This is a genomic window from Gelidibacter sp., assembly GCF_035577925.1.
Lineage (GTDB): Bacteria > Bacteroidota > Bacteroidia > Flavobacteriales > Flavobacteriaceae > Gelidibacter.
Genome location: NZ_DATJCY010000208.1, coordinates 1 through 43,777, shown reverse-complemented (window position 1 = coordinate 43,777; position 43,777 = coordinate 1). Strand labels below are relative to the sequence as shown.

31 protein-coding genes are annotated in these 43,777 nt (G+C 36.5%); 18 read left to right on the top strand and 13 right to left on the bottom strand.

The annotated features are described in order from the left end of the window. The 3 genes from VNJ50_RS08200 to VNJ50_RS08190 form a co-directional block, all read left to right on the top strand. Positions 1 to 1,717, top strand: a 1,717-nt coding sequence (locus VNJ50_RS08200; protein ID WP_325580789.1) for a fumarate reductase/succinate dehydrogenase flavoprotein subunit, incomplete at its 5' end; no start/stop codon positions are given. A gap of 11 nt (positions 1,718 to 1,728) precedes the next feature. Continuing rightward, complete coding sequence (locus tag VNJ50_RS08195; protein WP_325580787.1) at positions 1,729 to 2,475, top strand: succinate dehydrogenase/fumarate reductase iron-sulfur subunit; 747 nt, start codon at positions 1,729 to 1,731, stop codon at positions 2,473 to 2,475. 106 nt (positions 2,476 to 2,581) lie between these two features. Continuing rightward, positions 2,582 to 4,351, top strand: coding sequence for a MutS-related protein (locus tag VNJ50_RS08190; protein WP_325580785.1), 1,770 nt, complete (start codon positions 2,582 to 2,584; stop codon positions 4,349 to 4,351). Positions 4,352 to 4,447: 96 nt separating this feature from the next. Here VNJ50_RS08190 and rpmA read toward each other — a convergent pair whose 3' ends face one another. The 4 genes from rpmA to VNJ50_RS08170 form a co-directional block, all read right to left on the bottom strand. Continuing rightward, positions 4,448 to 4,708, bottom strand: coding sequence for a 50S ribosomal protein L27 (gene rpmA / locus VNJ50_RS08185; RefSeq protein ID WP_325580784.1), 261 nt, complete (start codon positions 4,706 to 4,708; stop codon positions 4,448 to 4,450). A gap of 42 nt (positions 4,709 to 4,750) precedes the next feature. Further along, on the bottom strand, positions 4,751 to 5,407 hold the full coding sequence (gene rplU / locus VNJ50_RS08180) for a 50S ribosomal protein L21 (RefSeq protein ID WP_325580783.1): 657 nt from the start codon (positions 5,405 to 5,407) through the stop codon (positions 4,751 to 4,753). Positions 5,408 to 5,607: 200 nt separating this feature from the next. Further along, complete coding sequence (locus tag VNJ50_RS08175; protein ID WP_325580782.1) at positions 5,608 to 6,843, bottom strand: ATP-binding cassette domain-containing protein; 1,236 nt, start codon at positions 6,841 to 6,843, stop codon at positions 5,608 to 5,610. A gap of 35 nt (positions 6,844 to 6,878) precedes the next feature. Further along, positions 6,879 to 7,367, bottom strand: coding sequence for a DUF4199 domain-containing protein (locus tag VNJ50_RS08170; protein ID WP_325580780.1), 489 nt, complete (start codon positions 7,365 to 7,367; stop codon positions 6,879 to 6,881). Between the two features lie 192 nt (positions 7,368 to 7,559). Here VNJ50_RS08170 and VNJ50_RS08165 point away from each other — a divergent pair, with 192 nt between their 5' ends. The 3 genes from VNJ50_RS08165 (at position 7,560) to VNJ50_RS08155 (ending at position 11,621) form a co-directional block, all read left to right on the top strand. Further along, positions 7,560 to 8,879 carry a pitrilysin family protein gene (locus VNJ50_RS08165; RefSeq protein WP_325580778.1) on the top strand — a complete coding sequence of 440 codons (1,320 nt, stop codon included), beginning with the start codon at positions 7,560 to 7,562 and terminating at the stop codon, positions 8,877 to 8,879. 30 nt (positions 8,880 to 8,909) lie between these two features. Beyond that, entirely contained in the window at positions 8,910 to 10,985 is a 2,076-nt protein-coding gene (locus tag VNJ50_RS08160; RefSeq protein WP_325580776.1) for a pitrilysin family protein, read from the top strand. 237 nt (positions 10,986 to 11,222) lie between these two features. Further along, positions 11,223 to 11,621, top strand: a complete 399-nt coding sequence (locus VNJ50_RS08155) for a heavy metal-associated domain-containing protein (RefSeq protein WP_325580774.1) — start codon at positions 11,223 to 11,225, stop codon at positions 11,619 to 11,621. A 107-nt stretch (positions 11,622 to 11,728) separates the two neighbouring features. Here the strand turns inward: VNJ50_RS08155 and VNJ50_RS08150 are convergent, their stop codons facing one another. Both VNJ50_RS08150 and VNJ50_RS08145 read right to left on the bottom strand, forming a co-directional pair. Next, positions 11,729 to 12,205, bottom strand: a complete 477-nt coding sequence (locus tag VNJ50_RS08150) for a CYTH domain-containing protein (protein ID WP_325580772.1) — start codon at positions 12,203 to 12,205, stop codon at positions 11,729 to 11,731. After that, positions 12,198 to 12,860, bottom strand: a complete 663-nt coding sequence (locus VNJ50_RS08145; RefSeq protein WP_325580770.1) for an NAD(P)H-binding protein — start codon at positions 12,858 to 12,860, stop codon at positions 12,198 to 12,200. The genes VNJ50_RS08150 and VNJ50_RS08145 overlap by 8 nt, the downstream gene beginning before the upstream one ends. Positions 12,861 to 12,903: 43 nt before the next feature. On the opposite strand from VNJ50_RS08145, the gene dinB reads away from it, so the two are divergent. Next, the gene (dinB, locus tag VNJ50_RS08140) at positions 12,904 to 14,013 is read left to right on the top strand and encodes a DNA polymerase IV (RefSeq protein ID WP_325580768.1); all 1,110 of its coding nucleotides are present in this window, start codon (positions 12,904 to 12,906) and stop codon (positions 14,011 to 14,013) included. Positions 14,014 to 14,119: 106 nt separating this feature from the next. On the opposite strand, the gene pyk is transcribed toward dinB, so the two are convergent. The 5 genes from pyk to VNJ50_RS08115 form a co-directional block, all read right to left on the bottom strand. Further along, on the bottom strand, positions 14,120 to 15,565 hold the full coding sequence (gene pyk, locus VNJ50_RS08135; protein WP_325580766.1) for a pyruvate kinase: 1,446 nt from the start codon (positions 15,563 to 15,565) through the stop codon (positions 14,120 to 14,122). A 3-nt stretch (positions 15,566 to 15,568) separates the two neighbouring features. Further along, entirely contained in the window at positions 15,569 to 16,048 is a 480-nt protein-coding gene (locus VNJ50_RS08130; protein ID WP_325580764.1) for an IPExxxVDY family protein, read from the bottom strand. 126 nt (positions 16,049 to 16,174) lie between these two features. Continuing rightward, positions 16,175 to 16,921, bottom strand: a complete 747-nt coding sequence (gene rnc, locus VNJ50_RS08125) for a ribonuclease III (RefSeq protein ID WP_325580762.1) — start codon at positions 16,919 to 16,921, stop codon at positions 16,175 to 16,177. Positions 16,922 to 16,928: 7 nt separating this feature from the next. Continuing rightward, positions 16,929 to 18,179: a beta-ketoacyl-ACP synthase II gene (fabF, locus tag VNJ50_RS08120; protein ID WP_325580760.1), complete on the bottom strand. Its 1,251-nt coding sequence runs from the start codon at positions 18,177 to 18,179 to the stop codon at positions 16,929 to 16,931. Positions 18,180 to 18,191: 12 nt separating this feature from the next. Next, complete coding sequence (locus VNJ50_RS08115) at positions 18,192 to 18,425, bottom strand: acyl carrier protein (RefSeq protein ID WP_007647141.1); 234 nt, start codon at positions 18,423 to 18,425, stop codon at positions 18,192 to 18,194. A 298-nt stretch (positions 18,426 to 18,723) separates the two neighbouring features. On the opposite strand from VNJ50_RS08115, the gene VNJ50_RS08110 reads away from it, so the two are divergent. From VNJ50_RS08110 to VNJ50_RS08095, 4 genes are all read left to right on the top strand, one after another. Beyond that, entirely contained in the window at positions 18,724 to 19,299 is a 576-nt protein-coding gene (locus VNJ50_RS08110; RefSeq protein ID WP_325580758.1) for a phosphoribosylglycinamide formyltransferase, read from the top strand. 74 nt (positions 19,300 to 19,373) lie between these two features. Further along, positions 19,374 to 20,015, top strand: a complete 642-nt coding sequence (locus tag VNJ50_RS08105) for a ribonuclease H family protein (RefSeq protein ID WP_325580756.1) — start codon at positions 19,374 to 19,376, stop codon at positions 20,013 to 20,015. Positions 20,016 to 20,102: 87 nt separating this feature from the next. Continuing rightward, positions 20,103 to 21,038 (top strand): PfkB family carbohydrate kinase, encoded by a 936-nt coding sequence (locus VNJ50_RS08100; protein WP_325580754.1) that lies wholly within the window; start codon positions 20,103 to 20,105, stop codon positions 21,036 to 21,038. Between the two features lie 259 nt (positions 21,039 to 21,297). Next, positions 21,298 to 23,196 carry an amidophosphoribosyltransferase gene (locus VNJ50_RS08095; protein WP_325580752.1) on the top strand — a complete coding sequence of 633 codons (1,899 nt, stop codon included), beginning with the start codon at positions 21,298 to 21,300 and terminating at the stop codon, positions 23,194 to 23,196. Positions 23,197 to 23,784: 588 nt separating this feature from the next. On the opposite strand, the gene VNJ50_RS08090 is transcribed toward VNJ50_RS08095, so the two are convergent. Then, positions 23,785 to 24,393, bottom strand: a complete 609-nt coding sequence (locus VNJ50_RS08090) for a superoxide dismutase (RefSeq protein WP_325580750.1) — start codon at positions 24,391 to 24,393, stop codon at positions 23,785 to 23,787. Between the two features lie 208 nt (positions 24,394 to 24,601). Between VNJ50_RS08090 and VNJ50_RS08085 the strand changes: the two genes are divergently transcribed. The 4 genes from VNJ50_RS08085 to VNJ50_RS08070 all read left to right on the top strand — a co-directional run bounded on the left by VNJ50_RS08085 (position 24,602) and on the right by VNJ50_RS08070 (position 33,283). Next, positions 24,602 to 27,754 carry a UvrD-helicase domain-containing protein gene (locus tag VNJ50_RS08085; RefSeq protein ID WP_325580748.1) on the top strand — a complete coding sequence of 1,051 codons (3,153 nt, stop codon included), beginning with the start codon at positions 24,602 to 24,604 and terminating at the stop codon, positions 27,752 to 27,754. A gap of 22 nt (positions 27,755 to 27,776) precedes the next feature. Continuing rightward, positions 27,777 to 28,970 carry a glycine C-acetyltransferase gene (gene kbl, locus VNJ50_RS08080; RefSeq protein WP_325580746.1) on the top strand — a complete coding sequence of 398 codons (1,194 nt, stop codon included), beginning with the start codon at positions 27,777 to 27,779 and terminating at the stop codon, positions 28,968 to 28,970. 126 nt (positions 28,971 to 29,096) lie between these two features. Then, positions 29,097 to 30,458: an OmpA family protein gene (locus tag VNJ50_RS08075; protein ID WP_325580744.1), complete on the top strand. Its 1,362-nt coding sequence runs from the start codon at positions 29,097 to 29,099 to the stop codon at positions 30,456 to 30,458. Between the two features lie 62 nt (positions 30,459 to 30,520). After that, positions 30,521 to 33,283, top strand: coding sequence for a PD-(D/E)XK nuclease family protein (locus tag VNJ50_RS08070; RefSeq protein WP_325580742.1), 2,763 nt, complete (start codon positions 30,521 to 30,523; stop codon positions 33,281 to 33,283). A gap of 100 nt (positions 33,284 to 33,383) precedes the next feature. Here VNJ50_RS08070 and VNJ50_RS08065 read toward each other — a convergent pair whose 3' ends face one another. Further along, positions 33,384 to 34,937, bottom strand: a complete 1,554-nt coding sequence (locus VNJ50_RS08065; protein WP_325580740.1) for an aldehyde dehydrogenase family protein — start codon at positions 34,935 to 34,937, stop codon at positions 33,384 to 33,386. Positions 34,938 to 35,056: 119 nt separating this feature from the next. On the opposite strand from VNJ50_RS08065, the gene VNJ50_RS08060 reads away from it, so the two are divergent. From VNJ50_RS08060 to pbpC, 3 genes are all read left to right on the top strand, one after another. Beyond that, positions 35,057 to 36,142, top strand: coding sequence for an isoaspartyl peptidase/L-asparaginase (locus VNJ50_RS08060; protein ID WP_325580737.1), 1,086 nt, complete (start codon positions 35,057 to 35,059; stop codon positions 36,140 to 36,142). Between the two features lie 22 nt (positions 36,143 to 36,164). Continuing rightward, positions 36,165 to 41,780 (top strand): alpha-2-macroglobulin family protein, encoded by a 5,616-nt coding sequence (locus VNJ50_RS08055; protein WP_325580735.1) that lies wholly within the window; start codon positions 36,165 to 36,167, stop codon positions 41,778 to 41,780. Positions 41,781 to 41,903: 123 nt separating this feature from the next. Beyond that, positions 41,904 to 43,777 (top strand): penicillin-binding protein 1C (pbpC, locus tag VNJ50_RS08050; RefSeq protein WP_325580733.1); only part of this gene is annotated, 1,874 nt, incomplete at its 3' end.

Below are 43,777 nucleotides of genomic sequence, written 5' to 3'. Positions count from 1 at the left end.
CCGCTTGTTTTATGACACGGTTAAAGGTGGCGATTACCGCTCACGTGAAGCCAACGTTTACCGTTTGGCAGAAGTATCAGCAAACATCATTGACCAATGTGTGGCGCAAGGTGTTCCTTTTGCACGTGAATATGGCGGATTATTAGATAACCGTTCGTTTGGAGGGGTTTTAGTGTCGCGTACATTTTATGCGGCGGGACAAACTGGTCAGCAATTATTGTTAGGTGCATATTCAGCCATGAACCGTCAAATTGGTCGTGGAAAAATCACCATGTACAACCGACATGAAATGTTGGATGTGGTGATTGTAGGAGGAAAAGCACGTGGCATTATCGCTAGAGATTTAATCACAGGGAAAATAGAGCGCCATTCGGCACATGCTGTTGTTATTGGTTCGGGAGGTTATGGCAACATCTTTTTCCTATCTACCAATGCTATGGGAAGTAATGTTACTGCAGCATGGAAAGCCCATAAACGTGGTGCTTATTTTGCCAACCCATGTTATACACAAATTCACCCTACCTGTATTCCGGTTTCTGGAGAGCATCAGTCAAAATTGACCTTAATGTCTGAATCGCTTCGTAATGACGGACGTATTTGGGTGCCTAAAAACATGGACGATGTTTTGGCAATTAGAGAAGGAAAATTGAAACCAGTGGATATTCCTCATGAAAACAGAGATTACTATTTGGAAAGACGTTATCCTGCTTTTGGAAACTTGGTGCCTCGTGATGTGGCATCGCGTGCAGCAAAAGAACGTTGTGATGCTGGGTATGGTGTTAACAAAACCGGTGAAGCTGTATTTTTGGATTTCGCATCAGCCATTGAGCGTTACGGAAAAGAACGTGCACACATCAGGGGATTGGACGAAAACGATGCCAAATTGGTTAAAAAATTAGGTCAGGAGGTTATCAAAGAAAAGTATGGTAACTTGTTCCAGATGTACGAGAAAATCGTGGATCAAAATCCGTACGAAACCCCAATGATGATTTACCCTGCAGTACATTACACAATGGGTGGCCTTTGGGTTGATTATAACTTAATGACCACGGTGCCTGGATTGTATTCTATTGGAGAAGCCAATTTCTCTGATCATGGTGCCAACCGACTTGGTGCTTCGGCATTGATGCAAGGTTTGGCCGATGGTTATTTTGTATTGCCTTATACGATTGGTGATTATTTGGCGCAAGATATCCGAACTGGAAAAATACCAACCGACACGCCAGAATTTGATGAGGCTGAAAAGAACATTCAAGATAGTTTGGATCATTTTATCAATAACAACGGTTCACATTCAGTCGATCATTTCCATAAAAAACTTGGGAAAATCATGTGGAACAAATGTGGAATGGCTCGTAACGCTGAAGGTCTAAAAGAAGCGATTGTTGAAATAGCTGAACTTCGCAAAGAATTCTGGAAAGACGTTAGAGTTCCTGGAATTCAGCATGAATACAATGAAGAGTTGGCAAAAGCCATGCGTGTGGCAGACTATTTAGAGTTAGGTGAGCTTTTTGCAAGAGACGCACTTGAAAGAGAAGAATCTGCTGGAGGGCACTTTAGAGAAGAGTACCAAACCGGAGAAGGGGAGGCATTAAGACGACCAGAATTCCAATATGTTGCGGCATGGGAATATAAAGGCGATGCCAAAGACGCCATTCTTCATAAGGAGGAATTAGTTTATGAGAATATTGAAGTGAAAGAGAGAAGTTATAAATAAGAAGGATCGTTATGAAATTAACATTAAAAATATGGCGCCAGAAAAACGCTAGCACAAAAGGAAAAATCGTAGATTACCCTATTGATGGCATTGAAGGCGATATGTCTTTCCTTGAAATGTTAGACATCTTAAATGAACAACTCATCAACAAAGGTGAGGAACCTGTAGCATTTGACCACGACTGCCGTGAAGGTATTTGCGGGATGTGCTCGCTTTTTATCAATGGCGAAGCACATGGTCCGGATACGGGTATTACAACTTGTCAATTGCACATGCGTATGTTTAAAGATGGCGATACCATCTATATTGAACCGTTTAGAGCCAATGCATTCCCGGTGATTAAAGACTTGGTAGTAGACAGAAGTTCATTTGACCGGATTCAGCAAGCAGGCGGATTTATTTCGGTAAACACCTCTGGAAATACGATTGATGCCAATGCAATTCCTATCAATAAACATGATGCCGATACGGCTTTTGAAGCTGCAACATGTATTGGATGCGGCGCTTGTGTAGCAAGTTGCAAAAACTCATCGGCCATGTTATTTGTGAGTGCCAAAGTTTCTCAATTTGCTCTATTGCCTCAAGGAAAAGTTGAAGCAACAGATCGTGTTCTGAACATGGTTAAACAAATGGATGAAGAAGGTTTTGGTAACTGTACCAATACAGGAGCTTGCGAAGTGGAATGTCCTAAAGGCATTACTTTGGAAAGTATTGCCCGTATGAACCGCGAGTACTTATCAGCTAGTTTAAAAGGATAATATCAAGTGCTGGGCAATGAGAAATTGCTAAAATCAAAATATTTAATTAAAAAATCCCGAGCTACTGCTTGGGATTTTTTGTTTCTTTGAATATCAAATTACAATTATGGCCCATCCAAATTCATATTACGAGCAACATGCTGATAAGTATCGCAATGAAGCTGCTTCATTGTATAAAAAAATGACGCTTTTCAGTATGCTCCGATTATTGGTGTTTTTCTTAGCGGTTTTTGGGATTTATAGCACTTATACCCATTGGCAAATGGCTGTTGGAATTGCCATTATTGGTGTTGTCGTGTTTATAGTTCTTCTATCGAAATACACCAATATTAAACAAGAACGCTTGCTCAAACTGGCTTTAGTAGATATCAATAAAACAGAATTGCAGATTGCTGAAGGTCATTTTCATGATAGAAATGACGGATTACAATACCAAGATCCACTACATTTTTATAGTCTTGACATCGATTTGTTTGGGCGTGGATCTTTCTTTCAATTTATCAATAGAACCGTTATTAATGAAGGTTCAAAAAATCTTGCGGATGCGTTGAAAGCTAATCATATTGATGGTATTCAAGAACGTCAGCTGGCCATAAAAGAATTGGCTCAAAACCCCGAATGGCGACAGTTATATTCGGCAACAGCTAGTTTGATAAAGGTAGAAACACCCGCAGCTACCATTATTTCTTGGTTAAAAAACCACAAGCCGTTTTTGCCAAAAGCTATAAAATGGATTCCATATGCTTTTTTAGTCGGAACAATAGCGGTTTTTACGCTGTTCTTTTTGGATATTATCAGCGCCGGTTATTTAGGGTATTGGCTTTTATTGGGCATTGTTATCACAGGGATTTATTTGAAAAGGATTAACCATCTGGCCGTGCATACGGATAAAGTTAAAGACACCTTTAAACAATATGCACTGTTGTTGGATCAGATTGAAAAACAAGAATTTAAATCGTCTTTATTAATTGAGAAGCAGAAGTATATTCAATCCGAATCAGAAAAGGCTTCTGTTGTTTTTGGCAAATTATCAAAAGCTTTGGATGCGCTGGACAATAGGAATAACATGATTTCTGCGGTGTTCGGGAATGGTTATTTTTTAACCGACTTAAAAAATAGTTATAAGGTTGAACAATGGATTAAGGATTATGGCGATAAAGTAGAAGATTGGTTTGAAGTCGTTTCTTTTTTTGATGCTTATAACAGTTTGGCAAATTACGCTTTTAATCATCCGCATTATGTTTATCCAACGATTACTAATGATGATGAGGTGATCAAAGCAAAAAAACTGGGACATCCCTTATTAAAAGTCAAAAAGCGAGTGGACAACGATTTTGTCATCAGTAACAAACAATTTTTTATTATAACAGGTGCAAATATGGCTGGGAAAAGTACGTTTTTAAGAACGGTTTCCATTCATATTGTTATGGCCAATGTTGGACTGCCGGTTTGTGCTGAATCAAGCAGCTATTCGCCCGTAAAACTCATTACAAGCATGCGTACCAGCGATTCATTGACAGATGATAGTTCGTATTTCTTTTCGGAGTTGACGCGATTAAAGTTCATTGTTGACGCGATTCAAAAAGAACCTTATTTTATTATTTTGGATGAAATCTTAAAAGGTACCAACAGTACGGACAAAGCTATAGGTTCTCGTAAATTTGTTGAAAAACTGGTAGCTTCAAATGCCACTGGAATTATTGCCACACACGATTTGAGTTTGTGCGAAATTGAGAATGAACTCGATCAAGTGAAAAATTACTATTTTGATGCCGAGATTATCAACGATGAACTTTACTTTGATTATACCTTCAAAACGGGAGTTTGTAAAAATATGAATGCCAGTTTCTTATTGAAGAAGATGGAAATTATATAAGTAAGACCTAGCTTGTTAGGTTTTTGTATAAATAAAAACCAAAAAACCCTTTCTGATAGCAGAAAGGGTTTTTTATGTTGTAAGAAATTGTAAAAATTAAACGGTAAACGGTTCAATTGATACATAAGACTTGTTGTCTTTTTTCTTTGTGAATTTCACGATACCATCAACTTGTGCATGCAAAGTATGGTCTCTTCCACCATACACATTCTCACCTGGGTGGTGTGTATAGCCTCTTTGTCTTACAATGATATTTCCGGCCACAGCAGCTTGTCCACCAAAAATCTTAACACCAAGGCGTTTCGATTCTGATTCTCTACCGTTTTTAGAACTACCAACTCCTTTTTTATGAGCCATTGTCTTAAGGTTTTATATTGTTATACTTTAATGGATTCGAAATTATTTTTCAATCCCACCGTCTAATTTTTCTTGTAATACTTTTAACTCATCCCACTTGCCATCTGCAGCTAATTGAGCTTGTTCTGGCCAAGTATCGGTTGCAATGTGTGCTAGTCTTGAACTTGCGTCAGTTAAGATCGTTTTTAAAGCTTCAGCACTTGTTGCTGCTACTTTAGCAAACGTATCAATACCTGCTGCTACCAATGCTTCTGCTGCTTTTGGACCTGCACCTTCGATTTTTGTCAAATCATCAGCTTTTACTGCTGATTTTTTTGGAGCAGCCTTTTCAGCTTTTGCTGGCTTAGCTTTTTCAGCTTTAGCTGGTTTGTCAGATTTTGCAGCTCCTGAAGCTACAATGCTTTCAATAAGAATTTCGGTAAGAGCTTGACGGTGTCCGTTTTTAACACGGTAACCTTTACGTCTTTTCTTTTTGAAAACAATTACTTTATCACCTTTAAGATGACTTAAGACTTTTGCTCCTACTTGAGCTCCGTCTATAGCTGGGGCGCCTACAGTAATATTGTTACCATCACCAATCAAAAGAACATTATCAAAAGACACAGTCTTTCCTTCTTCTGTTGCTAAACGGTGAACAAACACTTTCTGGTCTTTTTCAACTTTGAATTGTTGCCCTGCTATCTCTACAATTGCGTACATAGCGTAACGTTTAAAATTAGTTAATTTTTATTATAAAATGGGTGCAAATATACACCTAAATAATTAATCTACAAACGTTTTTTGCCTATTGAACTGAATATTACAGCAAAAATGGTGATATAAGGACTTATCAAATCAATTACATTTTAGAAAAATGGTCTTGTTTTTTTAATTTGAATAAAAATTTTATGACAATAACTTCATATTTTGGATCCAACCGATCCATTTTTATGAGGAGTCAATTCATAAATATGGGAAGGCTCTAAGGCTTTCTCGATGGTATGCGATACGTAAATCACTGTAATTGCCGTTTTTTTTATTAAAGTGTTCACTAATTGTGCTACTAAATTGGTGTTTTCCGTATCGAGCCCTTCAAAGGGTTCATCCAAAATCAATAAAGGAGGTTGTTTTATTAAAGCTCTTACAATCAATATTAAACGCTGTTGGCCTAATGATAATCGGTTAAAATAGACGTTTTTTAAATGCGACATATTAACGACCTCCAACCACTGTAAAGCTTTTTGTTGTTGCAATCCGCTTGGTTTTTCATACAAACCTACCGAATCAAAAAAACCTGATAAAACCATCTGTTCTACGGTGTGGTTTCGTTTGAAGAGTTCCGCCAAGTTGGTCGAAAAATGGCCAATATTTTTTTTTATATCCCAAATGCTTTCGCCACTTCCTTTTTTCCAATCAAAAATTAAAATGTTTTGACCATATGCTTTTGGATTTTCGCCCGTAATCAAACTTAATAAAGTGCTTTTTCCTGATCCGTTTGGACCGATCAGTTGCCAAAATTCTCCAGGCTTAATTTCCCAATCAATATTTTTTACAATAGGTTGATCGTTGTAAGACACGTTTACGTTTTCAAATTTTACGATATACTCATAAGTTTTATCAAAAGATAACAATGAACTTGGGAAGTTGTCTAATGTTTGATTAGTCTGGATTTTGGTGGATTTGTTGATTTCAGAAATGTTAAAATAGGCATCATTAATAGATCGCGTATTGTTAATAAAAGGAAGGAGTTGGTCTTCGCGATTTGACAACTGAATGATCGAAACAGACGCTGATAATTCCATAAGTCGCACTTTTAATTCTTTGCGTGACGGTTGGTCCAAGTGATCAAATAGATTGTCCAAAATAATGAAATCAGGATTTTGTGCCAAGCAATAGTCCAACATCATTTTTCGTCGTTCGCCAGAAGAAAAGGTTTGCAATGGCCGGTTTTCAGATGTTGAAATTTCGATAGTATGGTGTCGATGTTCTTTTTCAATAAGTTGTGCTATTGAAAAATCAGAAAAAAGAAGACCTTTTTGATTGTTAAAAACACTTAAAGCGCCTTTGCTTTCACCTGATAAAATAGTATTTATAAAGGTTGTTTTGTTGACTGAATTGGATAATATAATTCCAAAATGTAGAATGCTTGGATTCAAAATCTAAAATTGAACTACAAATAAACGAAAATTATCTACGATTTCGCTTTGGGATCATTATCAATTAAATGCTCTTGCTGGCCAATATGATCGCTTTTCTTAAAAACTTGCATGAATGTCAAAGTCAATATCGCCGTTGATGAAAGCCCTTCCATTATGATGATCAGAATTAACAAAGCACCGCCTTGATCACCACTATTAAAAAAATGTTTCACTATGTTGTGGGCAAATTCCTTATCAAGATGGAACATGTAGATGGCCATAAAAAGAGCAAAGAATCCTGTAGCAATAAAACCAGTGAGCAATCCTGTTTTAAAACCATCTACATACGTAAAAGTAGCATTGTACTTATATTTATAATTTTTTATGGCATAGTAAATACCCGCTGCCATAAAAAATCCATTGGCAATTCGAAGCCAGATATTGTTGTGTAAGTTAAATGCTCTTAAAATCAAGAAATAGGCAATTAAACTAACTGTAATAATAAGCCCATATTTTATTGCAACTGACAAGGATCTGTTCATGACTTTTGAGATTTTAAGTATTAATCACTTAAAATTCGTAAAAAAAACAGTAATTATAGTGTTTTTTGATACTTATTATTGACTCATTCCGAATTTTGGCACAATCATTCCTTATTTTTACAAGTGGTTGTAACATATACCCATATAAAACTACTTATAGTAAACATTAATTAATTCTTAAAATAACACACAATGAAAAAACGCTTATTCTCTTTAGCCTCTTTGTTGCTTTTTGGCGTATTTGCCACTGCACAACAGGTTGAATTTGAGGAATTCGATTTAGATAATGGCCTTCACGTCATTCTTCATCAAGACAATTCAGCTCCCGTAGTAATTACCTCTGTCATGTATGATGTTGGAGGAAAGGATTATGAGCCTAACCGAACTGGTTTTGCCCACTTTTTTGAACATCTTTTATTTGAAGGCACACAAAACATTGGCCGTGGTGAATGGTTTACTATTGTTTCTTCAAACGGAGGATCAAATAACGCCAACACCTCTCAGGATAGAACCTATTATTTTGAAGTGTTTCCTTCTAATAATTTAGAATTGGGATTATGGATGGAATCTGAACGTTTAATGCACCCTATTATAAATCAAATTGGTGTAGAAACGCAGAACGAAGTAGTTAAGGAAGAAAAAAGATTGCGTATGGACAACGCGCCATATGGTGGATTCCTTTCCGCAATCGGTGAAAACTTATTTAAAGTGCATCCTTACAAAGAAAAATTGATTGGTGAAATGGAAGACTTGGATGCTGCTACATTAGAAGAGTTTCAGGCCTATTTCAAAAAATATTATGTGCCAAGTAATGCCGTATTAGTGATTGCTGGCGATATTGACAAAGCGAAGACCAAAAAGATGGTAAAAGATTATTTTGGCCCTATTGCAAAAGGTAAGAAACCTGTTAGAAATTTTGGCAATGAGGTTCCGATAACCGAAACGATAAAAGCTAAATATTATGATGATAATATTCAAATTCCGGCCATCATAACTGCGTACCGTACACCAGGATTTAAGACCCGTGAATCGTATGTTTTAGATATGATCTCTAGTTATTTAAGTGGTGGAAAGAGCTCTGTGCTTTACAAAAAATTGGTGGATGAGAAAAAAATGGCGCTACAAGCCCAAGCCATTAATCTTGGCCAAGTGGACTACAATATATTTGCCATTTTAGCGCTACCTCTTGGTGATGTTTCATTGAACACTTTAATTGATGAAATGGATGAGGAGATTGTCAAAATCCAAAATGAATTGATTTCAGAAAGAGATTATCAAAAACTTAAAAATCAATTTGAAAATCAATACGTAAGTTCCAACGCAAGTATTTCGGGAATTGCCGAAAACTTGGCAACCAACTATTTGCTTAAAGGTGATGTAAATCTTATCAATTCTGAAATTGAAATTTACCGTACCATTACAAGAGAAGAAATTAGAGATGTTGCTAAAAAATATTTAAGCAAAAACCAACGTCTTGAACTTGAATACCTTCCAAGCAAGGATAAACAATAATTAAAATTCATAAAACAAAAAATATATCATATGAAAACTTATTTATCAGCGTTCTTAATGGTGTTTTTTCTGGCTTTTTCTGCTCAGGCACAAATAGACCGCTCTAAACAACCACAGCCTGGACCTGCTCCAAAGATCGATTTAAAATCGCCCAAAGAGTTTACCCTTAATAACGGGATGCAAGTATTGGTTGTTGAAAACCATAAATTGCCAAGAGTTTCTTTTAGTTTAACTATCGACAATACGCCAGAAACCGAAGGTGCCAAAGCGGGGATTTCAAGTTTGGTAGGTTCAATGCTGGGCAACGGTACGACATCTATCTCAAAGGAAGCATTTAATGAAGAGATTGATTTTATGGGTGCGCGTCTAAACTTCAGTTCATCAGGTGCTTTTGCTAGTGCACTTTCTCAATATTCTGATCGTATTTTGGAATTGATGGCCGACGCTGCAATCCATCCATTATTGGTTGAAGAGGAGTTCAACAAGGAAAGAGAACGCCTTATTGAAGGTTTGAAATCACAAGAAAAAAGTGTTGATGCCGTAGCACGACGAGTAGGCGATGCTTTATCTTATGGAGCAAAACATCCTTATGGTGAATTTATTACCAATGAAACTATCAATAATATCAATTTTGGTGATGTTGCAGCTTTTTATGAAAAAAGCTTTAATCCTAACCATGCTTATTTAGTTGTAGTGGGCGATGTAAATTTTGATAAAGTCAAATCCCAAATTGAAAAATATTTTGGCAACTGGAAAAAATCGGTAGAAATAGCGACTTCTGTACCTGATGCCGTGCCCAATGCACAATACACACAAATTAATTTTGTGGACATGCCAAATGCCGTGCAATCCAACATTTCATTGACCAACAATGTCAATCTAAAAATGAATGACCCAGATTATCACGCCGTATTGATGGCCAACAGAATTTTAGGTGGCGGCTTTAGCAGTTACTTAAACATGAACTTGCGCGAAAAACATGGTTATACATATGGTGCGGGATCTAGTGTATCTGCTGATAAGTATATTGCTCGTTTTTCTGCGGGGGCTTCGGTAAGAAATATGGTTACGGATAGTTCAGTGGTTCAAACTTTAAAAGAGATCAACCGCATAAAATCAGAACTTGTAAGTGCCGAGGATCTTAAAAATGCCAAAGCTAAATATGTTGGCGATTTTGTATTGGCCCTTGAAAACCCTCAAACGATTGCCCGTTATGCTCTAAATATTAAACTGAATGATTTACCTAAAGATTTTTACGAAACCTTTTTGCAAAAAATAAATGCAGTGACTGCCGAAGATATAAATCGTGTGGCCAATAAATATTTCAAACCAGAAAATGCGCGTATCGTTGTTGTTGGTAAAGGTGCTGATGTGTTAGAAAATCTCGAAAAAACAGGCATTCCAATTTTATATTTCGATGCTTATGCAAATCCTACTTCTAAACCTGAGTTTTCAAAACCCATTCCAGCAGGTGCAACCGTTCAAACAGTTATGGATTCTTACTTAAAAGCTATTGGCGGTAAAGAAAAAGCAAAAGCTGTGAAAACAGTTTGGACAACGGCCAACGTGACCATTGAAGGCATGCCTTTTTCTCCTACAGGAGAAATAAAAGCTATGTTGCCAAACAAAACATCTGTAGAAATGTCTATTGAAGGTATGGGTGTGGTCATGAAACAAAAGTTTAATGGCACCACAGGCTACATGGAGCAACAAGGTGCTAAGCTGCCATTTACAGATGAGCAGATTGCAAATCAGAAGGAAGAAAAATCAGTATTCCCAGAGCTTTATTATGAGCCGTTTTCGTTAACTCTTGAAAGCGTTGTAGGTATTAACGGTAGTGATGCCTACAAGATTAAAGTAACGGCATTAGGCAATGATTCTTACCGTTATTATGATGTACAATCAGGATTGTTGGTGAGGATAGAATCTACTACTGAAATGCAAGGCCAATCGTTTACATCGGTACAAGATTTTGGAAACTATTCTCCGGTGAAAGATATTTTGTTCCCATATAGTTTGTCAACAACTTCGGGACCACAAGTCATTCAAATGAACGTGACCAATGTAAAGGTTAACGAAGGTGTTACCGAAGCTGATTTTAACTAAAATTCTATATTAAAATTTTTCATCTAAAAGCTCGAAGTTTTATGCTTCGGGCTTTTTTTATTGATATGGCTGAATCCTGAAAATCGCTAAAAAAGTTTAATTTCTTAAGATTCATTTTAAAGCTTGCATAGATTTTATACCAATTGTAGTTCTTATCCAGGTGAATATTTCTTAAATTTGTTGTTTAAATCCATATAAAAGATCAGAATCCCTTTTTGATTTTTAACACATTAACTTATGAAAACATTAAAAACGTTCGCGTTATTTACAGTTATTCTATTTTTTCTGGGAAGTTGTAAAAATGAGGTGCAACCAGAAATTATAACTGTTGACATGGCTCAGCCAACAACAGTATCAGAAAAACAATTAGATCCAAGTGCGATTTATGCCAAAGTTGAATTTGGTATTGATGGCATGACCTGCGAAATGGGATGCGCCAAGACTATTGAAAAAAAATTAGCTAAAATGGAAGGTGTAAAAACGGTTGTCGTTGATTTTGATAGACATTTGGCTATGGTAGAATACGATAGTGATAAAGTAACTCCATTGGCACTTGAAACGACTGTAGAATCGGTTGGAGGAGATACTTATACCGTTAAAGACATGAAAACTGTAGAAGCGTTTTCTGTTGAATAATCTTAAGATGAACTTTTTCGATTAAAATTTAAAAAACTACAATATTTATCAAAGCTACTATTCAAACGTTTAGTGGCTTTTTTGTTTTTGAAAATTTTTAGTAATTCTTACCAGTTTTTGTAAGGATGTTTTGATAATTGTGAATTGTAATATTTGAGTTGGCCGGTTACTTCTTCGCCCAGCCATTCTGGTTTTTTGAAAACTTCTGATGCATCGTCCAATTCAACTTCGGCCACAATAAGACCAGTGTTGTCTCCAAAAAATTCGTCCACTTCAAAAACATGCTTTCCCGATTGGATGTCATAACGTATTTTGTCAATGACACCTTCTTCGCACAATTTTAAAAGTGCTTCGGCATCTGGTTTTGATATCTTATGTTCCCATTCAAAACGTGATAACCCATCGTCAGAAGGCTTGCCCTTTATGGTTAAAAAACCTTCATTATCAGTAATTCTGATTCTTACAATCCGATCTTTGTCCGAATTTAGAAAACCTTGAACAATATGTGTTTTATTAAAAGCTTCAGATTTAAAAGCTTCAGAAAGCACTAAAAACTTACGTTCTATTTCAATTAATTTATCCACCTAATTCGCGTATTTTCTTTGATTTAATCCGTTGTGATCCGTAGTTGTTGTTGTTGGCTAGCCAAACCATGCAGTTTGCTATTGCTTGCGGATGAATTGGCTTATAGCGCTTAAGTTCACCAATGCTTAATATAGGTTTAAAAAGCGTCATAATGACACCAAATGCATATTCTCCAAATCTAAATTCCTCGCGTTTGCCTATAATTAATGAAGGTTGTAAAATATAGGTGTGTTCAATGTGTTGGGCCAAGACCGCATTTTCCATTTTACCTTTAATGTGGTTATAAAAAATCTTGCTTTTCTCTTTTGCTCCTAATGCCGAAATGACCAAAAAAGTTTTAATTTGGTTTGCTTTACAGAGTTTTGCAGCAGCTACGGGAATTCCATAATCTATTTTCTCATAGATCTGTTTATCTGCCGTTTTAGCCTTTGTAGTTCCTATACAACAATACACTTCATCGGCTACAAATTTATTGGCATAATGCTCTAATTCAAACAAATCAATAATATATTCCGTTAATTTTGGGTGTTCGATGGCGCAACTATTTCTGCCAAAAACAATAATGGAGTCATAGCGGTCATCGTCTAAAAGCAGTTTTAACAACAGATGTCCCGTGTGTCCTGTGGCGCCCAAAATGATCGCGGATTTTGCCATGTTTTTTAAATTTTGTTTCAATTAGATGTTATAAATTTACGGTATGCCAGTCGATTTACCAATAAGAAAAATCATTCATGTAGATATGGATGCGTTTTACGCATCGGTTGAACAGATGGACCATCCTGAATTGAAAGGTAAACCTCTGGCTGTGGGTGGTAATGAAAAACGTGGCGTGGTATCGGCGGCAAGTTATGAAGCACGACAATTTGGTGTGCGTAGTGCGATGAGTGGTATTCAAGCCAAGCGAAACTGTCCAGATTTGATTTTTGTTCCGCTACGTTTTGATCGGTATAAGGAAATTTCAAATCAAATTAGAGCTATTTTTTTTGATTATACAGATTTGGTCGAACCGTTGTCCTTGGATGAAGCTTATTTGGATGTCACTGAAAACAAAAAGGGAAATCCGAGTGCATCTTTGATTGCTCAAGAAATCCGAGAGCGTATTTTTAAAGAAGTTGGACTTACCGCTTCGGCTGGTATATCGGTTAATAAGTTTGTGGCAAAAATTGCCAGTGATTATAATAAACCCAATGGTCAAAAAACGGTTAATCCCGAAGATGTCTTAGAGTTTTTGGAAGGATTGGACGTTCGTAAATTTTATGGCGTAGGAAAAGTTACCGCAGAAAAAATGTACCAACTCGGAATTTTTGAAGGTAGAGATTTGAAATCTAAATCGTTGGAATACCTTGAAATGCATTTTGGAAAATCAGGAAATTACTATTACCATCTTGTACGAGGAATTCACAATAGTGAAGTAAAACCTAACCGAATCCGAAAATCGTTGGCTGCCGAACGTACTTTTAGTGAAAACTTATCGAGTGAAATTTTTATGCTTGATAAATTGGATAAAATAGCCAAAGAAGTTGCAAAGCGTTTAAATTACTCCAAAGTGGCTGGCAAAACAGTGACCTTAAAAATACGTTATAGTGATTTTACATTGCAAACCAGAAGTAAAACCTTGCCCTATTTTGTGAGTGATAAGGACATTATTCTAGAAACTGCCAAAGATTTGCTGTATCAAGAAAAAATGAGCAATTCGGTTAGGCTACTAGGAATTTCTTTATCTAACTTAAATACGGATGATGTAATTTCTAAACCGAAGACTAAGGTTGAAAAGAGTGTGAACGTGCAATTGAAGTTTAAGTTTTAGCCAGAAAGTTGAATAATTCTATTTTAGATGCAAGTAATAAAAAAACCTCAAAGTCACATCTGGAATTTGAGGTTTTATATATCAATTGCTAATGAGCTTCTGAATATTAAGAATTACAATTATTTGTGATTTCCGTAATTCTTAGCGTATTGACCATTCCTTTTTCTTGAATAGGCATAGCTGCTAAGCTGATCAACATATCGCCTTGTTCCAAATATCCTTGTTTACAAGCTATGGCGTTTACATCTTCAATGGTTTCGTCTGTACTTACAAACTTGTCGTAGAAAAATGCTTTAACGCCCCAAAGTAGATTGAGTTGTGTTAAAATACGATGATTGGACGTAAACACTAAAATATGTGAACTTGGTCGCCATGCCGAAATTTGAAAGGCCGTATAACCACTATTGGTTAAGGTTGAAATAGCTTTGGCATTGATTTCGTTGGCCATATTGGCGGCGTGATAGCAAATAGATTTTGTGATATAGCGTTTGGTTCTAATATGTGGTGGTGATTGCGGTACTTTAATCAATGGCGAATCTTCCACACTTTTAATGATATTACTCATCTGGCGGATAACTTGTACTGGATATTGACCAACAGAAGTTTCGCCTGAAAGCATAACGGCATCGGCACCATCCATAACGGAGTTGGCTACGTCATTCACTTCGGCACGTGTTGGAGTCAAACTAGAAATCATGGTTTCCATCATTTGAGTGGCAATAATTACAGGAATACGTGCGCGTTTTGCTCTTAAAACCAATTGCTTTTGAATTAGCGGCACTTCTTCTGCTGGAATTTCAACGCCCAAATCGCCTCGTGCAACCATTAATCCATCACAATAAGCAACGATTTTATCAATGTTTTCTACGGCTTCTGGCTTTTCAATTTTGGCAATAATCGGAATTTTATGATCGCTGTGTTCTTTGATCAGTTCTTCGAGTTGAATTAAATCTTCAGCATGTCGAACAAAAGACAGGGCCATCCAATCTACTTTCATTTTAATGGCAAAAATGGCATCTTCAATATCCTTTTCTGTTAAGGCTGGTTGCGAAATATTGGTATTTGGCAAGTTAACACCTTTTTTAGATTTTAGAGGTCCACCTTGAATAACGCGAGCTTTAACTTCAGATTTTTTATTGGTAGAAACGACTTCAAAAATTAATTTTCCGTCGTCGAGCAGAATGCGTTCGCCCGGTTTGGCATCTTGCGGAAATTTGTCATAGGTCATATAGACACGTTCTTTTGTGCCTTCAAATTTTTTTCCTGTAGCAAATATTATTTCATCACCTTCATTCACAAAAACTTCGCCTTTCATAACGCCCACACGTAGTTTAGGGCCTTGTAAATCGGCTAAAATTGCTACATTATATCCAAATTCATCATTCAGTTCACGTATCATATTGATGCGTTCTTCCACATCGGCATAATCGGCATGGGAAAAGTTGATTCTAAAAACGTCAACACCTTCATCAAGCATTCCTTTTAATATGGCTTTTGTACTTGTTGCTGGTCCCAGAGTGGCTACTATTTTTGTTTTTTTTCGTTTTTGCATTAATCAAAAAATTAAATTTTCTTTAGATTTTAGTTGGTCCACATCAATAACGTAAGTTGTTATAACTTGTGGTATAGTTTGTATTTTTTCAATGATATCCTTGTCGTCAAAATAGCGGTCATCATTGGATATTTTTATTAAATAATCTACGTTTTTAAGTTCTGGCAATAGATGGTAGGTTTTCAGGATTTTTTCATTGGATGAAAATAGTGATCCCGAACTTTGTAGGCCGTCTTCTTCTTTTTTACAAACGTTTGATATCATGTTCCACGTTGTAAAGTGGTCTTCGTCATGCCATTCATATATTGAATAGGTTGCCGCAAAATATTTATAATCTAAATCTTGAGGGAGGCGCGAGAGGTTTAATTTTAAATATTTATTGAGCAAGTAGGCCAATCGGTAATCTTCCAACCTGCAATGTATGGCAAAAAGCGAGTACGAGGTGTCGTAGAAATCATCTACAAGTAGTTTATGTAACGCCATATTGAAACTAACGTAAGATGTAAATATACCACTTTATCCCAAGTATAATATGAAGTTTTGATTATTCTTAACAGAGAAGTTGGTCGAAATCGTTGTAGTTGGTAACTTTTAACAATCGGAAGAAATCTATTCTTTAAGTGCTTTGTTTATTTTGTTTTGAAAAACAAAAAAAGCGCGTTTTGAAGCTTTCTCTTCGGCTTTCTTTTTAGAGGTTGCACGGCCTTTTGCAACTACTTTCCCGTTTATGGAGAGCTTAACAGAAAAATGTTTGATGTTGTCATTACCGGTGTCTTCATAAACGTTATAGTCAAAAGTACTTTTTTCTTTCTGGCACCATTCAATCAATAAGCTTTTATAACTGATAACTTTTCCTTCGAGCGTTTCGATATCAATATGTTCATTAATGACGTTCTTGTGAATGAACTTTTTACATTCTTTATAGCCTTTATCCAGGAAGACGGCACCAACCAAGGCTTCAAATAGATTGCCATGGATGTTATTTCCAAAGTTGCTTTTTGGGATTTTTGATTGTACAAAATCGATGAGTTTAAGCTCTTTGCCCAATTCGTTAAGATGTTCCCTGCTGACCACTTTAGAGCGCATTTTTGTTAGATAGCCTTCGTCGCCTTCTGGAACTTCGTCATAAAGATAAGCAGCTATAACGGCACCGAGCATCGCATCGCCAATAAATTCAAGTCGCTCGTAGTTAAGGACCATTCCATTTTTGTCCTTCATATTCATAGAACGGTGCGTAAAAGCTTTGGTATAAAGGGTCTTGTCCTTGGGCTTAAAGCCAATGATTTTCTGGATTTCTAAAAAAAAATTCCCGTCATTTTTAGAACGGGAATTTAGTATGTTGCGAATGTAATTCATTCGGGATTTAGTCTAATTTTCTGAATAATACACAGGCGTTATGACCGCCAAATCCAAAGGTATTACTCATGGCTACTTTAATATTTCTCTTTTGAGCCTTATTAAGTGTAAGGTTTAACTGCGGATCAATATTTTCATCAACAACCGTGTGGTTTATGGTTGGGGGCACAATTCCGTGTTCCATTGCCAAAATGGAGGCAATAGCTTCAACGGCACCTGCGGCACCCAATAAATGTCCTGTCATCGATTTTGTTGAATTGATATTGATGTTTTTGGCATGGTCACCAAAAACCTCCGTAATAGCTTTGAGTTCGGCAACGTCACCTAAAGGTGTGGATGTCCCATGCGTGTTGATATGATCAACATCTTCAGGTTTCAATCCGGCATTTTCCAAACAATTTTTCATTACGGCAATCACTCCTATTCCATCAGGATGTGGTGCGGTCATATGATAAGCGTCAGAAGATAATCCACCTCCTACTACTTCAGCATATATTTTAGCACCTCTTTGTTTTGCGTGCTCATATTCTTCAAGAATGATAGCGCCGGCACCTTCTCCCAAGACAAACCCATCTCGGGTTGCGTCAAAAGGTCGAGAAGCCGTTTCTGGGCTTTCATTTCTGGTCGATAAGGCATGCATGGCATTAAAGCCTCCCATTCCTGCTTTGGTAACTGCAGCCTCGCTACCGCCTGTTACAATAACATCACAATACCCCAAACGAATATAGTTTAGAGCATCTATCATTGCATTGGCAGCCGATGCACAGGCCGAAACCGTAGTATAGTTAGGTCCCATAAATCCATGTTTGATGGAGATGTTACCTGGAGCTATATCTGCAATCATCTTTGGAATAAAGAAAGGATTGAATCGCGGAGTTCCGTCACCTGCGGCAAAATTAAGAACTTCGTTTTGAAAAGTTTCCAACCCTCCAATACCTGCGCCCCAAATGACACCAACTCGAAGTTTGTCAACAACGTTAAGATCTAACTTGGCATCCGCTATCGCTTCATCGGAAGCTACCATAGCATATTGCGTAAATCGATCCATGCGGTTGACCAGCTTTCTGTCAATAAATTCTGTAGGGTCAAAGTTTTTTAATTCGCATGCAAATTTGGTCTTGAACTTTTCAGCATCAAAATAAGTTATAGGCGCAGCACCACTTTTACCATTAACCAAGGCTTCCCAATATTCATCTTTGGTATTCCCGATTGGTGTAAGAGCACCTAACCCAGTAACTACAACTCGCTTTAATTCCATAAAGTTTGCTGCTTATTTTGCTGCTTCTATATAAGAGATAGCTTGACCAACTGTAGCAATGTTTTCTGCTTGGTCATCTGGAATTTGGATATCAAATTCTTTTTCGAATTCCATGATCAATTCTACAGTATCCAATGAATCTGCTCCTAAATCGTTTGTGAAGCTTGCTTCAGTGACAACTTCGTTCTCGTCAACACCTAGTTTGTCTACTATAATCGCTTTTACTCTTGATGCAATGTCTGACATAATCTTTTAATTTTAAGTTTTATTAATTGGCAAAAATAAAAAACTTTATTCTAAAACCCATTCTTATTTCTATAATATGCTAGAATGTGTTCCTAAATTAGTGAAAATAGAATGAAGTATTTCTTTTTTACCTCCCAAATGTTAATTATTATTCTTTTTTTTGTTTTCAAATCGGGGCTAATATCTATAATTGAAATGAGATTTGGGAATTTTCAGAGTGATTTTTTTGATTTGCTCAAATTTGAAAGTCACATTGTATATAATAAGGCCATGAATTGTATATAAACAAGAGAGTTAAATGAAACGTATAGTGGTTTTTGCATCAGGAAGTGGTACGAATGCTGAAAATCTGATCAAATATTTTAATGAGAGTCCTATTGGATCTGTGGTTTTGGTATTGACCAATAATCCGCAGGCAAAAGTTTTGGATCGGTGCAAAATTTTAAAGGTAAGCGCACTTTCTTTTAATAGAATTGCTATTTATGAGCGCCAAGATGTTCTTGATATTTTAAAAGCTGCACAGCCCGATCTGATTGTGTTGGCCGGTTTTTTATGGAAATTTCCTGAAAATATACTTCATCAATTTCCAAACAAGGTGATTAACATCCATCCGGCATTACTTCCAAAGTATGGTGGAAAAGGGATGTATGGCAATTTTGTGCACGAAGCTGTTGTGGCCAATAAAGAGGTTGAAACTGGAATTACCATCCATTATGTCAATGAGCATTATGATGAAGGAGCCGTTATTTTTCAGGCGAAATGTGATGTAACACCATCAGATACTTCTGAAACTGTTGCTTCTAAAATTCACGAACTGGAAATGGAGCACTTTCCGAAAGTAGTTGAAAAAATATTATTATCTCAACCACAATAGTGAAGTCGAGAAGTTTCAATTGAAATAATATGAATTCAAAATTATGAGATTCCCGCTTTCGCGAGAATGTAGGTATGTCCAAAAAAAAGAAAAAATATTACACCGTCTGGAAAGGCCACAAGACTGGCGTCTTTGAAAAATGGGACGATTGCAAAGCCCAGATCAAAGATTACCAAGGTGCACAATATAAATCGTTTGACACTTTTGACGCTGCTAAAAAAGCATTACATGGCAATTATTGGGATTATATAGGTAAAGCGAAAAGTTTTAAAAGTGATTTGACCGAAATAGAACTCAAAAAAATAGGCCAGCCCAATTACAATTCCATTGCCGTCGATGCCGCGTCGAGCGGCAACCCGGGGATTATGGAGTATAGAGGTGTGGACACTAAAACCAAAAAGCAACTCTTCATTCAAGGACCGTTCCCGGAAGGGACTAATAATATAGGTGAGTTTTTGGCACTTGTGCACGGTTTGGCATTTCTAAAAAAACATAACAGCTCGCGCATCATGTACACCGACTCCAAAATTGCGATGAGCTGGGTTAGAAAGAAAGCCTGTAACACAAAACTACCACGAAATGAAAAGAACGAAAAACTGTTTGAATTGGTGGATCGAGCCGTCAATTGGCTCAAAACGAATAGTTATACAACCACAATTGTGAAATGGGAAACCAAAGCCTGGGGTGAGATACCTGCGGATTTTGGGAGGAAATAATAATCATTTTGGAATTTTATATCATTAAACATTCATCATTTCGTGTGCAAAATATCCTATCTTTGCAGCAAATTTTGAAACTTTACAATGAGCAAATTAGTAATTGTAGGTACAGTGGCTTTTGATGCCATTGAAACACCTTTTGGAAAAACAGATAAAATTTTGGGTGGTGCCGCCACCTTTATTGGTTTGGCTGCTTCACAATTTAATGTTGATGCTGCAGTTGTTTCTATTGTAGGTGGTGATTTCCCTGAGAAGTATTTGGATTTATTGGCCGATAAAAACATTGATATTTCGGGAGTTGAAATCGTAAAAGAAGGCAAAACCTTTTTTTGGAGTGGTAAATACCGTAATGATATGAACACGCGCGATACGTTGGCTACTGAGCTTAATGTCCTTGCCGATTTTAATCCTGTGGTTCCTCATAATTATAGAGATGCAGAAGTAGTTATGTTGGGTAATTTGCATCCGTTGGTACAAATGAGTGTTTTGGAACAAATGGACAAAAAACCTAAAATGGTTGTTTTGGATACGATGAATTTTTGGATGGACTGTGCCCTTGACGATTTGAAAGCAGTGATCCAAAGAGTAGATGTCATTACCATTAACGATGAAGAAGCACGCCAGTTAACTGGAGAGTATTCTCTTGTGGTTGCTGCTCAAAAAATCCATGAAATGGGTCCTAAATATGTAGTCATCAAAAAAGGAGAGCATGGCGCTTTATTGTTTCATGATGAAAATGTGTTTTTTGCGCCGGCTTTGCCATTAAAAGAGGTGTTTGATCCTACGGGAGCTGGCGATACCTTTGCAGGAGGTTTTTCGGGATACTTAGCAAAAACGGCAGATTACTCTTTTGAAAACATGAAAAATGCTGTGATTTATGGCTCTACCTTGGCTTCATTTTGCGTTGAGAAATTTGGAACAGAGCGTATGGAAAACTTGCAAGATGCTGAAGTGTATCAGCGTTTAAATCAATTTAAGCAACTCACTCAATTTGATATTGTATTAAAGAATCCGTTATAATGTAACGTTTTTAGATATAGAAACTTCTTGCACTAACCGAAAACGAATTTAAAATATTTATAAATTGTTCATACAACACACATCAAATAATTATAGTTATAAACAACATGCTTTTGAATGTTATTCAATGCCATTGATATAAGTTTAAATAAGCGCGCTCAGAAATGGAGCGCGTTTTTTAATCACGTTAATCTGTATAAAGATTAAAATAGTAATCCCGTTACAATATAAATAGCAAATCTAAAATTAATTATACCCAATGAGCGATGCGTTAAAACATGAGTGTGGAATTGCACTCATAAGACTTTTAAAGCCTTTAGATTTTTACAAACAAAAATATGGCAGTGCATTTTATGGCGTCAATAAAATGTATTTAATGATGGAAAAACAGCATAATCGTGGACAGGATGGTGCTGGTTTTGCAAGTATTAAATTAGATACAGCACCAGGAGAACGCTATATTAGTCGGGTGCGGTCCATTGCTCAGCAGCCTATTCAGGATATTTTTGCTCAAATGAACCAGCGTATTAATCGAGAATTTACGGAAAATCCGGAATATCTTGATGATGTCGCTTTGCAAAAAAAGAACATTCCGTATATCGGCGAAGTGCTTTTGGGTCATGTGCGTTATGGGACTTTTGGAAAAAACAGCATAGAAAATGTCCATCCGTTTTTAAGGCAAAATAACTGGATGCACAGAAATTTAATCGTAGCCGGAAATTTTAACATGACCAATGTAAATGAGTTGTTTGAAGGTTTGGTCAGAATTGGGCAACATCCAAAAGAAAAGACCGATACGATTACCATTATGGAGAAAATTGGTCATTTTTTGGATGATGCAGTTGCCAAAAAATACAAACAGCTTAAGTACGAAGGTTATAATAAAAACGAATGTTCACCATTGATCGCTGACCGCCTTAATGTTGCTAAAATATTAAAGCGCTCTGCAAAAGATTTTGATGGCGGTTATGCCATAGCTGGGCTTTTGGGACATGGCGATTCGTTTGTTTTAAGGGATCCTGCCGGAATCCGACCAGCTTATTATTATCAAGATGATGAGATTGTTGTAGTTGCTTCTGAGCGCCCTGTTATTCAAACTGTTTTTAATGTCGATTTTGATGAGGTGCACGAGTTACCACCAGGTCATGCTATTATCACCAAAAAATCGGGAACAACCTCAATAAAGAAGATTGTTTCACCCTTAGAGCGCAAAGCCTGTTCTTTTGAACGGATTTACTTTTCAAGAGGAAGTGATGCAGAAATTTATCAAGAGCGAAAAAAACTCGGAAAATTGCTCATGCCCAAAGTGTTGGAGACCATAGATTACGACACAAAAAATACAGTTTTTTCTTATATTCCAAACACGGCAGAAACCTCATTTTTTGGAATGATTGAAACTGTCGAAGCACACCTTAATAAAAAGAAAACAGAGGCTATTTTAGAAGGTAATGGCGAGTTATCTGCAGAAAAGATAACGCATATCTTGTCTGAGCGCCCTCGAATTGAAAAGATTGCCATAAAGGATGTGAAGTTAAGGACGTTTATTACCGAAGACAGTAGTAGAGATGATTTGGTTGCCCATGTTTATGACGTGACTTATGGCGTGATTAAACCTACGGATAACCTTGTGATAATTGACGACAGTATTGTGCGTGGTACAACGTTGAAAAACAGTATCATAAAAATGATGGATCGCCTTAATCCAAAGCAGATTGTTGTTGTGTCATCTGCCCCTCAAATCCGTTATCCGGATTGTTATGGGATTGATATGGCAAAATTGGAAGATCTTATTGCCTTTAGAGCACTATTGGAATTGTTGAAGGAAAACGATAAATATCATATGGTAGAAGAGGTGTACCAGAAATGTAAAGCACAAATACATCTTGAAGATAAGGACGTTAGAAATTTTGTAAAAGATTTGTACAATCAATTTAAAGCAGAGCAGATTTCGGATAAAATTGCTGAGCTTATTTGCGATTCTACCGTAAAGGCAAAGGTCAAAACCATTTTTCAAACCATTGAAAATCTACATTTGGCATGTCCAAAAAATTTGGGCGATTGGTATTTTACTGGAATCTATCCTACACCAGGAGGCAATCGTATTGTTAACCGGGCATTTATCAATTTTTATGAAGGAAATAACCGACGTGCTTATTAATCAGAAACTAAATGTTTCGTGATGTTGTCGAGCACAAGCAACTGTTAGTCGGATAATTTGACATTTTATCTAATTTTTACTATTTGTTGTTAAAAATCATTCTACCTTAGTGATACCATAACATAAGTAGGTTAAGTTCATGGTAGATTTGGGGCAAAAAAAGGTGGACACTCGTCTGCCTTTTTTTATGCCCCTTTTTAATTTAGAAGTTTATTATTAGTAAATTCTCACGAAGAACCATAAAAATACTTGTTTTTACCTGTGATAAATGTTTAGAAGTATAAAATCATCAATAAAATATCTTTCAGCCTAATTTATAGGTAGTTTATCTAATTTATTTAGCTAATGGATTATGCTCGTATTATATTTGCTTCACCATAACATAAGTAGGTTAAGTTCATGGTAGATTTGGGGCAAAAAAGGTGAACATCCGTTCACCTTTTTTCATTTTAATTCCCATGAAAATGAGAATTTCTGTACTTTAATTTTGCATAGCTATAAAGCTTAACGGATAGCATCGATAGTAGTATCAATAAAAAAAGCAAACCCATTTGGGTTTGCTTTTTTTATAAGTATTAATGATGACGTTTATTTTGCTTCCGCATAACGTCTTTCAACTTCATTCCAATTGATGATGTTAAAAAATGCATTAATATAGTCTGGTCTTCTGTTTTGGTAATTCAAGTAATAAGCGTGTTCCCATACATCCAACCCTAAAATTGGTGTTCCGCCACAACCTATTCCTGGCATTAATGGATTGTCTTGATTTGCTGTTGAGCAAACTGTGACTTTTCCGCCTTTGTGCACACATAACCAAGCCCAGCCAGAACCAAATTGTGTAGCTGCTGCTTTACTGAATGCGTCTTTAAATGCCTCAAATGATTTAAACTCAGCTTCAATGGCATCTTTTAACTCTCCTGACAAACTTCCTTTACCTTCTGGGTTGATAACTTCCCAGAATAAAGAATGGTTATAAAAACCACCGCCATTATTTCTAACGGCTTTATTGTCCATATCTAAGTTGGTTAAAATGTTTTCAATAGTTTTACCAGCTAAATCAGTGCCATCAATGGCGGCATTTAAATTAGTTGTGTATCCTTGATGATGCTTTGTATAATGGATTTCCATTGTTCTTGCGTCGATATGAGGCTCTAAAGCATCATATGCATATTTTAATTTCGGTAATTCGAAAGCCATAGTGTTTATGTTTTTAAATGTTAAAAATTTTTGTACCCAAAATTACGTATAAAACTGTGCATTAAAAAATTTAAACTGCTTGGTTGTTTAGACTTAAGAAAATTTTAACGTTGCTATCCGTATGTTTTAAAACTATGTTTTTATCTAAATTTTAAATATTTAGCTTATAAATCGCCATTAGTTTTTAACTTGTGTAAAAAACCAAATCATGAATGTGACTCCTTCTTTTTTAATATATAATGCTTCTGCTGGAAGTGGAAAAACTTTCACATTGGTGAAATCTTATTTAAAAATTTTATTCACTTCCCATCACCAACTTGCATTTAAGGAAATTTTGGCACTTACATTTACCAATAAGGCCGTTGCCGAAATGAAGGAACGGGTTTTGGATATGTTGATCGTATTTTCTGATCCAAATATTTTAGAAAAACCAACACCAATGTTTGAAGCACTTTCTACTGAACTTCAAATACAATCTGAAGATCTGCATAAAAAATCAAAGACGATATTGAATGCCATCGCTCATAACTACGCGTCATTTGATATTTCGACGATTGATAAATTTAACCATCGACTGATCCGGACCTTTGCATACGATTTGAAATTACCGCTCAATTTTGAGGTGGAAATGGATACGGGAACTATACTTGCAAAAGCCGTAGATCAACTCATCGATAAAGCTGGCACAGAAAAAGCACTTACAAAAATATTGGTCGATTTTGCCATTGAAAAGGCCGATGAGGATAAAAGTTGGGATGTGGCTTATGATTTTAATGAGATTGCAAAATTGCTCATCAATGAAAATGATATGGCTTTTATTGAATCTTTAAAAGATAGATCACCGGATGACTTTAAGGCGTTAAGAACCTCACTTATCAATCAAATTGCGCAGAATGAAGAGGAAATTTTTCAAAAAGCTCAAGAAATGCTTATGCTTATTCAATCGCATGATTTGGAGCATAATGATTTTACAAGAAGTTCCTTACCCGAATATTTTTTGAAATTGACTAAGCATCAATTTGACGCTAACTATGATAATGTTAAATGGCAATTTGATTTAATTGAGGGCAATGCGCTATATCCCGGTCGTATTACTGGCCATAAAGCAGCAACGATCGAGGCCATTCAACCAATAATTGCGAAAACTTTTATACAGACCAAAGAGGGTGTTTCAAAGATTAAATTCTTAAAAAACATTCTCAAAAGTATCACCCCGCTCTCGGTTTTAAGTGCCATTTACAAAACGCTTCAAGATATTAAAACTGATGAAGATTTAGTGCTTATCTCAGAATTCAACAGTATTATCAGTAATGAAATAAAATCGCATCCGGCACCATTTATCTATGAACGGATTGGAGAAAAATACAAGCATTATTTTATTGATGAATTTCAGGATACATCGGCAAAACAATGGGAAAACTTAATTCCACTTATTGACAATGCTATTTCAAATCAGAATTTAAAAGGTGAAACCGGCTCGGCCATGTTGGTTGGCGATGCTAAACAGGCTATTTATAGATGGCGTGGTGGAAAAGCGGAGCAGTTTATCGATTTGTACACGAATTTGAACCACCCTTTTCACATAAAGCAAAGGGTTGAAAATTTGCCGGTCAATTACCGAAGTTTGGAAGCTATTGTAAGTTTCAATAATAGTTTTTTTAAGCATTTGTCCACGTTTGCTTTTTCAGATATTGCGCATCAGAAAATTTATGAGGCAAGCCATCAAGATCAGTTTTTGCAAGGTGAAGGCTTGGTTGAGCTTTCGTTTTTAGAATTTGAAAAAGACGAAAAAGATGAAGTTTATGGCCTAAAAGTTTTGGAAGTAATACACAAAGCGCAGAAAAACAACTTCGAATTGCGGGATATGTGTGTCATCACACGCAAAAAAAATGAAGGTATTGCCATTGCCGAATATTTAAGTATTAAAGGTATTCCTGTTATTTCATCGGAATCCTTGCTGCTTAAAAATTCTCCTGAAGTACAATTTTTGACCAATATCATCGCTTTGGCATCGCAGCCTTATAATGACATGTTAAAGATTGAGGTTTTAAGTTATCTGGCCGATCATCAACTTCAATTGGAAGATAAACATTTGTTTTTTGATCATCTCGTTCATTTGGAAGCTGGCATAATGTTTAAAAAACTGAGCCAATACCATTTGTTTTTTGATTTTAATCACTTTTTACAACTTCCATTTTACGAAGCTGTTGAAAGTTTGATTAGGCAATTTCATTTAAATAAAACTCCCAATGCGTATATCCAGTTTTTTTTAGATGAGGTTTTGGATTATTCATTAAAAAACAATGCTGGATTCTTAAATTTTATGGCCCATTGGACCATTAAAAAAGAAAAACTATCTATAGCCGCACCTCAAGGTGATAATGCGGTGCAAGTTATGACCATCCATAAGTCTAAAGGACTGGAATTTCCGGTGGTCATTTTTCCTTATGCCAATCAGAATATTTATTTTGATTTGGCGCCAAAAATGTGGTTTCCTGTAAATCCTGAATTATATAATGGTTTTTCGGATGTTTTTATTGCGGTTAATAAAGATCTGGAAGGCCTTGGTGAGTTGGGACAAACTAAGTATTTAAACTATAGGTCACAATTAGAATTAGATAGCATCAATCTTTTATACGTGGTTTTGACCAGAGCTGTTGAACAACTTTATATTTTATCTGAATTTGATGTGGATAAAGGTCAGAATGAAAAACTGGGCTTATATTCAGGATTATTCATTAATTATCTGAAAGCTGTTGGTTTGTGGCAGGATTTAGAAAGAACATATACGCTTGGGCAAACAAATCGTGTGCTTCCCACAAAGAAAATAGAACATGCCGAAATTCAAAAGCAGTTTATTTCGGTGGCTAAAGAAAACCATGATTTAAAAATCGTCACCAATGCAGGTTATTTATGGGATACAGAGCAGGAAACTGCGATTGAAAAAGGAAATTTAATCCACTTAATCTTATCAAAAATTAGAACTAAGGATGATATTGATTTTGTTTTTGAAACGCTTGAAGATAAGGGAGACCTTAATGAACAACAAAGTATGGAATTAAAATTGGTGATTAATGCGATGGTTAGTCATGCGCAACTCAAAGATTATTTTGTTCCAGAGCTTACGGTTTATAATGAAAAAGACATTATGGTTTCGGGCGGTCTTATTTTTAGACCAGATCGGATAGTGATCAATGAACAAGGCGATGCCGTGATTATAGATTATAAAACGGGCGCAGAGGATCATTCCCATCAAAACCAAATTATACAATACCAGAGTATTCTTGAAGACATGGGTTTTAATGTGGTCAAAAAAATACTTGTTTATATAAATGAGGACATTCAGGTAAAAGAACTTTAACTTTGTATAAAAATAATTGATTATGTACGGTAAAATACAACAACACTTACAAAAAGAACTCGAAAACATTAAAGAAGCGGGGCTTTATAAAGAAGAGCGCATTATCACTTCGCCACAAGGAGCAGAAATAACCTTGAATACTGGAGAAACTGTTCTGAACTTTTGTGCCAATAATTATCTTGGCCTGTCGTCACATCCAGAAGTTGTCCAAGCAGCTAAAGACGCTATGGATACACATGGTTTTGGAATGTCGTCGGTCCGATTTATTTGCGGAACTCAAGATATCCACAAAACTTTGGAGCAAAAAATCGCCGAGTTTTATGGCACCGAAGACACCATTTTATATGCCGCGGCTTTTGATGCCAATGGTGGTGTGTTTGAACCTTTATTGGATGCTGAGGACGCTATTATTTCAGATTCACTGAATCATGCCTCTATTATTGACGGTGTTCGCTTGTGTAAAGCAGCGCGGTACCGTTATCAAAATAATGATATGGCAGATCTTGAAAAACAACTTATTGACGCCAATGCCAATGGTGCGCGCTTTAAGATTATTGTCACGGATGGGGTTTTTTCAATGGATGGTTTAGTAGCGCCATTGGATAAAATTTGCGATTTAGCTGATAAATATGATGCTATGGTGATGATTGACGAATGTCATGCCGCTGGTTTTATTGGCGAAACAGGTCGAGGTACTTTAGAGGAAAAAGGAGTCATGGGCCGCATCGACATTATTACCGGAACCTTAGGAAAAGCTTTAGGTGGCGCAATGGGTGGTTATACCACCGGTAAAAAAGAGATCATTCAAATGTTGCGTCAAAGATCAAGGCCTTATTTATTTTCCAATTCTCTTGCACCTGCTATTGTTGGCGCTTCGATCAAGGTATTTGAAATGTTATCCAATGATAATCATTTAAGAAATCAGTTGGAAGAAAATACTAAATATTTCAAGGAAGGCATGTTAAAGGCTGGCTTTGACATTGTTGATGGTGATTCTGCAATTGTTCCGGTTATGCTGTACGATGCCAAGTTGTCCCAGACCATGGCAAATGAGCTCCTTAAAGAAGGAATCTACGTTATTGGGTTCTTTTTCCCAGTTGTTCCTAAAGATAAAGCAAGAATTAGAGTACAATTGTCATCGGCACATACTAAAGAGCATTTAGATAAAGCCATTGCTGCATTTATCAAGGTAGGTAAATCATTGGATATTATTTAAAAACAGTCCAAACACTTGTTTTTTAAAGTTGATATTCAATATTTTTCCATAATTGTCTTTGTTAATAACGTTTAACAACTTATTTTTGTACCCGATTAACACTTTTAAAATTAAATCAATTAGAATATGAAAAATCTTAGCAGATTATTTTTCGCTATGTTGCTTGTTTTGAGCTTTAGCAAAACCAACGCACAAGATGCTAATAACCCTTGGGCGATTGGAATCGGTGTCAACGCAGTAGATTTCTACCCAACAGGTGCAGATGGGCAAGGTGGAATTTTTGATCAATATTTCAATTTTGGCGATCATTACAATGTTTTACCATCCCTGTCTTCAATTTCAGTTTCTAGATATTTATCAGACGGTTTTTCTTTAACTGCAGCTGGAACTATCAACGAAATCAGCAAAATGGGTAATACTCCTGTAGATGATCTATCTTACTACGGTTTAGATGGTACTGTAAAATACAGCTTCGCACAATTGTTAAATTCAAAAGTTATCGAGCCTTACTTAGGAGTAGGTGGTGGTTATACTTGGGTTGACGATATAGGCGCTGGTACATTAAACGGAACTCTTGGTTTTAACCTTTGGTTCTCTGAAAACATCGGTGTAACTGTTCAGTCAGCATACAAACATGCATTTGAAGATTACTTAACTACACATTTCCAACATACAGTTGGTTTAGCTCTTAAATTTGGTGGTAAAGACACTGATGGCGATGGTATCTACGATAAAGATGATGCTTGTCCAGATGTTCCTGGTATCGCAGAATTTAATGGCTGTCCAGATTCAGACGGAGATGGTATTGAAGATTCTAAAGACGATTGTCCAGAAGTTCCAGGTTTAGCTGAATTTAACGGTTGTCCTGATACTGACGGTGACGGTGTTGCTGATCATTTAGATGATTGTCCTAACGTAGCTGGTTTGAAAGCTCTTAAAGGTTGTCCAGATGCTGACGGTGACGGTGTTGCTGATCATTTAGATGAGTGTCCTAACGTAGCTGGTCCAGCTGCTAACAAAGGTTGTCCTTGGCCAGATAGAGATGGTGACGGTGTTTTAGACAAAGATGACAAATGTCCAGATGTTCCTGGTACAGTTGCAAACAACGGTTGTCCAGAAAACAAACCGAACGTTGAGAAAATGAAACAATTGAATGACTATGCTAGAACTATCTTATTTGATACAGGTAAAGCTACTTTCAAGAAAGAATCTATCCAAACGTTAAATGCAATGAACGCTATCTTTAAAGAATTCCCAGAAGCTACTTTCGCACTGGAAGGTTATACTGATAGTACTGGAAATGCAAGATCTAACCAATTATTATCAGAAAGAAGAGCTAACGCTGTGAAAGACTGGTTAGTTGCTAACGGCATTGACTCAGATCGTTTGACTGCTAAAGGTTTTGGAATCGAAAATCCAATTGATTCTAACAAAACTGCTGCTGGTAGAGCAAACAACAGACGTGTAGAAGTAAAACTTACAAACTAAGTTTTAAAAAATAAATATTAGAAAAACGCTCCGATATCCGGGGCGTTTTTTATTTTTATACAATGACAAGTTTTTTAAAAGAAGTTCTGGACGATATCCAAAACAAAGGCCATGACCTTTCTCAGCTTACCTTTATCTTACCAAGTAAAAGAGCGGGTACTTTTTTAAAGGATATTATATCCAAGTCTATTGATCAAACCATTTTTGCTCCTGAAATTCTTTCGATTGAAGAATTTGTCGAAAGTCTGTCAGAACTGTATTATGCCAGTAGTACAGAACTCCTTTTCAGCTTTTACCAGGTTTATCAAGAACTTACTCCAGAAACTGAACGTGATTCGTTTGATCAGTTTGCTAAATGGGGGCAGCTTCTAATTCAAGATTTTAATGAAATCGATAGGTATCTCATCGATGCAGATCATATATTCGATTATTTAAAAGCTATTAAAGAAATCAACCATTGGTCTTTATCTGAAGAGCAAACGCCGTATATCAAAAACTATCTCGCCTTCTGGAACCGATTTAAAATATATTACTATGGATTAAAAGAAGCATTAATCCTAAATAAAAAAGGTTATCAAGGTTTAGTATATCGGCAAGCGGCCAATAGTTTGGACGCTTATATGGCATCTTATCCTAACAAGCAACATGTTTTTATAGGATTTAATGCTTTAAATAAGGCTGAAGAACGCATTATACAAGAGCTCATTCAGCAAAATCTTGCCGATATATATTGGGATATTGACGCAGCGTTTTTGGAACATCCTATCCATGATGCCGGGTTATTCATCAAACAGCATTTTAAAAATTGGCACTTTTTCAAAGAAAATAAACCGAAATGGATTGGTGACCATTATCGACAGGAAAAAAACATCAACACGATTGCGGTTCCAAAAAATATAGGTCAAGTAAAATACATTGGCGAGTTGCTAGAGGCATTGCCTTCTTTCGATCTTAAAAAGACAGCCATCGTTCTTGGTGATGAAAATTTGTTAATGCCTTTGCTTAATTCCATTCCAGAAAAAGTAGAAGGTATTAATGTTACCATGGGACTTCCTCTTAAATCTGTACCATTGGCGTCGTTATTTGATCTGCTATTCAAGATTCAAAAAAACCACACCAACCAATTGTATTATAAAGATGTGATTGCCATTTTATCGCATTCTTTTATTCAATCGGTATTAGTTCATGAAGATTTTAATTATAGCAATCAAGTTATAAATTATATTCAAAAAAATAATATTGTAACGCTGTCGGTTGAGCAAATTACAGCGTTGGTCAAACCAAAACAGGATGTTATATTGTTATTGTTTCAGTCATGGGGAAAAGATGCACAACAAGCGTTTACGCAATGTTCTGAGCTTATTTTAGTCTTGAAAGAACACTTAACTAAAGAGAAATCCAAAAACCTGTTAAGCCTCGAATATTTGTATCGTTTCAGTCAAATTTTTAATGAACTTCAGCACTATAATACAACATATAATCTTATCCAAAATAGTACTACTTTATACTATTTGTATAAGGAGTTGTTAAGTAGTGAAACTTTGGATTTTCAGGGTGAACCTTTAGAGGGGCTTCAAATCATGGGAATGTTGGAATCGCGCGTTTTGGATTTTGAAACGGTTATTATTTCATCGGTCAATGAAGGGATTCTTCCTGCGGGAAAAAGCACCAATTCGTTCATTCCTTTCGATGTTAAGATTGAAAATGGATTGCCAACCTATAAAGAGAAAGATGCCGTTTATACCTATCACTTTTATCGATTGATGCAGCGTGCAAAAAACATTTATATCATTTATAATACAGAGCCAGATGTGTTAAATGGCGGTGAAAAAAGCAGGTTTATTACACAACTTCAAATTGAAAAGCTCCACAATATCAATCATGTTATTGTTGCTCCAAAAGTTGAAATTGCACAAAAAGCACCTAAAGTGATTGAAAAATCAGAATCGGTTATTAAGCGTATTCAAGAAATTGCTTCCAGCGGATTTTCGCCATCTTCATTGACCAGTTATATCAGAAATCCGATCGATTTTTATTATCAGAAAGTGCTTAAAATTCAAAGTTTTGATGACGTAGAAGAAACCGTCGCGGCCAATACCTTAGGAAGTGTCATACATGAAACGTTGGAAGAATTTTACACGCCGTATAAGGGACAGTTTTTGATGGAATCAGAGTTAAAACAAATGAAACTGTTGATTAACGATCGTGTAACGCATCATTTTAAAATGTTGTATAAAGAAGGCGATATGACCAAAGGCAAAAACCTAATTATTCTGGAAGTTGCCAAACGGTATATTTTAAATTATATCAATAAAGAAATAGAAGCTCTAAAAGACGGACATGAGATAAGAATTATTGATTTGGAGAAAGAATTTGATGTCGTAGTTCCAATTCCAGAGCTTAATTTTGAAGTGCGTTTAAAAGGTACGGTGGATCGTATTGAGGAATTTGATGGTGTACTGCGGATTATTGATTATAAAACAGGAAAAGTAAACCAAGGACAAGTCGAAATTGTGGATTGGGAAGATATCACGCTTGATTATGATAAGTACAGCAAAAGTTTCCAGATCTTGGCGTATGCTTATATGATGAATGAAACCAAGCCATTAACATCAGCTATTGAAGCGGGCATTATTTCTTTTAAAAATCTACAAGGCGACTATTTCTTAAAGTTTGCAACAAAATCATCATCGCATAGCCGAACTAAAAACCATGCTATTTCTACAGATACTTTGGAAGCTTTTGAAATGGAACTCAAAAAACTGATTTTAGAGATTTGCAATCCAGACACGAAATTTACTGAAAAGGAAGTGAAGCAGTTTTGATAGCAGTGTTTTTTAAAATGTTATTCTATAGCGCTATCACATAATGAAAAAGCCATTTTCAATTGAAAATGGCTTTTTTAATAGTTGTATTTTTAATGGATTACAAATCAAACTTAATACCTTGGGCTAATGGTAAACTTGTGGTATAGTTGATGGTATTGGTTTGGCGTCTCATATAAATTTTCCAAGCGTCGGATCCCGATTCGCGGCCGCCACCGGTTTCTTTTTCACCACCAAAAGCACCACCAATTTCTGCGCCTGAGGTTCCAATGTTTACGTTAGCAATACCGCAATCCGATCCTTGAACCGATAAGAAAGCTTCAGCTTCACGTAAGTTATTGGTCATAATAGATGATGATAATCCTTGTACAACGCCATTTTGAATTTCAATGGCATTGTGTACATCACCCGAATATTTTAATAAGTATAGAATTGGCGCGAAGGTTTCGTGTTGTACAATTTCAAATTCTGGTTGTGCTTCTGCAATGGCAGGTTTTACATAACAGCCACTTTCATAGCCTTCACCAGAAAGTACGCCACCTTCTATAATTAATTTTCCACCTTGTTCTTTCACTTTCACTAAAGCATCTTGATACATTTTAACCGCATCTTTATCGATTAACGGCCCAACATGGTTATTTTCATCCAATGGGTTGCCAATGCGCAATTGTTTGTATGCCGCTACAATAGCATCTTTAACTTTGTCATAGATGCTTTCGTGTATCACCAAACGACGTGTTGAGGTACAACGCTGACCAGCAGTTCCTACAGCGCCAAATACGGCGCCAATAACTGTCATTTTGATATCGGCATCCGGGGTCACAATAATCGCATTGTTGCCACCTAATTCTAATAAAGATCTTCCCAAACGTGCGGCCACATCCTGTGCTACAATTTTACCCATTCTGGTAGAGCCTGTTGCTGAGATTAATGGAATACGCGTGTCTTTTGTCATGAGTTCACCCACACGGTAATCGCCATTGATCAAACATGAAATACCTTCTGGCAAATTGTTTGCTTTAAAAACTTCAGCAGCAATGTTTTGGCAAGCAATTCCACATAATGGAGCTTTTTCACTAGGTTTCCAGATGCAAACATCTCCACAAACCCAAGCTAAAGCGGTATTCCATGACCAAACGGCCACAGGGAAGTTAAATGCCGAAATGATACCAACAACACCTAATGGATGATACTGTTCGTACATTCTATGCCCCGGACGTTCAGAATGCATGGTCAAACCGTAAAGTTGGCGTGAAAGTCCCACAGCCAAATCACAGATATCGATCATTTCCTGAACTTCTCCCAAACCTTCTTGATAGGATTTTCCCATTTCATAGGATACCAATTTTCCAAGTGCTTCTTTTTTTTCTCTTAATTTATCACCAAACTGACGCACAATTTCACCACGTTGCGGTGCCGGCATAACTCGCCAAGTTTTAAAAGCTGATGTTGCGGCGTCCAAAACTTTTGCATAATCTTCTTTAGTAGTGGTTTTAACCTTGCCAATCAGTTTTCCGTCAACTGGCGAATAGCTTTCAATAATTTCACCATTCGAAAAGTTATTTGAGCCTGTCGATGTACCTTCGTTTATGTCTTTTACACCCAATTCCCTTAAGGCTTCTTGAATTCCAAAATCTTTAGCAACTCCTTGCATGTATGTGTTTATTTAATTAATAAATGACTTTTGCGAATATAATAATAATATGTGGCTTATTGAAGTTGGAGCTTCTTAAAAAAAACCTAACTTTAAAGCTTAAAATCAATCTGTTTATCATGAGAAAATTTGTTTGTTTACCTTTGTTTCTGCTTTTATTTTTAGGCTGTAATACCAATCCCAATCCTTCTAATTCTGATCAGAAGTTATCATCTGAAAATCAACATGAAACTCCAGCTAATTCAGAAAAAATAAATGAGTTTGCCATTGTTATCCATGGTGGTGCTGGTACTATTTTGAAGAAAAATATGACGCCAGAGGATGAGGCTGCTTATAAAGCTAAACTGGAGGAAGCCATAAAAGTTGGTTATGAAATTCTTAAAAATGGAGGTTCAAGTTTGGATGCCGTAGAAAAAACCGTTAACGTTTTAGAAGATTCACCACTTTTTAATGCAGGAAAAGGTGCAGTATTTACAAATGAAGGCAAGAATGAATTGGATGCCTCAATTATGGATGGAAAAAACTTGAATGCTGGTGCCTCTGCAAGTACAACCACCGTTAAAAATCCGATTAATTTGGCAAGAGCAGTAATGGAAAACTCACCTCATGTAATGCTTTCCGGAAAAGGAGCCGAAGAGTTTGCAAAAGAGCAAGGTTTGGAACTTGTAGATCCTTCGTATTTTTATACCGAAAACCGTTTTAAAGCACTTCAACGTGTTAAAGCTGCCGAAAAACAGGAAGAAACTCGTGATAAAGCTGCATTTTATGATCCGGTTATCAAAGATTCAAAATTTGGAACTGTAGGTTGTGTGGCTTTGGATAAAAACGGAAATCTTGCTGCAGGTACATCAACCGGTGGGATGACCAACAAACGCTGGGGAAGAATTGGTGATGCACCCATTATTGGCGCAGGAACTTATGCCAACAACGCTACGTGTGCGGTGAGTAGTACAGGTTGGGGCGAATATTTTATACGTGCCATGGTGGCTCATGATATTTCTGCTTTGATGGAATATAAAGGTTTGACCTTAAAAGAAGCCGCCAAAGAAGTTATTCAAACCAAAGTAGCCGATTTAGGAGGCGATGGCGGGATCGTTGCTGTTGATAAAAACGGAAATATGGTTATGGAATTCAATACCGAAGGGATGTATAGAGCTTCTATGGATGCCTCTGGAAATCTGACTATTGGTATTTATAAAGATTAAGTTTTACTGAAACACCTTATTTATGTATATCTCAAAATCAAAGAGGACAATCAACTATTTATGTTTTAAGAAGCTAAGTGCTTTTCTATTTCTTTTGCTGCTTGTAGTATCATGCAAAAAGGAAAACACCGCCAATATAGAAACCGATAACCTCTTTAAATTTCGGGATTATATTAGTTATACAACAGCTGGACGCGTTTCTGTTTACGATCCTGTTATAATAAATTTGGTCAATGATGTGGAAGGATGGGAAACCGGACAGGAAATTCCCGATCATATTATCACTATTGAACCTAAAGTCAAAGGAAAAGTACTGGTCGAAAATGCACATTCCCTAATTTTTAAACCAACCGAACCTCTGCAACCGGATACCGAGTATAAAGTGACCATAAAGTTGTCAGAGATCTATAAAAACCAACCTAAAGAATTTGGTGCTTTTACGTTTGAATTTAAAACAATTACCCCCAATTTTTCTTTAACGACCAATTATTTACAATCTTATAGTAAAGCATGGCAATATTTGGAAGCCACTTTAAAATCGGCAGATATTATTGATATCAACGATGCTAAACAATTGGTAGAAGCTTTTCAAAATGGAAAAAAACTCAAATTGCAATGGAATGAATCCATAGAAAAATCCAGGGTTTTTGAATTTAAAATAGATAGTATTAATCGTTTGGTTGAGGATAGTGAAGTGTTGGTAAAATGGAATGGAAAAGCGATAAAAGCCAATAATGTAGGTGAAAATACAGTAGCAATTTCAGGAATAAATAGTTTTACCATTGTTAAAGTGGACGTGGTCCAAGCTCCAGAACAGTATTTATCCATCAACTTTTCCGATCCTATAAAAAAACAGCAAAACTTTGATGGATTGATTGCCATTCAAAATTCTAAACATCCCAAATTTATAGTTGATGGCAATGTTCTTAAAGTTTATCCAGATTCAAAACTTGTGGGCGATATTTTGGTCGATGTTTTTCAGGGCATTTCAAATACAGACGGTTTCAAGCTTAAAAAACCATTTTCAGAAACGATTTCTTTTGAAGAACTAAAACCTCAAGTTCGACTAATTAGCAATGGCACGATATTGCCAAATTCTGAAGCATTAAAATTTAATTTTGAAGCGGTTAATTTAAAGGCCGTGGACGTTCGGATTATCAAGATTTTTGAAGATAATGTTTTGCAGTTTCTTCAGGATAACAATTTAAGGGATAATAACGATTATGCCATTAAACGTGTAGGTCGAAGAATTGCAAAGCAAACGATTACCTTGCAAAATGATGGTGATGAAAATAAAGACCGATGGAAAGCGTATAGTATAGATTTATCCAAGTTTTTTAAAGCCGATATGGGTGCCATTTATCGCATAGAGCTGAGTATCAAAAAAGAATATTCTCTGTTTAATTGTGATAATTATACCACTATTGATAATTCGGAAGATGCTTATTATGACGACTATTACGACGATTATTATGATGATGCTTATACCGAAAGTTCTTCGGAAGATGAAGATTTGCGTGAGGAAGCTTATTGGGATAATTTAATCTATAGTTATAAAAACTACAATTATAATTGGAACCAACGCAACAATCCATGCCATGATGCTTATTACAATCAAGATCGTGTGGTATCGCAAAATTTATTGGCCTCCAATCTGGGCGTGATTGTAAAACAAGGTGGAAATAATTCCTATTATTTTGCGGTTTCTAATATTTTGGATACCCGTCCCGAAACGGGAGCTACCATCAGATTGTTCAATTATCAACAACAAGAAATTGCGAAAGTCACAACCGATAACGACGGTTTAGCAAAACTTAATAATGATAAACTTGCTGCTTTTGCAATCGTTAGCAAAGGTAATAATACGTCTTATATTAAATTGGATGACGGAAACTCGTTGTCATTGAGCAAGTTTGATGTTTCTGGTAATAGCTTACAGCGCGGACTCAAAGGTTATATTTATGGCGAACGCGGTGTTTGGCGTCCCGGAGATTCTTTGTTTTTAACCTTTATGTTGAATGATAATGACAATAAGCTGCCCAAAGGACATCCTGTAAAAATGGAAATCAGCGATCCGAATGGCAAACTGATTTACAAGAATATCACTTCCGAAAACACCGATAATTTTTACAAATTTGTCGTTCCCACAAATGTCGAAGATAAAACCGGAAATTATAGTGCAAAAGTTTCGGTTGGTGGAGCTTCATTTTATAAAAACTTACGTGTCGAAACCGTCAAGCCCAACAGATTAAAAATTAAAGTCGATTTTGAAGATGAGGTATTGGTCAATAACCAACCTTTAAACGGAACTTTAGATGTGAAATGGCTTCATGGTGCACCTGCTAAGAATTTGAAAGCTGAAATTAAGGCAAAATTTAGCACTTCTTACGAAGGTTTCAAAAATTATAAGGATTATGAATTTGTTGATCCCACACGTTCATTCTCATCCGAAGAAATGAATGTTTTTGAAGGTCATTTGAACGACGAAGGCATCGCAAAAATCAATACGTCATTAAATGTTGGTAAAAATGCACCAGGTTTATTAAACGTTCAGTTTTTAGTCCGAGCCTTCGAAAATGGCGGTGATTTTTCATTGGATGCCTTTTCAAAAACCTATGCACCTTATACGTCATTTATCGGTTTAAAATCGCCGGAAGGCAATCGTTATGATTCGTTTTATACCGATCAGAATCAGACGTTTGATGTAGTCACTATTGATGCTAAAGGCCAACCTATAAAACGCGAAAATTTAGAGATAAAAGTTTATAAAATTGAATGGCGCTGGTGGTGGAATTCCTCTTATGATAATCTGTCGAGTTATGTATCGAGCACGTATCACAAACCTTATCTGGATAAAACCATCACTACAGATGCCAATGGAAAAGGGAAATTCACTCTAAATATTCCAGAGGATGAACGCGGCAGATATTTGATTCGTATTACAGATCCGATAAGTGGCCACGCTACTGGAAGGACTGCTTATTTTTATAAAAATTGGTATGACAATACGCCATCGGGCGATAAAGATGCTGCAAAAATGCTGGTCTTTGCTGCCGATAAAGAAAATTATAATGTTGGAGAATCGGCTAAAATAACTTTTCCATCAGGTTCTGAAGGCAGAGCTTTGGTAAGTATTGAAAATGGTTCGGATGTGTTGTCGTATAAATGGGTAGTTACCACGCAAGGCGAAACAACGATTAATATTCCGATTACTCCAGAAATGGCACCTAATGTATTTGTGAATATTTCATTGTTACAACCGCATGCCACAACCGCCAATGATTTACCGATTCGTTTATATGGCATCATTCCAATTATGGTTGAAAATCCATCGACCAAATTAAATCCTGAAATTAAAATGCCGGATGTTCTTCAACCTGAACAGGAATTTAAGGTAGAAGTGAGTGAAAAGAATAAAAAAGCAATGACTTATACGATTGCTATTGTTGAAGAAGGACTTTTAGATTTGACACGTTTTAAAACACCAAATGCTTGGGATGAATTTTATACAAGAGAAGCTTTGGGCGTTAAAACTTGGGATATTTTTGATGATGTGATAGGTGCTTACAGCGGCAGTATCGATCAGGTATTTGCCATTGGTGGTGACGCCAATGCCGAGGCTGGTAAAAACATAAAAGCCAATCGGTTTAAGCCTGTAGTAACCTATTTGGGACCATTCAGTTTGAAGGCAGGCGAAAAGAAATCGCATAAAATCAAAATGCCAAACTATATTGGCGCCGTGCGTGCCATGGTGGTTGCCGGCGATGCTAAGACCGAAGCTTATGGCAGCACGGACAAATCGGTTCAGGTTAAAAAACCGTTGATGGTTTTAGCAACTTTACCCAGAAAACTAAGTCCTGGTGAAAAAGTCACGTTGCCCGTTACTGTTTTTGCCATGGATAATAAGGTGAAAAATGTAAACATTAGTTTAAAGTTGAGTGATGGCATTGCTGTTGTTGGCGAAAAATCAAAATCTTTGTCTTTTAACAGACCCGATGAGCAAATGACTTATTTTGAGTTGGATGTCAGCAAGGCAAAAGGCGTGAGTACCGTTGAAGTGATTGCCAGTGGTAATGGCGAAAAGTCATCCTATAAGGTGGAAATGGATGTTTATAATCCAAATCCGATCACTTCAAAATCATTGGATGAAACACTTGAAGCTAAGGCCGTCAAAACGATGGATTTTTCGACGTTTGGAGAAATAGGAACCAATAGTGCAACCGTTGAGTTTTCAACATTGCCACCAATGGATTTTTCAGGACGTTTGCAGTTTTTAATACAGTATCCGCATGGTTGCTTAGAGCAGATAACTTCAGGATTATTTCCGCAATTATATTTAACTGATATTTTTGATTTGCCGTATCAGAAAAAACAAGACATCCAGAAAAATATTGAAAGTGGCGTTAAGCGTTTGGGTAATTTCCAAATGGCTTCCGGTGGCATGTCTTATTGGATGGGCGAAAACTCCGTCAATGATTGGAGCACCAGTTTTGCAGGTCATTTTATGCTGGAGGCTGAGAAAAAAGGCTATGTGTTGCCGTTAACATTTAAGAGCAATTGGCTGCGCTACCAACAACAAGCCGCGAGAGATTGGCGTCCGAGTTATCGAACAGCAAATACCGATTTGGCACAGGCTTATCGACTTTATACCTTGGCATTGGCGGGAAGTCCTGATCTTGCGGCTATGAACCGATTGCGAGAGTTTAGCGAAATGTCCAATGAAACCAAATGGCGCCTTGCCGCAGCGTATGCTTTGGCTGGTCAAAAAGAAGCGAGTGATAAGATTTCGAGTACCGCAAATATCAATTTTGTTCCGCCAAAATATGATAATTACACGTATGGTTCTGTAGATCGAAATCGTGCAATGGCATTGGAAACCATGATTTTGACAAAGAATCCTAAAATGCGTGAATTGGCTGAGGATATTGCGAAAGACCTTTCGAGTAATCGTTGGATGAGCACACAAACCACGGCTTACAGTTTATTGGCCATGGCAAAAATGGTAGAAGCCAATGGCGGAAAAGCAGTAAAAGTAGAATATACGCTCAATGGAAAATCAGAAACCATCGATAGCAAAAATGCGATTGCACAACGCGAATTGTCAGTTAAAGAAGGCAATAATTCCTTTAGTTTTAAAAACAATCAAGCTAATGTGATTTATGTGCGAGTTTTAAATTCGGGCAAATTACCGCTTGGTCAAGAAATTTCCGAACAGCGCGGTTTGAGTGTTTCTGTAGTTTATAAAAACTTAAATGGAAATATTATTGATATCGAAAGACTAAACCAAGGACAGGATTTTGTAGCGGTCGTGAAGATTTCTAATCTTAAAAATCAAGATATCAATGATGTGGCTTTGACACAGATTTTTCCTTCGGGATGGGAAATTATAAATACACGTTTTACTGATTTTGGTGATACCACTACAAGCCAAGCGCGATATACGGATATCCGGGACGACCGCGTTAATTTTTATTTTGATTTGCCAAAGAAAGGGAAGTATGACACCAAAACGTTTACGGTTATGTTGAACGCTTCTTATTTAGGAACCTATTATTTGCCAGGTGTACAAGCCGAAGCCATGTATGATAATGAGTTTTTGGTGCGAACCAAAGGAAAATGGATTGAAGTTTTAAAATAGCTACATTTCAGCCCAGGCAGAAAACCTTTATGTTTAGCGAAGCTAATCTTGAGGTTTGCCAACAGTATCTAAACAGACTTAACAGGTTTTTAAAACCTGTTAAGTCTAAGAAGATCTTCAACCATGAATAAAATAATAACCTATATAAAACGCCACAAATTCAAATCGGCTATAGTTTTTATAGCTTTAGTGGCTTATTATTTTTGTTTGCCAAAGCAACTGTTTAAAGATCCAACGGCAACGGTGATAACAAGTAATACTAATGAACTTTTAGGTGCGGTCATTGCCGAAGATGGCCAATGGCGATTTCCTCAAAACGATAGCATTCCCGAAAAATTTAAGATTTGTATCATCCAATTTGAAGATGCCCATTTTTATAAACATCCCGGATTTAATCCAGTTTCAATAGCTAAAGCTTTAAAACAAAATTTAAGTTCCGGTGGTGTTAAAAGAGGCGGAAGCACCTTAACGCAGCAAGTTATTCGGCTATCTCGAAAAGGACAATCACGAACTTACTTAGAGAAAGTGAAGGAGCTTATTTTGGCAACGCGTTTGGAGTTTAGAACATCCAAAGAAAAAATTCTATCCTATTATAGCAGCAATGCGCCTTTTGGAGGAAATGTGGTCGGTTTGGACGCCGCATCATGGCGTTATTTTAATAGAGCCGCTTCCGAATTGTCATGGGCCGAGAGTGCTACTTTAGCTGTTTTGCCCAATGCGCCGAGTTTAATTTATCCTGGAAAAAATCAAGAGCAATTGCTTAAAAAGCGCAACCGATTGTTAGAAAAATTATTGAAACAAGAAATAATAGATAGCTTAACCTATCAATTATCAATTGTTGAGAATTTGCCTCAAAAACCATATCCCTTACCACAAATTGCACCGCATTTACTCCAAAGAGTTGCACAGACCCATTTAGGTAAACATGTAAGAACCAGCATTAAAAAACCGATTCAGGATCAGGTTAATAAAATAATCCACAACAGCTATAACAATTTAAAACAAAACGAAATCCATAATGCGGCCGTGCTGATTTTGGATGTAAAAACGCGTAAAGTATTGGCTTATGTAGGAAATACACCTACGGATATGGAACATGAAAAAGATGTAGATATTATTAATAAACCAAGAAGTACCGGAAGTATTCTAAAACCGTTTTTGCATGCTGCCATGCTTGATGCCGGCGATTTACTGCCCAATATGTTGGTTGCGGATGTGCCCACGCAATTTGGAAATTATAATCCCGAAAATTTTGATAAGCAGTATGATGGTGCCGTTCCTGCAAGTCGTGCGCTGTCCAGATCCTTGAATGTTCCGTCCGTGCGGATGTTGCAGGAATTTGGTTTAAATCGGTTTTATCATTATTTAAAAGCTTTAAAATTGAGGGATTTAAAATACAATGCCAATCATTATGGATTGTCCCTTATTCTTGGTGGTGCTGAAAGTAATCTGTGGGATTTATGCAAAAGCTATGCGGCATTATCATCTACATTAAATCATTTTAACGAAACATCTAGTGAGTATTTTGATAATGAATTTTGTGAGCCCACTTTTTTGGCTGATGAAACTATTGATTTTGGTAAAAAAACGTCCGAAAAAACATTGTATGATGCTGCTTCCATTTATCTTACTTATGAAAGTTTGAAAGAAGTCAATCGTCCGGAAGGCAATGAAAATTGGGAGTTTTATGATAGTTCTAAACAAATTGCCTGGAAAACCGGAACCAGTTTCGGATTTCGTGATGCTTGGGCCATTGGGACCACCAAAGATTATGTGGTTGGTGTTTGGGTAGGTAATGCCGACGGCGAAGGCCGACCAGGTTTGGTTGGTGTACAAACAGCTGCACCTATTTTGTTTGAAGTATTTGATGTATTGCCTAAAAGTGATTGGTTTTCAAAACCTTTTGACGAAATGCAAGAAGTAGCTATTTGCTCACAATCGGGGTATAGAGCGTCGCCAAATTGCGATATTGTACAACAGAAATTTATTCAAACGGC

Bases quoted from the DNA above. Each gene is read 5' to 3' on its own strand.
- VNJ50_RS08155 (WP_325580774.1), top strand. From the start codon at position 11,223: ATGAAAACATTAAAAACGTTCGCGTTATTTACAGTTATTCTATTTTTT.
- dinB (WP_325580768.1), top strand. From the start codon at position 12,904: ATGCCAGTCGATTTACCAATAAGAAAAATCATTCATGTAGATATGGAT.
- VNJ50_RS08075 (WP_325580744.1), top strand. From the start codon at position 29,097: ATGAAAAATCTTAGCAGATTATTTTTCGCTATGTTGCTTGTTTTGAGC.
- kbl (WP_325580746.1), top strand. From the start codon at position 27,777: ATGTACGGTAAAATACAACAACACTTACAAAAAGAACTCGAAAACATT.
- VNJ50_RS08055 (WP_325580735.1), top strand. From the start codon at position 36,165: ATGTATATCTCAAAATCAAAGAGGACAATCAACTATTTATGTTTTAAG.
- VNJ50_RS08165 (WP_325580778.1), top strand. From the start codon at position 7,560: ATGAAAAAACGCTTATTCTCTTTAGCCTCTTTGTTGCTTTTTGGCGTA.
- VNJ50_RS08085 (WP_325580748.1), top strand. From the start codon at position 24,602: ATGAATGTGACTCCTTCTTTTTTAATATATAATGCTTCTGCTGGAAGT.
- rnc (WP_325580762.1), bottom strand. From the start codon at position 16,921: ATGAATTACATTCGCAACATACTAAATTCCCGTTCTAAAAATGACGGG.
- VNJ50_RS08130 (WP_325580764.1), bottom strand. From the start codon at position 16,048: ATGGCGTTACATAAACTACTTGTAGATGATTTCTACGACACCTCGTAC.
- VNJ50_RS08095 (WP_325580752.1), top strand. From the start codon at position 21,298: ATGAGCGATGCGTTAAAACATGAGTGTGGAATTGCACTCATAAGACTT.
- VNJ50_RS08115 (WP_007647141.1), bottom strand. From the start codon at position 18,425: ATGTCAGACATTGCATCAAGAGTAAAAGCGATTATAGTAGACAAACTA.
- VNJ50_RS08145 (WP_325580770.1), bottom strand. From the start codon at position 12,860: ATGGCAAAATCCGCGATCATTTTGGGCGCCACAGGACACACGGGACAT.
- VNJ50_RS08060 (WP_325580737.1), top strand. From the start codon at position 35,057: ATGAGAAAATTTGTTTGTTTACCTTTGTTTCTGCTTTTATTTTTAGGC.
- rplU (WP_325580783.1), bottom strand. From the start codon at position 5,407: ATGTACGCAATTGTAGAGATAGCAGGGCAACAATTCAAAGTTGAAAAA.
- VNJ50_RS08100 (WP_325580754.1), top strand. From the start codon at position 20,103: ATGAGCAAATTAGTAATTGTAGGTACAGTGGCTTTTGATGCCATTGAA.
- VNJ50_RS08090 (WP_325580750.1), bottom strand. From the start codon at position 24,393: ATGGCTTTCGAATTACCGAAATTAAAATATGCATATGATGCTTTAGAG.
- rpmA (WP_325580784.1), bottom strand. From the start codon at position 4,708: ATGGCTCATAAAAAAGGAGTTGGTAGTTCTAAAAACGGTAGAGAATCA.
- VNJ50_RS08065 (WP_325580740.1), bottom strand. From the start codon at position 34,937: ATGCAAGGAGTTGCTAAAGATTTTGGAATTCAAGAAGCCTTAAGGGAA.
- fabF (WP_325580760.1), bottom strand. From the start codon at position 18,179: ATGGAATTAAAGCGAGTTGTAGTTACTGGGTTAGGTGCTCTTACACCA.
- VNJ50_RS08070 (WP_325580742.1), top strand. From the start codon at position 30,521: ATGACAAGTTTTTTAAAAGAAGTTCTGGACGATATCCAAAACAAAGGC.
- VNJ50_RS08110 (WP_325580758.1), top strand. From the start codon at position 18,724: ATGAAACGTATAGTGGTTTTTGCATCAGGAAGTGGTACGAATGCTGAA.
- VNJ50_RS08190 (WP_325580785.1), top strand. From the start codon at position 2,582: ATGGCCCATCCAAATTCATATTACGAGCAACATGCTGATAAGTATCGC.
- VNJ50_RS08195 (WP_325580787.1), top strand. From the start codon at position 1,729: ATGAAATTAACATTAAAAATATGGCGCCAGAAAAACGCTAGCACAAAA.
- pyk (WP_325580766.1), bottom strand. From the start codon at position 15,565: ATGCAAAAACGAAAAAAAACAAAAATAGTAGCCACTCTGGGACCAGCA.
- VNJ50_RS08160 (WP_325580776.1), top strand. From the start codon at position 8,910: ATGAAAACTTATTTATCAGCGTTCTTAATGGTGTTTTTTCTGGCTTTT.
- VNJ50_RS08105 (WP_325580756.1), top strand. From the start codon at position 19,374: ATGTCCAAAAAAAAGAAAAAATATTACACCGTCTGGAAAGGCCACAAG.
- VNJ50_RS08170 (WP_325580780.1), bottom strand. From the start codon at position 7,367: ATGAACAGATCCTTGTCAGTTGCAATAAAATATGGGCTTATTATTACA.